41 protein-coding genes, 2 tRNA genes and 2 pseudogenes are annotated in these 48405 nt (G+C 72.5%); 32 read left to right on the top strand and 13 right to left on the bottom strand.

Annotated features, from left to right (window positions below; all coding sequences use genetic code 11):
• A pseudogene (locus ACH4T9_RS09980) lies at positions 1-382 on the top strand (hypothetical protein); the annotation flags it as partial.
• A 434-nt stretch (positions 383-816) separates the two neighbouring features.
• On the opposite strand, the pseudogene ACH4T9_RS09985 reads toward ACH4T9_RS09980, so the two are convergent.
• Positions 817-1074: pseudogene (locus ACH4T9_RS09985) on the bottom strand (hypothetical protein); the annotation flags it as partial.
• A gap of 201 nt (positions 1075-1275) precedes the next feature.
• On the opposite strand from ACH4T9_RS09985, the gene ACH4T9_RS09990 reads away from it, so the two are divergent.
• Both ACH4T9_RS09990 and ACH4T9_RS09995 read left to right on the top strand, forming a co-directional pair.
• Positions 1276-1506 (top strand): GntR family transcriptional regulator, encoded by a 231-nt coding sequence (locus ACH4T9_RS09990; RefSeq protein ID WP_396669945.1) that lies wholly within the window; start codon positions 1276-1278, stop codon positions 1504-1506.
• Between the two features lie 886 nt (positions 1507-2392).
• Positions 2393-2935: an HNH endonuclease gene (locus ACH4T9_RS09995; protein ID WP_396669944.1), complete on the top strand. Its 543-nt coding sequence runs from the start codon at positions 2393-2395 to the stop codon at positions 2933-2935.
• A 31-nt stretch (positions 2936-2966) separates the two neighbouring features.
• Here ACH4T9_RS09995 and ACH4T9_RS10000 read toward each other — a convergent pair whose 3' ends face one another.
• The 3 genes from ACH4T9_RS10000 to ACH4T9_RS10010 form a co-directional block, all read right to left on the bottom strand.
• A complete protein-coding gene (locus ACH4T9_RS10000) occupies positions 2967-3806 on the bottom strand; it encodes a class F sortase (RefSeq protein ID WP_396669943.1) in 840 nt (279 codons plus the stop codon).
• A 10-nt stretch (positions 3807-3816) separates the two neighbouring features.
• Complete coding sequence (locus tag ACH4T9_RS10005; RefSeq protein WP_396669942.1) at positions 3817-4341, bottom strand: hypothetical protein; 525 nt, start codon at positions 4339-4341, stop codon at positions 3817-3819.
• A 141-nt stretch (positions 4342-4482) separates the two neighbouring features.
• The gene (locus ACH4T9_RS10010) at positions 4483-4935 is read right to left on the bottom strand and encodes an Lrp/AsnC family transcriptional regulator (RefSeq protein ID WP_396669941.1); all 453 of its coding nucleotides are present in this window, start codon (positions 4933-4935) and stop codon (positions 4483-4485) included.
• 147 nt (positions 4936-5082) lie between these two features.
• Between ACH4T9_RS10010 and ACH4T9_RS10015 the strand changes: the two genes are divergently transcribed.
• The 14 genes from ACH4T9_RS10015 (at position 5083) to ACH4T9_RS10080 (ending at position 16968) form a co-directional block, all read left to right on the top strand.
• The gene (locus tag ACH4T9_RS10015; protein WP_396669939.1) at positions 5083-5985 is read left to right on the top strand and encodes a tryptophan 2,3-dioxygenase; all 903 of its coding nucleotides are present in this window, start codon (positions 5083-5085) and stop codon (positions 5983-5985) included.
• Between the two features lie 14 nt (positions 5986-5999).
• Positions 6000-7301: a kynureninase gene (kynU, locus tag ACH4T9_RS10020; RefSeq protein WP_396669938.1), complete on the top strand. Its 1302-nt coding sequence runs from the start codon at positions 6000-6002 to the stop codon at positions 7299-7301.
• Positions 7298-8635, top strand: coding sequence for an FAD-dependent oxidoreductase (locus ACH4T9_RS10025; protein ID WP_396669937.1), 1338 nt, complete (start codon positions 7298-7300; stop codon positions 8633-8635). Before kynU ends, ACH4T9_RS10025 begins: the two co-directional genes overlap by 4 nt.
• Positions 8636-8658: 23 nt before the next feature.
• Positions 8659-10140, top strand: coding sequence for a 2-hydroxymuconic semialdehyde dehydrogenase (locus ACH4T9_RS10030; RefSeq protein WP_396670714.1), 1482 nt, complete (start codon positions 8659-8661; stop codon positions 10138-10140).
• Between the two features lie 55 nt (positions 10141-10195).
• Positions 10196-10990: a 2-keto-4-pentenoate hydratase gene (locus ACH4T9_RS10035; protein ID WP_387026147.1), complete on the top strand. Its 795-nt coding sequence runs from the start codon at positions 10196-10198 to the stop codon at positions 10988-10990.
• Entirely contained in the window at positions 10987-11958 is a 972-nt protein-coding gene (locus tag ACH4T9_RS10040) for an acetaldehyde dehydrogenase (acetylating) (RefSeq protein ID WP_396669936.1), read from the top strand. The genes ACH4T9_RS10035 and ACH4T9_RS10040 overlap by 4 nt, the downstream gene beginning before the upstream one ends.
• Positions 11955-13028, top strand: coding sequence for a 4-hydroxy-2-oxovalerate aldolase (gene dmpG / locus ACH4T9_RS10045; protein WP_396669935.1), 1074 nt, complete (start codon positions 11955-11957; stop codon positions 13026-13028). Before ACH4T9_RS10040 ends, dmpG begins: the two co-directional genes overlap by 4 nt.
• On the top strand, positions 13025-13798 hold the full coding sequence (locus tag ACH4T9_RS10050) for a 2-keto-4-pentenoate hydratase (RefSeq protein ID WP_396669934.1): 774 nt from the start codon (positions 13025-13027) through the stop codon (positions 13796-13798). The genes dmpG and ACH4T9_RS10050 overlap by 4 nt, the downstream gene beginning before the upstream one ends.
• Positions 13795-14223 (top strand): RidA family protein, encoded by a 429-nt coding sequence (locus ACH4T9_RS10055; protein ID WP_396669933.1) that lies wholly within the window; start codon positions 13795-13797, stop codon positions 14221-14223. The genes ACH4T9_RS10050 and ACH4T9_RS10055 overlap by 4 nt, the downstream gene beginning before the upstream one ends.
• Complete coding sequence (locus ACH4T9_RS10060; protein WP_396669932.1) at positions 14220-14744, top strand: 3-hydroxyanthranilate 3,4-dioxygenase; 525 nt, start codon at positions 14220-14222, stop codon at positions 14742-14744. The genes ACH4T9_RS10055 and ACH4T9_RS10060 overlap by 4 nt, the downstream gene beginning before the upstream one ends.
• On the top strand, positions 14744-15769 hold the full coding sequence (locus ACH4T9_RS10065) for an amidohydrolase family protein (RefSeq protein ID WP_396669931.1): 1026 nt from the start codon (positions 14744-14746) through the stop codon (positions 15767-15769). Before ACH4T9_RS10060 ends, ACH4T9_RS10065 begins: the two co-directional genes overlap by 1 nt.
• A gap of 58 nt (positions 15770-15827) precedes the next feature.
• Positions 15828-16058, top strand: a complete 231-nt coding sequence (locus ACH4T9_RS10070) for a PIN domain-containing protein (protein ID WP_396669930.1) — start codon at positions 15828-15830, stop codon at positions 16056-16058.
• 231 nt (positions 16059-16289) lie between these two features.
• On the top strand, positions 16290-16574 hold the full coding sequence (locus ACH4T9_RS10075) for a hypothetical protein (RefSeq protein ID WP_396670713.1): 285 nt from the start codon (positions 16290-16292) through the stop codon (positions 16572-16574).
• Positions 16561-16968: a DUF5130 family protein gene (locus tag ACH4T9_RS10080; protein ID WP_350886217.1), complete on the top strand. Its 408-nt coding sequence runs from the start codon at positions 16561-16563 to the stop codon at positions 16966-16968. Before ACH4T9_RS10075 ends, ACH4T9_RS10080 begins: the two co-directional genes overlap by 14 nt.
• A 67-nt stretch (positions 16969-17035) precedes the next feature.
• On the opposite strand, the gene pepN is transcribed toward ACH4T9_RS10080, so the two are convergent.
• Positions 17036-19588: an aminopeptidase N gene (gene pepN / locus ACH4T9_RS10085; protein WP_396669929.1), complete on the bottom strand. Its 2553-nt coding sequence runs from the start codon at positions 19586-19588 to the stop codon at positions 17036-17038.
• 247 nt (positions 19589-19835) lie between these two features.
• Here pepN and ACH4T9_RS10090 point away from each other — a divergent pair, with 247 nt between their 5' ends.
• The 4 genes from ACH4T9_RS10090 (at position 19836) to ACH4T9_RS10105 (ending at position 22792) form a co-directional block, all read left to right on the top strand.
• Positions 19836-20435: a disulfide bond formation protein DsbA gene (locus tag ACH4T9_RS10090; protein ID WP_396670712.1), complete on the top strand. Its 600-nt coding sequence runs from the start codon at positions 19836-19838 to the stop codon at positions 20433-20435.
• Between the two features lie 267 nt (positions 20436-20702).
• Positions 20703-21002, top strand: a complete 300-nt coding sequence (locus tag ACH4T9_RS10095; protein ID WP_396669928.1) for a hypothetical protein — start codon at positions 20703-20705, stop codon at positions 21000-21002.
• A gap of 11 nt (positions 21003-21013) precedes the next feature.
• Positions 21014-22213 carry a DUF1015 family protein gene (locus tag ACH4T9_RS10100; protein WP_396669927.1) on the top strand — a complete coding sequence of 400 codons (1200 nt, stop codon included), beginning with the start codon at positions 21014-21016 and terminating at the stop codon, positions 22211-22213.
• Positions 22214-22324: 111 nt separating this feature from the next.
• Positions 22325-22792, top strand: a complete 468-nt coding sequence (locus tag ACH4T9_RS10105) for a ribose-5-phosphate isomerase (RefSeq protein ID WP_396669926.1) — start codon at positions 22325-22327, stop codon at positions 22790-22792.
• A gap of 4 nt (positions 22793-22796) precedes the next feature.
• Here the strand turns inward: ACH4T9_RS10105 and ACH4T9_RS10110 are convergent, their stop codons facing one another.
• Together ACH4T9_RS10110 and ACH4T9_RS10115 are read right to left on the bottom strand one after the other, a co-directional pair.
• Complete coding sequence (locus tag ACH4T9_RS10110; protein ID WP_396669925.1) at positions 22797-23135, bottom strand: hypothetical protein; 339 nt, start codon at positions 23133-23135, stop codon at positions 22797-22799.
• Positions 23136-23212: 77 nt separating this feature from the next.
• Positions 23213-24445: a GNAT family N-acetyltransferase gene (locus ACH4T9_RS10115; RefSeq protein WP_396669924.1), complete on the bottom strand. Its 1233-nt coding sequence runs from the start codon at positions 24443-24445 to the stop codon at positions 23213-23215.
• Between the two features lie 109 nt (positions 24446-24554).
• Between ACH4T9_RS10115 and ACH4T9_RS10120 the strand changes: the two genes are divergently transcribed.
• Positions 24555-25112 (top strand): hypothetical protein, encoded by a 558-nt coding sequence (locus tag ACH4T9_RS10120; protein ID WP_396669923.1) that lies wholly within the window; start codon positions 24555-24557, stop codon positions 25110-25112.
• A 286-nt stretch (positions 25113-25398) separates the two neighbouring features.
• Positions 25399-27279, top strand: a complete 1881-nt coding sequence (locus ACH4T9_RS10125; RefSeq protein WP_396669922.1) for a propionyl-CoA synthetase — start codon at positions 25399-25401, stop codon at positions 27277-27279.
• A gap of 40 nt (positions 27280-27319) precedes the next feature.
• Here ACH4T9_RS10125 and ACH4T9_RS10130 read toward each other — a convergent pair whose 3' ends face one another.
• Complete coding sequence (locus ACH4T9_RS10130) at positions 27320-30070, bottom strand: Hsp70 family protein (protein ID WP_396669921.1); 2751 nt, start codon at positions 30068-30070, stop codon at positions 27320-27322.
• A 265-nt stretch (positions 30071-30335) separates the two neighbouring features.
• Here ACH4T9_RS10130 and ACH4T9_RS10135 point away from each other — a divergent pair, with 265 nt between their 5' ends.
• Positions 30336-34907, top strand: coding sequence for a hypothetical protein (locus tag ACH4T9_RS10135; RefSeq protein ID WP_396669920.1), 4572 nt, complete (start codon positions 30336-30338; stop codon positions 34905-34907).
• 11 nt (positions 34908-34918) lie between these two features.
• Positions 34919-36385, top strand: coding sequence for an ATP-binding protein (locus tag ACH4T9_RS10140; protein ID WP_396669919.1), 1467 nt, complete (start codon positions 34919-34921; stop codon positions 36383-36385).
• Positions 36386-36503: 118 nt separating this feature from the next.
• Here ACH4T9_RS10140 and ACH4T9_RS10145 read toward each other — a convergent pair whose 3' ends face one another.
• From ACH4T9_RS10145 to ACH4T9_RS10155, 3 genes are all read right to left on the bottom strand, one after another.
• Entirely contained in the window at positions 36504-37517 is a 1014-nt protein-coding gene (locus ACH4T9_RS10145; protein ID WP_396669918.1) for a caspase domain-containing protein, read from the bottom strand.
• 6 nt (positions 37518-37523) lie between these two features.
• Entirely contained in the window at positions 37524-37904 is a 381-nt protein-coding gene (locus tag ACH4T9_RS10150) for a hypothetical protein (RefSeq protein WP_396669917.1), read from the bottom strand.
• A gap of 407 nt (positions 37905-38311) precedes the next feature.
• Positions 38312-38824 (bottom strand): hypothetical protein, encoded by a 513-nt coding sequence (locus ACH4T9_RS10155; RefSeq protein ID WP_396669916.1) that lies wholly within the window; start codon positions 38822-38824, stop codon positions 38312-38314.
• A 662-nt stretch (positions 38825-39486) separates the two neighbouring features.
• On the opposite strand from ACH4T9_RS10155, the gene ACH4T9_RS10160 reads away from it, so the two are divergent.
• Positions 39487-41358 carry a hypothetical protein gene (locus tag ACH4T9_RS10160; RefSeq protein ID WP_396669915.1) on the top strand — a complete coding sequence of 624 codons (1872 nt, stop codon included), beginning with the start codon at positions 39487-39489 and terminating at the stop codon, positions 41356-41358.
• A 184-nt stretch (positions 41359-41542) separates the two neighbouring features.
• On the opposite strand, the gene ACH4T9_RS10165 is transcribed toward ACH4T9_RS10160, so the two are convergent.
• Positions 41543-41616: transfer RNA gene (locus tag ACH4T9_RS10165), tRNA-Gly, on the bottom strand.
• A 436-nt stretch (positions 41617-42052) separates the two neighbouring features.
• Between ACH4T9_RS10165 and ACH4T9_RS10170 the strand changes: the two genes are divergently transcribed.
• The 6 genes from ACH4T9_RS10170 to ACH4T9_RS10195 all read left to right on the top strand — a co-directional run bounded on the left by ACH4T9_RS10170 (position 42053) and on the right by ACH4T9_RS10195 (position 47518).
• Positions 42053-42126, top strand: a tRNA-Pro gene (locus tag ACH4T9_RS10170).
• Between the two features lie 142 nt (positions 42127-42268).
• Positions 42269-43621, top strand: a complete 1353-nt coding sequence (gene tig / locus ACH4T9_RS10175; protein ID WP_396669914.1) for a trigger factor — start codon at positions 42269-42271, stop codon at positions 43619-43621.
• 170 nt (positions 43622-43791) lie between these two features.
• Positions 43792-44433, top strand: coding sequence for an ATP-dependent Clp protease proteolytic subunit (locus ACH4T9_RS10180; RefSeq protein ID WP_161684732.1), 642 nt, complete (start codon positions 43792-43794; stop codon positions 44431-44433).
• A gap of 14 nt (positions 44434-44447) precedes the next feature.
• A complete protein-coding gene (locus ACH4T9_RS10185; RefSeq protein ID WP_350886248.1) occupies positions 44448-45110 on the top strand; it encodes an ATP-dependent Clp protease proteolytic subunit in 663 nt (220 codons plus the stop codon).
• Between the two features lie 208 nt (positions 45111-45318).
• Complete coding sequence (clpX, locus tag ACH4T9_RS10190) at positions 45319-46623, top strand: ATP-dependent Clp protease ATP-binding subunit ClpX (RefSeq protein ID WP_387026193.1); 1305 nt, start codon at positions 45319-45321, stop codon at positions 46621-46623.
• A 97-nt stretch (positions 46624-46720) separates the two neighbouring features.
• Positions 46721-47518, top strand: coding sequence for a carbon-nitrogen hydrolase family protein (locus ACH4T9_RS10195; RefSeq protein ID WP_396669913.1), 798 nt, complete (start codon positions 46721-46723; stop codon positions 47516-47518).
• 80 nt (positions 47519-47598) lie between these two features.
• On the opposite strand, the gene ACH4T9_RS10200 is transcribed toward ACH4T9_RS10195, so the two are convergent.
• On the bottom strand, positions 47599-47826 hold the full coding sequence (locus ACH4T9_RS10200; protein ID WP_396669912.1) for a hypothetical protein: 228 nt from the start codon (positions 47824-47826) through the stop codon (positions 47599-47601).
• Positions 47827-48405: the final 579 nt, after the last annotated feature.

The following is a 48405-nucleotide window of genomic DNA, read 5'->3' on the forward strand; positions in this document are numbered from 1 at the left end:
GAACAACCACGCGGGCCGGCTGGCGGAGGTGGGACGGCGGGGTGAAGCGCTGGCCGTCAGTGAGGAAGCCGTCGACCTGTACCGGGAGTTGGCCGCTGGCAACCGCGACGCCTACCTTCCCAACCTCGCCACGTCCCTGTGGAATGTGGGACACATAGCGCGCATTCTCGGGGAAACATCGGACCAGATCCTTGATGCAGTTGCGGAAGGCGTGCGGTACTTCGACGAACTCGCAGCAACCGAGCCGCAGGCGTTCACCGCGCGCCGCGACGCGGCGGTATCCACCTTGACCGACCTAAAGAACAGCGCTGTCAGCCAGCACCCCAAACTGACACCACCCAGGTCACCCCAGGCAGACGAGGCAGCCACTGACACGGCATGACTGGAGCGTGTGTTCAGACTTTCTTTACTTGGTCAAGGGCGGGCCTGCGGCCCGCCGCCGTGTTCGCGCCGGGGCGCGTGTGCGGCCTCCGGCCGGTCACGCCCCGGCGCACGGCGTACCAGGACAACCGATGGACAACCGCAGCCGGCGCAGGAGCTTGGCTCCGAGAATGCCGCGCAGGGGAGAGCCGGCAAGCCCCAAGCATGGGGGCGGCGCCCGCAGTTGCCGAGCAGGCGACCCCCTGTGCCAGCTCCTACCGAAATCCAGGTCAGGTCAAACCCTGCACCTGGGAGGGGGTGGGGGTCGCCGTGGTCGGGGCCGTCGTCCAGGAGCCGGCCGCGTCGCTGGTCCCGGTCAGGTCAAGGGCGCTGCTGTGGCGGTGTCCGCCGGGCGCCGGGCCGTGACACAAGAGCCGAGTCCGACCCCGGGTACCCATCAGAGCGCCGGACCCGCTGGAGACCGGCCAGTCGTACGTAGATCTCTCGCTTAGCGACGGCGTGGCCCTGGCCGTCGAGCTGGTAGCCGGTCACCCACACCCAACCCGGGTAGTTGGGCTTCGGGCACACCGAGATCACCCGGAACATGAAGGCCGGCTGTCTCGCGAATTGCACCGACGCCTCCCGGCTGATCACCAGCTCTTCACCCGGCGTCGGGGGCCGAAGGTGGGCCGTGGCCCGTGCGTCAGGAGACATGACCTTCCTCCCTCCGGTGGCCCCTGCCCCGCCCGGTTCGAAGGAGCCCGGCCGGGGCAGGGGGTACCGCCGTGCCGAGGCGAGTTCGGATCCTCTACGACCAGCACAGCGGGATAGCCGCACCATACCCCGACCGGTTCATGGTGGTCCATGGTCTGCCATGACTGACCAGTGCCGTCCTTGCCCGCATACCGTCGAGACGTGATCGACCCCGACGGACCGGTGCCGGTCTACCAGCAGTTGGCCGCGATCCTGCGTGAGCAGATCGAGCGCGGAGACCTGCTGCCCAACCGGCCGATTCCGAGCGTGGCCCGGCTACAGCAGGAATACGGCCTGGCGCGCGGCACCATCCTGCACACGGTTCGGGTGTTGGTCGCCGAGGGCCTGGTCTACGTGGTGCCCGGAAAGGGCACGTTCGTCAAGGCTCACTGAGCAGACGCCGGCCGGTCGGGGGTTGGCGTTCGCTCAGCAGTGACTACTACAGATGTAGCCACCGCACCACGCCGGAGCCTCGACCTTCCAGACCCGCCACCCGCCGTAGTCTCTTCGGACCTCGAAGCGCCAAGGGTGCCGACTACCCACCAGCGACACCCGATCTTGCCACCAGACCGCGTGAACCTCAGTGACGGCCAGGGCGACACCATCCCGAACATGGTCGACCTGCAACGGCCCTGATTCCAGCTTGCTGGGCAGGTTGGCCGATCTTGACATCTGTGCCCGGTATGCGCGCCACTGGCCTACCAGGCCATCGCGGCGGTCGGCGGCAAGCACTCGACGAAGCCCGCCATCATCCCCGCTACTCAGCCGCAGCAAATAGACGGCTATCGCAGCATCCGGGGCCTGTTCTCCCCGCTCCGCCTCAACCTGGGCTCTCACCGCCCACGCCGCAGGAACGGCCAGCGCACCTGAGCACGCCAGGACGACGAGGGACAGCAGAACCCAGGGCTAGTGTTTCGAGGGGGCTTCCCGCTTCGCATCCAGCACTTTAGTGATCTTGAGTTACCTTGATCAAATTCATCATCTTCATTGCATGAAGCATGATCATCAGGCACAGATCCGGCACAACTGAGATCGAAAACAGATGTAAAACGTCGAGAGGCGTTGAGGGGTCCGGCCCTGCTCAGGGGGAAGGTCTGCCCGTTTCCGGGTGATGCCTACCCGGCTTCCGACATTAGTACGTGCAATCCTGGGTCTTATCAGGGACGATTGGCGCAACGGACGTCGGTGATCCTGCCGGCGTCGGGCGTGGTTCCGCCGTGCGCGGGCGTGCCCGGCGCGGCCAGCGGTGGGAGCGGCTGGACCGGGAAGGTGAGTTTCGATGCCTGACATACGACCCGCGGTGGGCTCCGGCGCGCTGGTTCTCAACGCCACCTACGAGCCGCTGTGTGTCGTGTCGGTGCGTCGCGCCGCGATCCTCGTCCTCTCCGCCAAGGCCATCTGCGTGGCCGACGGTGAGGGTGTGCTGCACAGCGCCCGCAACGCGCTCCCGGTGCCCTCGGTGGTCCGGCTCACCCGGTTCGTCCGGGTTCCCTACCGCACCCACGTCGGGCTCTCCCGACGGGCGATCTTCGCCCGGGACGGCTGGCGGTGCGGGTACTGCCGGGGCCCGGCGGAGACCATCGACCACGTGTTCCCGCGCAGCCGGGGCGGCCGGCACGCCTGGGAGAACGTGGTGGCCGCGTGCGCCCGGTGCAACCACACCAAGGGCGACAAGACCCCGGCGGAGCTCGGCTGGCGGCTGCACTCGCCGCCCGTCGTCCCGATGGGGACGGCCTGGCGGGTGCTCGGCCACCGCACCCCCGACCCGCGCTGGGCCAACTGGCTCGACCTGCGCGAGCCCGAGACCGAGGCGGCGGCCTGAGCGGCGCCGGGACCGGGACGGGCTGGGGGCCTCACTCGTGGCGGGCCTTCACCAGGGACGCGTAGACCACCACGTTGTCGGCGTACCCGGTCTCCCCGCCGACCCACCGGCCGCCGCAGGTGATCAGGCGCAGCCTCGGCCGGGTGAAGTCGCCGTAGACCTCGCTCACCGGCAGCTGGTCCTTGTCGTAGCGGTGCACCGAGTCGACCTCGAACACCGCCACTGAGCGGTCCTCCCGGCGGATCTCGACCCGGTCGCCGGAGCGCAGCTCCTTCAGCCCGTGGAAGACCGCCGGCCCGGTCCGGGTGTCGACGTGGCCGACGATCACCGCCGGCCCGTACTGGCCGGGGGTCGGCCCCTGGTCGTACCAGGCTGCCTCCTGTGCGCGGGCGGCGTCGGGCACCCCGATGCTGCCGTCCGCCGCGATGCCGACGTCGTGCACCGGGGCGTCCAGGTCGATCGGGTCGCTGCTGATGGCGACCGGCCGGCTGGCCGGCAGCACCGGGAACTTCTTCGGCGGGGGCCGCAGGCCGGCGATGAACCGGTCCGGCAGCACGCTGTGCCCGGTCACCCGTTCGACGCCGAGCATGGCCACGATCAGCACCATCAGGGCGGCGATGACCAGCACCGGGGCGCCGGGGCCCCCGCGGGCCAGCCGCCACCGGCCCGCGCCCGGCCCGCCCCGGCCCGGGGCGACGGCCACCGGGCGGGCGGCCGGGTCGACCGTGGCGACGCTGGCCGAGAAGACCTGCCCGGTGACCCGGACGACCCGGCCGCACCCCCGGGCCACCAGCCGGGCCGCCGCCCGGAACCGGCCGGCGCCGCGGCGCGGGTCCCGGGCCGGGTCGACTCGCGTACGTCGGCGGGCCATGGCGACCTCGTCAGGAACGCGTCCCGGTACGCCGGCGCGCGCCGAACGCCCCGAACCCGGCCGCCACGGCCGCCGCCGCGAGGCCGCCCACGAGCAGCAGCGGGCCGGTGCCCCGGTCGTCGCCAGCCGTGCCGCCGCCACCGGTGTTGGGCCCCTTGCTCGGCTGGGCCATGTTCAACACGGTGAGCGTGGTGGTCGCGGTGCCGCCGTTCTTGCAGTGCAGCTCGACGGAGTACTCGCCGGGCTGCTTGTTCTCCGGGATGGTGACCGCCCCGGTCAGGAAGCCGTTGTCGGGCCGGAGCACGACCCGCCCGAACGCGTCGGACTGCACGTCCTCCTGCCGTTTGTTGTCGTTGTCGCAGCTGGCCCGGATGTTGACCCGGGTGCCGGCCTGCGCGCTGTTCGGCGTGACCTCGACGAAGGTGTTCTCCCCGGCCCGGGCCGGCGCGACCGTGGCCAGGACGAACGCCCCGACCAGGCCGAACACGGTCAGCACGGCCGATAGGACGCGATGTGACGCGGTGAGCCCCCGCATGATTCCCCCCTCCCGGTGCCGGGCACCGGAATCCTCCCCCGGGTAGTCCGCCCTGCATTCCCCCTGGCGTCGGGGCAAACCCGCCGGTCGGCGGCGCGGCGGGCCGGGGGCGCTGACAGGGGCTCTCCGGTGCGTGGGGCGCTAGGCGGGCGGCCCGCCGTCAAGCGGGGTGACGGGGTGCCAGTCGAGGGGGGTGGACAGGACCATGGTGCTCGACGGCTGGCCGTACGGGGCGAGCCGGTCGATCACCCGCTCGAACTCGCCGATCGACCCGGTCGCGACCTTGAGCATGCTGCACGCGTCGCCGGTGATCCGGTGGATCTCCAGGATCTCCGGCCAGTGCGGCACCTCCGGGTCGTGCAGGATGCACCGGGACCCGTAACAGGACATCCGGATCAGGGCGACCACGGCGCGGCCGGCCCGGGCCAGGTCGACGTGGGCGCGGTAGCCGGTGATCACCCCCGACTCCTCCAACCGGCGGACCCGTTCGGCCACCGCCGGCGGTGACAGGTGCACCCGGCGGGACAGCTCGCTGAACGACAACCGGGCGTCGGCCTGGAGCTCGCGCAGCAGCGCCCAGTCCATGTGGTCCACGCCTGACCTTCCTTCCCGAAACCCCGAAGGGGCGTTCGCCTTTGTCGTGGCAGGTCAGAGGCTGATAGTGCCGTCGAATCGGCATTCCATTCGGCCCTTCCACCAGGGCACCATGACGCTACCCGGCCGAGTGGATGGAGACGACAGGTGAAGCAGACGGACCTGCGGGCCCCCGCGCTGGCCGCGGCGGTCCGTCCGGCGACCCCGCAGCAGCGGGCGGCCCGGGCTGCCCGCAACGGCGGCGAACCCACGCTGGAGTTCGCCGAGCGGGTGCCCTACGACGCGTACGTGCACGCCAGCACCCTGCACCGGCTGCAGCAGCCGCTCAGCGACGACCCGGGCGAGATGTCCTTCCTGATGGTCAGCCAGATCATGGAACTGTACTTCGGGCTGACCTGCCACGAGCTGCGCGAGGCGCAGCGCTGCCTGCGCGCCGACCGGGTCGGGGATGCGCTGGCCCCCCTGCGCCGCGCGGCCCTGCACCTGGAAGGGCTCAACGCGGCCTGGAAGGGGCTGCGCTGGATGACCCCGGCGGACTTCAACCGGTTCCGCAACCTGCTCGGCGAGGGTTCCGGCTTCCAGTCGGCGATGTACCGGCACCTGGAGTTCGTGCTCGGCCTGCGCGACCCGGCCCTGATCCGGCCGTTCCGCCGGCAGACCGAGGTGTACGACGAACTGTGCGCCACGCTGGCCGTCCCGAGCCTCTGGGACGACGTGGTGGCCCTGCTGGCCCGGCGCGGCTTCGACGTGCCCGCCGAGGTGCTGGAGCGAGACGTCGCCGAGGAGCACCAGCCGCACCCGGCCCTGGAGTCCGCCTGGGTGGCCGTGTACGCCGACAGCAGCCCGGACAACCACCTGCGGCTGCTCGGCGAGGCGTTGGCCGAGGTGGCCGAGCAGTTCGGCGACTGGCGGTGGAACCATGTCAAGGCGGTGCAGCGGACCATGGGCGCCAAGGTCGGCAGCGGCGGCTCGGCCGGCCTCGCCTGGTTGCAGCGCAGCATGGCCCGGGTGGTCTTCCCGGAGCTGTGGTCGGCCCGGACGGCAATGTGAGCGAGGAACACGACATGGACACCCCGGAACGGGACGCGATGCGCCACTCGGAGCAGGAGGCGCACCGCCTCGACCAGGCAGACCCCGGGCACCGGCACCTGTTCCACGTGCCGCCGGCCGACGGCGGGCGCTACCCGCAGGCCGCGTACCTGGCCGGCAACTCCCTCGGCCTGCAACCCCGGGCCACCCGGGACGAGCTGCTCGCCGACCTGGACGCGTGGGGCCGGCTCGGCGTCGAGGGGCACCTGGAGGCGGACCGGCCCTGGCTGCCGTACCACGAGCTGTTGACCGGGCCGGTCGCGCGACTGGTCGGCGCCCGGCCCGTGGAGGCCGTGGTGATGAACTCCCTCACGGTCAACCTGCACCTGCTGATGGTCGGCTTCTACCGACCGGCGGGGAAGCGCACCCGGATCGTCATCGAGGACAGCGCCTTCCCCTCGGACAGCTACGCGGTGCGCAGCCAGGCCCGCCTGCACGGCCTCGACCCCGACGCCACCGTGGTCCGGTTGCGCCCGCGCGACGGCGAGGACACCCTGCGCACCGCCGACGTGCTGGACTTCCTGGCCGCCGAGGGCGACACGGTCGCGCTGGTGCTGCTCGGCGGGGTCAACTACCTCACCGGCGAGCTGATGGACATCCCCGCGATCACCGCCGCCGGCCGGGCCGCCGGGGCGGTGGTCGGCTGGGACCTGGCGCACGCGGCCGGGAACGTGCCGCTGGCGCTGCACGACTGGGACGTCGACTTCGCCGCCTGGTGCTCCTACAAGTACCTCAACTCGGGCCCGGGCGCGCTGGCCGGCGTCTTCGTCCACGAGCGCCACCTCGGCCGGGCCGACCTGATCCGCTTCGAGGGCTGGTGGAGCACCGAGGCGGCCACCCGGTTCGAGATGACCCCGGTGTCCCGGCCGCCGGCCACCGCGGAGGCGTGGCAGGTCTCCAACCCCCCGATCTTCGCGATGGGCCCGGTGCGGACCTCGCTGGAGCTGTTCGACTCGGTCGGCATGCCGGCGCTGCGGGAGCGCAGCGTGCGGCTCACCGGATATCTGGAGCGGCTGCTCGACGAGGTCACGGCCGGCCGGCCGCTGCGGGTGGTCACCCCGCGCGAGCCGGAGCGCCGGGGCTGCCAGCTCTCGGTGCGCATCGGCGGGGGCAGCGCGGGCGAGCTGACCAAGCGGCTGCGGCACGAGCACGGCGTGATCGCCGACGCCCGGGAGCCGGACGTCGTCCGGTTCGCCCCGGTGCCGCTGTACTCGACGTACCACGACTGCTGGCGGGTCGCCGACGCGCTGGCCGCGACGGTGGAGATGTGCTCATGAACGTGGAACGGGACGAGATCGCCGTCGTCGGGGCCGGGCTCGCCGGCTGCCTGCTGGCCTGCTTCCTGGCCCGGCGCGGGTACCGGGTGGCGCTCTACGAGCGGCGGGGAGACCCGCGCGCCGGGGGGGCCGAGCGGGGCCGCTCGATCAACCTGGCACTGTCCGAGCGCGGGCTCGACGCGCTGCGCCGGATCGGCCTGGACGGTCAGGTGATGGCGGACGCGCTGCCGATGCGCGGCCGGATGATCCACCCGGTCGTGGGCGAGCCGCAGTTCCAGTCGTACAGCGCCGCCGGGGACCTGGCGATCAACTCGATCAGCCGGGGCGCGCTGAACAACGCCCTGCTCACCGCCGCCACCGCGCTGCCCGGGGTGCGGGTCGCGTTCGACCACCGGCTCGTCGGGCTCGACCCGGGCACGGGGGAGATGACCTTCGAGACGTCGCAGGGCAAGGTCACGGCCGCCGCGCCGGTCGTCCTCGGCGCCGACGGGGCCGGCTCCGCGGTGCGCGGGCAGCTCCTCGCGTACGGGGTGCTGAGCGAGAGCCTCGACTTCCTCGACTACGGCTACAAGGAGCTGACCATCCCGGCGGTCGGCGGCGAGTTCGCCCTCGACCCGGCGGCGCTGCACATCTGGCCGCGCGGCACCTCGATGATGATCGCCCTGCCCAACCCGGACCACTCCTTCACCTGCACGCTGTTCTGGCCCACCCACGGCACCGCGAGCTTCGCCTCGCTGAGCAGCCCGGCGGCGATCGAACGGCACTTCGCCACCCACTACCCGGACCTGGTACCGCTCGCGCCCAACCTGGTCGACGACTACCAGCACAACCCGGTCGGGGTGCTCGGCACGGTCCGTTGCGCCCCGTGGCAGGCGAACGGGAGGGTCGGCCTGATCGGCGACGCCGCGCACGCCATCGTGCCGTTCTACGGCCAGGGCGCGAACTGCGCCTTCGAGGACGTGGTCGTGCTCGACCGCTGCCTCGACGAGTGCGACGACGACTGGGCGGCGGCGCTGCCGCTGTTCCAGGCGCGTAGGCAGGACGACGCGGAGGCGATCGCCCGGATGGCGCTGACCAACTTCGTGGAGATGCGCGACAAGGTGGCCTCCCCGGTGTTCCAGGCCCGGCGTGAGCTGGACCACGCGCTGGAGCGTGCCCTGCCCGGCCGGTACGTCTCGCAGTACGAGCTGGTCTCCTTCTCCACCACCCCGTACGCGCAGGTGCGGCGGCGGGTCCGCCGCCAGCAGGCGGTGCTCGGGGCGGTGGCCGCCACGGCGGCGACGCTGCTGGTCGGCGCGGTCGGCGCGGCACTGGCCCGGGGGCGGCGGCGATGAGCGTGAACTGGGATCCCGGCCTGATGGCCGGGCGGGCGAACCGGGAGCCGGGGCTGCTGCGCCACTTCGTCGGCGGCGAGTTCGTCGACGCCGGGCGGCGGTTCACCAAGCGCAGCCCGGTGACCGGGGAGCCGGTGTTCGAGGTGGTGGAGGCGGGCCGTTCGACGGTGGACGACGCGGTGGCCGCCGCTCGGGCGGCGCTGCGCGGGCCGTGGGGCCGGATGGGTGAGCGGGAGCGCGCCGAGGTGCTGCGTCGGGTGGCCGACGAGTTGGAGCGCCGCTTCGACGACCTGGTCACCGCCGAGGTGGCCGACACGGGCAAGTCCGTCTCGCAGGCCCGGACCCTGGACGTCCCGCGCGGGGCGGCGAACTTCCGGGCGTTCGCGGAGATCGTGGCGACCGCGCCGACGGAGTCGTTCACCACGGTCACCCCGTCCGGCGGGCGGGCGTTGAACTACGCCGTCCGCAAGCCGGTGGGGGTGGTCGCGGTGGTGGTGCCGTGGAACCTGCCGTTGCTGTTGCTGACGTGGAAGGTCGCGCCGGCGCTGGCGTGCGGCAACGCGGTGGTGGTGAAGCCGAGTGAGGAGACGCCGGCGTCGGCGACGGTGCTGGCCGAGGTGATGGCCGCCGCCGGGGTGCCGGACGGGGTGTTCAACCTGGTGCACGGGTTCGGCCCGGACTCGGCGGGGGAGTTCCTGACCCGGCATCCGGGGGTGGACGCGATCACGTTCACCGGCGAGTCGTCGACCGGTGGGGCGATCATGCGGGCGGCGGCGGACGGGGTGAAGGCGGTCTCGTTCGAGCTGGGTGGGAAGAACGCGGGCCTGGTCTTCGCCGACGCCGATCTGGACGCGGCGGTCGCGGGCTCGGTGCGGTCGAGTTTCACCAACGGCGGCCAGGTGTGCCTGTGCACCGAGCGGATCTACGTGCAGCGGCCGGTCTTCGACGAGTTCGTCGAGCGGTTGGCGAAGGCGGCCGACGCGCTGGCGTACGGGTGGCCGGCGGACGAGGCGACGGTGAACATGCCGTTGATCTCGCAGCAGCACCGCAGGAAGGTGCTCGGCTACCACGACCTCGCCCGCGCCGAGGGCGCGCAGGTGCGTGCCGGGGGAGGCCGGCCCACGTTCGGTGACGCCCGCGACGGTGGCGCGTACGTGCGGCCCACCGTGCTCACCGGGCTCGGCCCGGATGCCCGGACCAACCGGGAGGAGATCTTCGGCCCGGTGGTGCACGTCGCCCCGTTCGACGTCGAGGAGGAGGCGTACGCGCTGGCCAACGGCACCGAGTACGGGCTCGCCGCGACGGTGTGGACCCGCGACGTGGGCCGGGCGCACCGGTCGGGGGCCCGGCTGGACGCCGGGATCGTCTGGGTCAACACGTGGTTCCTGCGGGACCTGCGTACCCCGTTCGGCGGGGTGAAGGCGTCCGGCATCGGCCGGGAGGGCGGCGTGCACTCCCTGGGCTTCTATTCCGAACTGACCAACGTCTGCGTGGACCTCTCTTGACGGGCCCGGCGGGCAGAATGCACGGCGTCGTGAGCGAGCGCACCGAGGAGCGGACATGAGTGTCGACATCGAGGCGGCCAACCGGGAGCTGGCAGAGGCCCGCAGCAGCGGGAAGCCCTGCCCGCCGCTGCGGGGCCGGCTGCTGCCGGAGGGGGACGTCGAGTCCGCGTACCGGGTGCAGCAGCTCCAGACGCGGGCCTGGCAGGGCCGGGGCGAGCGCCGGGTGGGCGCGAAGATCGGGCTGACCTCCCGGGCGGCCCAGGAGAGCCTCGGCGTGCACCAGCCGGACTTCGGGCTGCTGACCGACGCGATGGCGGTCGGGGACGGCGTCGAGGTGCCGTTCGGCCGGCTGCTCCAGCCGAAGGTGGAGGCCGAGGTCGCCTTCGTGCTCGGCCGGGACCTGACCGACGAGCGGATCACCGCCGTCGACCTGATCCGCGCGGTCGACCACGTGCTGCCGGCGATCGAGATCGTCGACTCCCGGATCGCCGGCTGGGACATCTCCCTCGTGGACACCGTCGCCGACAACGCCTCCAGCGGCCTGTTCGTGCTGGGCACCACGCCCCGCCGGCTCGCCGACGTGGACCTGCGGCTGTGCGGGATGGTCCTCGAACACGCCGGGGAGCCGGTCTCGGTCGGCGCCGGGGCGGCCTGCATGGGCAACCCGCTGAACGCCCTGGAGTGGCTCGTCGGCACGCTCGTGCGCGCCGGTGACCCGCTGCGGGCGGGGGACCTGGTGCTCTCCGGGTCGCTCGGCCCGGTGGTGCCGGTGACGCCCGGCGCGGCCTACGAGGCGCGGATCTCCGGGCTCGGCTCGGTTCGTACCAGTTTCGGAAGGGAACCCTCATGAGTACCGGCGTGGCGGTGCTCGGGTCGGGCAACATCGGCACCGACCTGATGATCAAGGTGCTGCGGCGCAGCGGCGGTCCCGACGGGCCGGGCCCACGTTCCGTGCCCTCCCCGGGGAGCCTGCGGATGGTGGCGATGGCCGGCATCGACCCGGACTCCGCCGGGCTGGCCCGGGCCCGCCGACTCGGCGTGGCCACCACGGCCGAGGGCGTCGACGGGCTCGTCGCGCTGCCCGAGTTCGCGGACGTGGAGTTGGTCTTCGACGCGACGTCGGCCGGCGCGCACCAGCGGCACGACGAGGTGCTCCGCGCCCTCGGCCGGACCGTGGTCGACCTGACCCCGGCGGCGATCGGCCCGTACGTGGTGCCGCCGGTCAACCTGGACGAGCACCTGCACGAACCGAACGTGAACATGGTGACCTGCGGTGGGCAGGCGACCGTGCCGATCGTGGCCGCCGTCGGCCGGGTCACGCCGGTGGCGTACGGGGAGATCGTCGCCTCGATCGCCTCGAAGTCGGCGGGGCCGGGGACCCGGGCGAACATCGACGAGTTCACCGAGACGACCGCGCGGGCGATCGAGGTGGTCGGCGGCGCGGGGCGCGGTAAGGCGATCATCGTGCTGAATCCGGCCGATCCGCCGCTGATGATGCGGGACACCGTCTACTGCCTGTGCCCGGACGCCGACGCCGACCGGGCCGCGATCGCCGGCTCGGTGGCCGAGATGGTGGCGACCGTGCAGGAGTACGTCCCCGGGTACCGGCTCAAGCAGGACGTGCAGTTCGACCCGGTCGACACGTACGTGCCGGCTCTCGGGCGGCACCTCACGGGATTGCAGGTGTCGGTGTTCCTGGAGGTGTCCGGGGCCGGGCACCACCTGCCCGCGTACGCCGGGAACCTGGACATCATGACCTCGGCCGCGCTGCGCACCGCCGAGCGGCTGGTCGCCCTCCGGAAGGCGGTTACCGCATGACCGACCTGTACGTGCAGGACGTGACGTTGCGCGACGGGATGCACGCCGTCGCCCACCGGTACACCGTCGACCAGGTGCGCGCGATCGCGGCGGCGTTGGACGCGGCCGGGGTGGCGGCGATCGAGGTGGCGCACGGCGACGGGTTGGCCGGGTCCAGCGTCAACTACGGCCACGGTGCGGCCAGCGACGCCGACTGGATCTCCGCCGCGGCCGAGGTGCTCACCACCGCGCGGCTGACCACCCTGCTGCTGCCGGGGATCGGCACCATCGCCGACCTGAGGGCGGCGAAGGCGCTCGGGGTGACCAGCGTCCGGATCGCCACCCACTGCACCGAGGCGGACATCTCCGCCCAGCACATCTCCTGGGCGCGGGAGAACGACATGGACGTGTCCGGCTTCCTGATGATGTCGCACATGACCGACCCGGCCGGGTTGGCCGCGCAGGCCGCGCTGATGGAGTCGTACGGGGCACACTGCGTCTACGTCACCGACTCGGGTGGCCGGTTGCTGATGTCGGACGTGGCGCAGCGGGTCGACGCGTACCGGCAGGTGCTGTCGGCGCAGACGCAGATCGGCATCCACGCCCATCACAACCTGTCGCTCGGGGTGGCCAACAGCGTGGTCGCCGTCGAGCACGGCCGGGTCGCCGGCGGCGCTCCGGCCGGGCCGGACGCCCCGCACGGGCGCACGGTGCGGGTGGACGCGTCGCTGGCCGGGATGGGCGCGGGGGCCGGCAACGCCCCGTTGGAGGTGTTCGTCGCGGTCGCCGAGTTGCACGGTTGGAAGCACGGTTGTGACGTGTTCGCCCTGATGGACGCCGCCGACGACCTGGTCCGGCCGATGCAGGACCGGCCGGTGCGGGTGGACCGGGAGACGTTGTCCCTCGGCTACGCCGGGGTGTACTCCAGCTTCCTGCGGCACGCCGAGCGAGCCTCGGCGAAGTACGGGGTGGACGTGCGGTCGATCCTGGTGGAGCTGGGGCGGCGGCGGATGGTCGGTGGTCAGGAGGACATGATCGTGGATGTGGCGTTGGACCTCGCGGGTCGGCGTGGGCAGGAGGAGGTCGCGTGATCGGGGTGGACACCGCGGGCGTCGCCGGCAGGCTGGGGACGGCGGCCGACACGGCCACCGCGATCGCGCAGCTCGCCGCCGAGACCGGCCTGGACGGCGACGGCGCGTACGCGGTGCAGACCGCGCTGGTGCAGCGCCGGCTGGACCGGGGCGAGCGCCTCGTCGGGCTGAAGATGGGGCTGACCAGCCGGGCGAAGATGGCCCAGGTCGGCGTGGACGAGGTGATCTGGGGCCGGCTCACCGATGTGATGCGGGTCCCCGACGGCGGCACGGTCGACCCGGCCACGTTCATCCACCCCCGGGTCGAGCCGGAGGTGGCGTTCCTGCTGGACCGGCTGCCCGAGCCGGGCGAGCCGGTCGGGGCGTTCACCGACGCGGTGCGCGCGGTCGCCCCGGCGATCGAGCTGATCGACTCCCGGTACGCCAACTTCACCTTCTCCCTGCCCGACGTCATCGCCGACAACGCCTCCGCCGCCGCGTTCGCCATCGGAGCCTGGTCACCGGTGCCGGACGGGCTGGACAACCTCGGCGTGCTCCTCGAAATCGACGGACGCGTCGTCCAGGTCGGCTCGACCGCCGCGATCCTCGGCGACCCCCGCCGGACCTTGGACGAGGGACTCCGCCTCGCCGGGCGGCACGGGGTGCGACTGCGGTCGGGCTGGGTCTTCCTCGCCGGGGCCGCCACCGCCGCCGTGCCCCTGCGCCCCGGCGCGCACGTCCGCGCCGTCGTGGAGAAGCTCGGCGCCGCGTCGCTGCGGGCGTCGTCGTGAGCGGCGAGGCGCGCGTGGTCGCCGGCAAGGCCGTGCCGCGCGGGGCGTTTCCGCACGTCAAGGTCGCCGGCGGGTTCGTCTTCGTCTCCGGTACGTCGTCCCGGCGGCCGGACAACACCTTCGCGGGCGTGTCGGTGGACGAGTTCGGCACGACCGATCTCGACGTCCGGGCGCAGACCCGGGCCGTGATCGGGAACGTCCGGGACCTGCTGCGGTCGGTCTGCGCGGACCTGCCCGATCTCGTGCAGGTGACGTCGTACCTGGTCAACATGAACGACTTCGGTGGCTACAACGAGGTGTGGGCGGAGTTCTTCGACGCCACGGGGCCGACCCGGACGACCGTGGCCGTGCACCAGCTTCCGCACCCGCACCTGCTCATCGAGATGCAAGCAGTGGCGCTTCTTCCGTCGGGAGGTCAGTCGTGAGTGAGATCGCCGAGCCGTTCAGCTTCCCCGGGTGGGTCGCCGAGAACCAGCACCTGCTGAAGCCGCCGGTGGGCAACCGGGAGATGTTCCCCGGCTCCGACGACTTCATCGTGATGGTGGTGGGCGGGCCGAACCAGCGCACCGATTTCCACGTCGACCCGTACGAGGAGTTCTTCTACCAGGTCAAGGGCAACATGCACGTCAACCTGATGACCCCGCAGGGGCCGCGTACGGTGCACGTGCGCGAGGGCCAGATGTGGATGCTGCCGCGTGACACCCCGCACTCGCCGCAGCGCCCCGAGGTCGGCTCGATCGGCGTGGTGGTCGAGCGGGTCCGCGAGGAGGGCACGCTGGAGAAGTTCCAGTGGTACTGCCCGGAGTGCGGGCACAAGGTGCACGAGGTGGAGTTGCAGGTCCGCGACATCGCCGCCGACCTGCCCCCGGTGTTCGGCGCGTTCTACGCCGACGAGGCCGCCCGCACCTGCGGCGGGTGCGGCGCGCTGCACCCGGGCAAGGGCTGATGGGGGTGCCCGCCGGGCGGCTCCCGGTGGTCGACGTGCACACGCACGTCGTACCGAAGGGGTGGCCGGACCTCGGCGCGGCGTGCGGCGGGTCCGGCTGGCCCTGGCTGCGGATCGACTCCGAGCGGGCCGCCATGATCATGGTGGGGGAGACGGAGTTCCGGCCGGTCGGCGCGCAGTGCTGGGACGCGCCGACCCGGCTGGCCGACATGGCCGCCGACGGGGTCGACGTCCAGGTGGTGTCCCCGACCCCGGTCTTCTTCAGCTACGACCGCCCCGCCGACCAGGCGGTGAAGGTGGCCCGGATCTTCAACGACCTCACCCTGGAGGTCACCGCCGACGGCGGCGACCGGCTGGTGCCGTTCTGCCAGGTGCCGTTGCAGGACCCGGACGCGGCCTGCGCCGAGCTGGACCGCTGCCTCGCGGCCGGGCACGTCGGGGTGGAGATCGGCAACCACGTCGGCGACCGGGACCTCGACGACGAGGGAGTGGTCACCTTCCTCCAGCACTGCGCCGAGGTCGGCGCGCCGGTGTTCGTGCACCCGTGGGACATGCCGGGCGGGCCCCGGCTGGACCGGTGGATGGCCCGCTGGCTGACCGGGATGCCCGCCGAGACGCACCTGTCGGTGCTGGCGCTGATCCTCGGCGGCGTGTTCGACCGGGTGCCGGAGTCGCTGCGGCTCTGCTTCGCGCACGGCGGCGGGAGTTTCCCGTTCTGGCTGGGCCGCGCCGACAACGCCTGGCACCGCCGGGGCGACCTGGTTCGGGGCGCGTCCGCCGCGCCGCCCAGCGCGTACGTCGACCGGTTCTGCGTGGACTCGGTGGTGTTCGAACCGGCGGCGCTGCGGCTGCTGGTGGACACCATGGGCGAGGACCGGGTGCTGGTCGGCAGCGACTACCCGTACCCGCTGGGGGAGCGCCCGGCCGGGCAGGTGGTCCACGCGGCGGAGTTCCTCACCGCGGCCCAGCGCGACAAGCTGCTCTCCGCCAACGCCCTGCGCTTCCTCGGCAGGTCGCATATATAAACGGAGCGTTCGTGACTTCCGGGACGCGATGGCGGTGCGAGCTCGGCGCTCCGAGCTCATGATCGAGCTACCGATCACGGCGGCGGTGGCCACCCGGGCGCGGGATCTGCAATTGGCGTTGACGGCCCGAGGACACCACCGCGCGGCGAGTCCGGTGGACGTCACGGTGGCGGCGGTCGCCGCCGAGTACTCCGCGGTCGTCCTGCACTACGACCGCGACTTCGATCTGATCCGGGACGTGGGTGGCCCGCGATGCGAATGGGTCGCGCCGGCCGGCACCCTGAGCTGACCGCAGCCCGCTGACCGTCGTGTCTGCCGTGCGGCCGGTGGCCGGAGCGGGCAGGATGGGCGGGGTGCGGTGGCGGGTGGGATCGCCACCCCGCAGTCTGGCGGGCCGTCGACTCCGCTAACGTGAACAGGAGCGGAGTCGGGCGGTCGGTGTCCATGATCGTCCACCCGACCCGGGATTCCTGGTCTCTCTTTCCGCCTGGGGGCGTTGGGATTGTCTGTTACCGAGACGTTGCTGATCTTCGTCGGCATCCCGGCGGCCGTGGTGCTGGTGATCGCCGCGCTGGCATTCGCCGGTGGCCCGGGCAAGGGTGCCGCCGCCAAGCGCTACCGGCCGGGCCGGCCCTTCGACTTCACTCCGGTCTGGTTCCTGGGCCGCCCGGAGCAGCTGGCCGACTCGGCCGGCACCGTGCTGGCCGCGGGTGCGCAGGCACCGGCGCTGACCAGCCACAAGCTTGAGAAGGCCGGCATCGAGTCGCCGGCCGGTGGAACCGGAGGCGCAAGTGACCGTTGGTGAGATCCAGGCCGGCACGGAAACACCGCCCGAGGTGCTCGACGGGCCGTTCTCGACCCGTCAGCTGCTGCGCATCGACGAGGCGCTCCGCCTGGCCGACCAGGGGACCGGGCTGGTCTTCTCGGTCTACGTCGGCGGCCTCGACGAGCCGATCCGCGAGCACGCCCAGCGGCTGCACCGGCAGCTCGCCGACCCCGACCGGTCGGTCCTGATCGCGGTGTCGCCCAACCAGCGCAAGCTGGAGGTCGTCACCGGCCGGCACGCCCGCAAGCGCATCCCCGACACGTACGCCAAGCTGGCCGCCCTCTCCATGGTGGCGGCCTTCGGCGGCGGCGACCTGGCCGGCGGCATCATCAACGGCCTCGACCAGCTCGCCAGCCACGCCGGCAAGGGCTGAGACACAACCGGCCCGGGGCCGGCGGGGCTGTTCGCCCGCGCCGGCCCCGGGCCGGTTGACACTCGCCTCAGGCGCTGCGGGCGTCCCGGTCGCGGGCCCTCAGCGCGCGGACGACGGCGTCGCGGCCCTCGGCGACCAACCGGCGTAGCGACGCCGGCTGCCCGTCGGCGGCGGCCAGCCACGCGTCGGTGGCCGCGACGGTCTCCTCGGAGACCTGCTGGTCCGGGTACGCCAGCTGGACGAACTCCTGCGCCGGCTCACTGTCCCGCTGCGCCCAGACCTGGTCCACCACGGCGAAGTACTTCTCCCGGTACGGGGCGAGCAGCTCCGCCTGCACGGACGGGGCGAAGCCCTGCAACAGCGCCCGGTTGCGCCAGTTCGGCAGCGCGTCGGGGCCGGTGAGCTGGGCCCAGACGGCGGCCTTGTTCTTCTCCGTCGGCACCAGCGCGTGCGCGTGCGCGGCCTCCCGCTCGCCGCTGGCGGTCCGGTCGCCGGCCAGCTCGGCCTCGATCTCCTCGGCGCCGGCGGCACCGTTGGCCACCAGCTGCTGGAGGATCGTCCAGCGCAGCTCGGTGTCGACGGCCAGCCCGGCCGGCACGCCGTTGCCGGCCAGCCAGCCCCGCAGCATCGCCAGGCCCTCGTCGGAGCGGGTCGCCGAGGCGACGGCGCGGGCCCAGGCGAGCTGGAACCCGCTGCCCGGCTCGGCGGCGGACAGCGTGGCCTTCGCCGTCCGGTGCAGCTCGGCCCAGCCGGTCGGCGCCCAGGCCGGGTCGGCGTAGTAGACCAGCGCGGAGGTCGCCTGGCGGAGGGTGGCGGTGACCAGGTTGATGTCGGTCTCCGCGGGCAGCCCGGCCAGCACCAGCGCCACGTAGTCGCGGGCCGACAGCTCGGCGTCGCGGACCATGTCCCACGCGGCCATCCAGCACAGGGCGCGCGACAGCGACGACTCGAAGCCGGCGATGTGCTGCACCACCGTGGCCATCGACCGCTCGTCCAGCCGCAGCTTCGTGTACGTCAGGTCGTCGTCGTTGAGCAGCAGCACGTCCGCCGCCCGCACGCCGTGCAGGTCGGTCAGCTCGGTCAGCTCGCCGGTCACGTCGATCTCGATCCGCTGCCGGCGGACGAGCTGGCCGTCGGCCAGGTCGTACAGGCCCACGCCGATGCGGTGGGTGCGCAGCGTCGGGTACCCGGCCGGCGCCTCCTGCCGCACCACCACCCGCTGATAGCTGCCGTCGGCGTCGACCGTCACCTCGGGACGCAGGGTGTTGACCTGTGCGGTCTCCAGCCACTGCGCGGCGAACTTGCGCAGCTCCCGGCCGGAGGCCGCCTCAAGCTCCGACAGCAGGTCGTCGAAGGTGGCGTTGCCCCAGGCGTGCTTGCCGAAGTACGCCCGCAGCCCGGCCAGGAACGGCTCCTCGCCGACGTACGCGACGAGCTGCTTGACCACGCTCGCGCCCTTGGCGTACGTGATGCCGTCGAAGTTGACCTCGACCGCCTCCAGGTCCGGCATCTCGCAGTAGACCGGGTGGGTGGAGGAGAGCTGGTCCTGCCGGTAACCCCAGTTCTTCCGGATGGACAGGAAGGTCGTCCAGGCGTCGGAGAAGCGGGTGGCGTTGGCGTTGCACCAGTGGCTGGCCCACTCGGCGAACGACTCGTTCAGCCACAGGTCGTTCCACCAGCGCATGGTGACCAGGTCGCCGAACCACATGTGGGCCAGCTCGTGCAGGATCGTGTTGGCCCGCTGCTCGTACTCGAAGTCGGTGACCTGGGAGCGGAAGAGGTAGTGCCCCTCGGCGTGCGTGACGCAGCCGAAGTTCTCCATCGCCCCGGCGTTGAAGTCCGGCACCCAGAGCTGGTCGTACTTCGGCAGCGGGTAGCGCACGCCGAACTGCTGGTGGAAGAAGTCGAAGCCCTGCTTGGTGACGAGGAACAGGTCGTCCGAGTCGAGGTACTGCGCCATCGAGGCCCGGCAGTAGACCCCCAGGTCGATGCCGTCGTGGCTGTCCCGCACCTCGTGGTACGGGCCGGCGCAGAGCGCGGTGATGTAGGTGCTCATCCGGGCGGACTCGACGAAGTGGACGGTCTTGAGCCCCTCGCCGGCCGGCACCTCGCGCTCGACCGGCATGTTGGACACCACCCGCCAGTGCTCCGGGACGGTGGCGTGCCAGGTGTAGACGCTCTTCAGGTCGGGCTGGTCGAAGCAGGCGAAGACCTTCTGGGCGTCCGCCGTCTCGAACTGGCTGTAGAGGTAGGTCTCCCCGTCGACCGGGTCGACCGTGCGGTGCAGCCCCTGCCCGCTGTTCGAGTACGCGAAGTCGGCGTCGACCACGAGGGTGTTCTCCTCGGCCAGCCCGGTCAGCGTCAGCCCGCTGTCCGCCGACCAGCCGGAGACGTCGACCGGGACGCCGTTGAGCGTCGCCGAGCGCATCGACTCGGCGGCCGCCTCGATGAAGGTGGATGTGCCCTGTTCGGCGCAGCGGAACCGGACCTCGGTCACCGACCGGAAGGTCCGGGCGTCGGCGGCCTGGACGGCGGTCGACAGGTCCAGACTGATGTCGTACCCGGTGACCTCGAGCAGGCGGGCCCGCTCGGTGGCCTCGACCTGGGTCAGGTTGCGCACTCCCGGCACTGTTCGTCTCCATCCCGCTCTCGCGTGCGCCGCTGCGGCGCCAGCCCACCGCCCGCTCGTGACGGTCGGTCGGAACCGAGTCTTCCATGGGCGGGCACGTCGCGGTGGGCGACGTCACGCTCTCATTCCGGTACCGGTCAACGCCGGCCAGGGTGGAGGATCAAGGGACAAAGGGTCGGCCCCCCGGCCCTGCTGTTTTGAAGGGAACCTCACCGTGACCGATCGAGTCACTGTCGGCATGTGGTTCGACCCGATGTGTCCGTGGGCGTGGATCACCTCCCGTTGGCTGCTGGAGGTGGAGCAGGTCCGTGACGTGGACGTCCGCTTCCATGTGATGAGCCTGTCGGTGCTCAACGAGGGGCGCGACGTGCCCGAGCGGTACCAGCAGATGTTGCAGAGCGGCTGGGGCCCGGTGCGGGTCTGCATCGCGGTCGAGCAGCAGCACGGCCCGGACGCCGTCCGTGCTCTGTACACCGCCATGGGCACCCGGATCCACCTCGGCAAGGAGGAGCTGGGCCGGGAGCTGTTCGCGGCGGCGCTGACCGATGCCGGGCTGGACCCGGAGCTGGCCGCGGCGGCCGAGAGTACCGCGTACGACGAGGCCCTGCGGGCCAGCCACGAGGCCGGGATGCGGCCGGTCGGCACCGACGTGGGCACCCCGGTCATCCACGCCCCCGGCCCGGACGGAGACCCGGTGGCCTTCTTCGGCCCGGTGGTCACCCCACGGCCCAAGGGCGAGGCCGCCGGCCGGCTCTGGGACGGCGTCCTGCTGGTCGCCGGGACGCCCGGCTTCTATGAGCTGAAGCGCTTCCGCCAGGCAGCCCCGACCTTCGAGTAAAGAGGGCACCTCCTCAGCGGCTCAGGGGTGGAGGAGGGTTACCTTCTTGTGCCGCTCCGCCCGCCGTCGGCCCGGGCTCCGACGGGGCCGGCGGCGGGCGGGGCCTGCGGCGGCCGGGCGGTGGGCGAGACGGGCCGGGCGGTGGGCCGAGGCCTGCGGTGGGCGGCGCGCCGTGGGGGCGTCACCGGGTGGTGCGGGGGTCGTTCCACCGGATGTCCCGCCAACGGCCCGCAGGGGTGGGCCCCCGGCAGCTCGTGGAGGCATCCGATGGGTAAGCACCGCCGTACGTTCGATGACGCGCCGCCGCAGGCGGCGACCACCGGGGAAGCCGGTGCGGCGTACTGGTCCGTGGACGACGCCGGCTGGCCTGCGGTCCGGCCGAACCTGCCGGCCGACCTGGTCGACCTGCTGGCCCCGCCGATCGTGGTCGGCGTCGCCCGGGTGGCGGCCACCTCCCGGCTGACCCCGCCCCTCGGCGCGCCGGGGCGGCCCGTCGCCCCGGCCACCCCCTTTCAACTGGTGGACGGGGTGCGGGGCCCGCTGCGGGGCGTAACCGGCCGGCGGTAGCGTCAGCGGACATGACGGTCGTACATCCGATCGCCCGGGCCTGGATCACCACTGGCGGCACCGGCGCGCAGAACTACGACGAGTTCGCCGACGACGCGGAGATCACCGCGATCATCGAGGCGAACCCGCACAGTGCCCTCGGCATCGAGATGCCGCACCGGGCACCGGAAACCCTGGGGAAGTCCTTCCTCGACGCGCTTTCCGACGCGGTGGCCCGCCTCGCCGAGGCCAAGGCCGACGGCAGCTACACCCCGGCCGAGCAGGTGGTGGTCCTCTACCGGATCAGCGCGCCGGGGGAGGAGACCGCGTACGGGCTGTTCGCCATGGTCGACACCGACCAGATCTCCACCAGCGCCGACGAGCCGGGCCTGGTCATCCGCAACGAGGACGTCTTCATCGCCAAGGTCCGCGAGCGGGTCGCTCTCGCCGAGGCGCTCGGTCACCTGCTCTCGCCCGTGCTGCTGCTCCAGACCGGCCGGGGCGACGAGCTGCACGCCGCGCTCGCGGCGGCGACCGATTCGGCCGGGGCGCCCGCCGCGACCGACACCGACCAGTCCGGGCGCACGCACGCCGTGTGGCTGCTCGGCCCCGGCCCCGAGCAGGACGCGCTGGCTGCCCTGGCCGGCGGCGGCGAGCTGGTGGTCGCCGACGGCAACCACCGCAGCCTCGCCGCCCAGACCGGCGGCCTGCCCCGCTTCCTGGCCGTGGTGACCACCCCCGCGTCGGTCGCGATCCAGCCGTACAACCGGCTGGTCAGCGAGCTGACCGTCACCCCGGCGGAGCTGGTCGACCGGCTCCGCGCGGCGGGCGCCGAGGTCACCGTGATCGACGGTCCGGTCGAGGTCCCGACGGCCGGCGGCACCGTCGCGCTCCGGCTGGCCGACCAGGGGTACGCGGTGCGACTGCCGCACGTCGACGGCGGCCGGCTGGAGAACCTCGACCACGCGCTGGTGGAGCGGGTGCTGATGCGCGACGCGCTCGGCCTCGACCCGGGCGACAAGCGGATCACCTACGTCGGCGGGGACTACCCGGCGAGCTGGCTGACCGGCGAGGTCGAGGCGGGCCGGGCCGAGCTGGCGGTGCTGATCGCCCCGGTGACCGTGGACGACTTCGTCGCGGTCAACCTGGCCCGGGAGAAGATGCCGCGCAAGAGCACCTGGTTCACCCCGAAGGCCCGCGGCGGCCTGGTGGTGGCCGAACTGTCCCGCTGAGCGCGCGACACGCCGGCCGACGACCCGGGTGACCAGCCCTTCTGTGACGAAGCCGGCTCCGCGCCGCCGCCCGCTCGGCGGCGCGGACGACGGCCTGACAGACTGCGCGGTATGCGCGTCTATCTGGGATCCGACCACGCTGGTTTCGAGCTGAAGGTGCACCTGGCCGGCCACCTCGCCAAGCAGGGGTACGAGCTGGTCGACGTCGGCCCGCACGCCTTTGACCCGGACGACGACTACCCGGCGTTCTGCCTGCACACCGGTGCCCGGGTGGTCGCCGACCCCGGCAGTCTCGGCGTGGTCATCGGCGGCTCGGGCAACGGCGAGCAGATCGCCGCCAACAAGGTCGCGGGCGTCCGGGCGGCGCTGGCCTGGAACATCGACACGGCCCAGCTGGGCCGGGAGCACAACGACGCCAACGTGGTGGCCGTCGGCGCCCGCCAGCACACCCTGGACGAGGCCACCGCCATCGTCGAGGCGTTCCTCACCACCTCGTTCTCCGGCAACCCCCGGCACGCCCGCCGGATCGACCAGGTCGCCGCGTACGAGCAGAGCCGGGAGCTGCCCGACCTGCCCTGACCCGTCAGCGCCCCGGCCGGGTCAGCGGCCCGGGGCGGGGCAGGTCCTCGCGGGGCATCCAGTTGCGCCGGACGACGACCATCCGGGCCTCCGCCTCGGCCAGGTCCTCCTCGGTCGGTCGGGCCGCGTCCCGGGCCCGCAGCGCCGCCAGGGGCCCCACCTGGGAGGCGCCGGGCCCGACCAGGCTGCGCAGGCCCCGCTCGCCGTCGCGTTCCTCGCCGGCCGGGCCGCCCCGGCGGCGGGGCGGCTCGACCACGTCCTGCACCCCGGCAGCGGGCGCCGTGGGAACCTCGGCGTCGGAGTGGTGCCTCAGCCGGCGTCGCCGTCGATCCCCGTCACCCATCAGTCGACCGTACCGCCCGCGCCGCCGCCGCGCCCGCCCACGTGGAGGCCCGGCCGGCGGGGCGGTGGCGAGGGCGGTCAGAAGATGCCCATTCCCGCCGGGGCCCGGTGCCAGGCGAAGGCGGGCCCGGCGGCGGCCAGCGCGCCGGGGCGCCGCTCGTGGATCCGCCCGGCGTCGGCCAGCGTCGCCAGCCCCGTCCCGCCCAGGTACAGCGCGCCGAGCTCCCGCACGTCGCAGGCGAGGTCGGCCGGCCGGTCGGTGGGCCCGCACCGGGCGTCGTCCGGCCCGCCGGTCAGCCGCCAGCGCCCCGAGTTCTCCGGAAGTAACTCGTCGGTGACCTCGACGACGACGTCCACGTCGGCGGCGTACCGGCGGGCGGCCAGCGCGGCCGGCACGTCCACCACCCGCACCCAGAGCGCGTCGGAGAGCCGGGCCACCAACCGGCGCGGCTCGTCGACCAGGCGCAGCAACGGGTCGTCCACCGGCCCCCGGTAGGAGAGCCGGCGGGTCAGGTCGAGCGAGAGCAGCAGCCGCCACAGCGCCAGCCGGGCCGCCGGGTTCGCGGCCACCATCTCCTCGACGATCGTCACGCCGCGCGGGCCGGCGGCGTCGGAGTCCCGGCGCGAGCGCCACAGCGCGTACCCGTCGACCTCACCGTCCGGGCCCTCGTGCAGCATCACCCGGCGCTCGGTCGCGCCCGCGCGCTCGTCGGCCGGGTCCGTCAGCACGTACCGCCACCACCGGTCGTCCCGGTCGGACCAGCCGGGACGGTCGGCGCGCTGCCGGTCGTACAGCCGGGCCAGGTCGGCCTGCTGTGCCACCGGCCGGTTCAGGCGCAGCCGGCCCTCGGCGGCGGCCGGGGCGGGCAGCCGCAGTTCGGTGGTGGAGCACTCGACGGAGAGTTCCTGGGCGGCGAGGCCGTAACCGAACCGGGGGTAGATCCTGCCCTCGCTGGCCCAGAGCACGGCCACCGGCTCCCGGCCGGCGTCCCGGATGTCGCGCAACTGCCGGCGCACGAGCCGGGTGAGCAGGCCGCGGCGGCGGTGGGTCGGCAGCACCCCGACCATGGTCACGTGGGCCGCCGGCAGCGTGGCCCCCGGGACGGTCAGCTCCCGGGTGAACGCCGAGACGTGCGCCACGAGTTCCGCGCCGTCCCGGACCAGCAGGCTCCGGTGCGGCTCCCAGATGCCCCGTTCGGCCTCGCGGGTCTCCTCGCCGAGGGTGGTGTGGAACGTGATCTCGATCATGCGGGCCAGGTCGTCGAAGTCGTCGGGCCGGCCGACCCGGATCGGCGGTGGAGGGTTCGTCATCGCCCGTGTCTATCGGAAACCCCACGGGGCAGGCGACCGATTTGCCGGCTCGTTACCCTCGGAGGTGGGGCCGGCCGGTGCCGGCACCGACGTCAGGGGAGGACACGAGATGGCAGACCAGACACAGCCGTGGGCGGAGCGGACCGTCGAGGTGTCGCCGCAACCGGGTGTCGGGGTGCCGCCACAGCGCGACGCCTTCCGCCGGGGGGTGGCCTCCGTGGGGCAGCCGCGCACTCCACGCACCGAACCGTTCCCCACGATCGACCAGGGCGGGCACGACGGGCACGACGGGCTCTGGTCCGGCGACGTGCCGGCGCCGCGCCGCCCGTTGAGCTGGCACCTGGCCCGGTTGCGGGTCGGCGGCGAGTGGAGCGCCGCAGGGGGCCTCTTCGCCTTTGTCTGCTGGGGCATCTGGGCCATCTCCGGGCGGGGCGACCTCGGCGCGCCACTGCTCACCTTCCTGCTGAGCCTGCTGGTCGCGGCCGGCCTGTTCGGGCTGTCCCGGCTGCTCGGCCGGGTGATCTGGGAGCGGCAGCTCGGGCGGGTCCGGCGCAGCGCGCGGGGCGCCCACATCGTGACGGCGGTCTTCCTGGTGGTCCTGGGGGTCGCCTACCTCCAGCAGACCGAGTGGGTGGTCTCCGCCTGGAACTGGGTCACCGGCAACTGACCCCGGCCGGGCCGGGGCCGCACCGGTGCGTGGTCCGGTGCCCGGGCGGGCCGGCGCGGAGCCGCCCGCCCGGGCGCCGGAGTCGCGGTCCGCCGCGACGCCGGCCGTTCCTCACCAGGCGGCGCTGCTTACCCGCCCCACGCGCCTTCATCCGCGGCGGGCACCGACGACTGACACCGCCGGGTCGGCCGTCCGGTCCGCCGTTCGGCGACCCGGCAGGTGCGTCCGGCGCACCGGAGCGGGCCGGCCGTCGTGCCGGCCGGGCGGCACGCCCCACCATGGCGGGATGGGTGCGTATCGAGCAGCGTACGAGCGGAGCATCGCCGACCCGACCGCCTTCTGGCGGGACGCGGCGGCGGACATCGACTGGCACCGGCCGCCGGAGCGGATCCTCGACGAGGGCCGGGCCCCGCTGTACCGCTGGTTCCCCGACGGGGAGCTGAACACCTGCCACAACGCACTGGACCGGCACGTGGCGGCGGGACGCGGCGACCAGCCCGCGCTGATCCACGACAGCCCGGTCACCGGCACCACCCGGACGTACACGTACGCCGAGCTGTGCGACGCGACCGCCCGGTTCGCCGGGGCCCTGCGCCGGCTCGGGGTCGGCCGGGGCGACCGGGTGCTGCTCTACCTGGCGATGGTCCCCGAGGCGGTGGTCGCCATGCTGGCCTGCGCCCGGATCGGCGCGGTGCACTCCGTGGTGTTCGGCGGCTTCGCCGCCCACGAGCTGGCGGTCCGCGTCGACGACGCCCGGCCGAAGGTGGTGGTCGCCACCTCCTGCGGGATCGAGGTGGACCGGATCGTGCCCTACCACCCGATTCTCGACGCGGCGCTGGCGGAGGCCGAGCACGCCCCGGAGCGCTGTGTCATCGTGCAGCGCCCCCAGCACCCCGCGCCGCTCACCCCCGGCCGGGACCTGACCTGGGACGAGGCCCTCGACGGCGCCGAGCCGGCCGACTGCGTCCCGGTCGCCGCCACCGACCCGCTCTACGTCCTCTACACGTCCGGCACGACGGGCCGGCCGAAGGGCGTGGTCCGGGACAACGGCGGCCACGCGGTGGCGCTGCGCTGGTCGATGGCCAACGTCTTCGGCATCGGGCCCGGCGACGTGTTCTGGGCCGCCTCCGACGTCGGCTGGGTGGTCGGCCACTCCTACATCGTGTACGGCCCGCTGCTCGCCGGGGCGACGACGGTGCTCTACGAGGGCAAGCCGGTCGGCACCCCGGACGCGGGCGCGTTCTGGCGGGTCGTGTCGCAGCACCGGGTCGCCGCCCTGTTCACCGCCCCCACCGCGATCCGGGCGATCCGCCGGCAGGACCCGGACGGCACGCGGATCGGCCGGTACGACCTGTCCAGCCTCCGGACGCTGTTCCTGGCCGGCGAGCGCCTCGACCCGGACACCTTCGCCTGGGCCGGCGCGCGGCTCGGTGTGCCCGTGGTGGACAACTGGTGGCAGACCGAGACCGGTTGGCCGGTGGCGGCGAACCCGCGTGGGCTGGAGCCGCTGCCGATCAAGGCCGGCTCGCCGTCGGTGCCCGTCCCCGGGTACGACGTGCGGGTGGTGGACCCGCGGGGCGTGGAGGTGCCGGCGGGCGTCGACGGCTCGATCGTGATCAGGCTGCCGCTGCCCCCTGGCTGCCTGCCCACCCTCTGGGGCGACGACGAGCGCTACGTCCGGTCGTACCTGAGCACCTTCCCCGGCTACTACCTGACCGGCGACGGCGGCCGGTTCGACGACGACGGCTACCTGTACGTCATGGGCCGCACCGACGACGTGATCAACGTGGCCGGGCACCGGCTCTCCACCGGGGCGATGGAGGAGGTGCTGGCCGGCCACCCGGCGGTGGCCGAGTGCGCCGTCATCGGCGTGGCGGACCAGCTCAAGGGCCAGGTGCCCAGCGGGTACGTGGTGCTCAAGGCCGGCGTCGAGGTGGACCCGGGCGTCCTCGCCGCCGAGCTGGTCGCCCGGATGCGGGAGCGGATCGGCCCGGTCGCCGCGTTCCGTCGGGTCACCGTCGTGCCGGCCCTGCCGAAGACCCGCTCCGGCAAGATCCTGCGCCGGACGATGCGGGGCCTGGTGGAGGGGCGCGACGAGCCGGTCCCGGCCACCATCGACGACCCGGCCACGCTCGGCTTCTTCCGGAACCTGGCCGCCGCCGACTGACGCCCGCCCGGCCGGGGCTCGTCGGTTCAGTGGGGGAGGGTCAGGGCGCGGGGGCGAAACGGTACAGCACGAATTCCTTGTCCGCGCCGCAGAGCAGCACGCTGGTGTCCCACGAGCAGGACGCGCTGCGGATGTCCTTGGCCTCGCCCAGCTCGGCCGGGGATTCGGCGCCGACGGACATCGCGGCGACGCTGCGGTTCCCCTCGCTGGCGCTCAACGGGTCGGCGAAGATCAGGGCGTTGCCGGCGTCCAGCCGGACCGCCGTCCCGTCGCGGTCCCGCAGCACCGCCTTGCCCTTCGGGTCGAGGATGGTCGACGTCGACTCGGGGTACTGCCGCCGGACGATCAGGTGCTCGCCCACGGGCACCAGTTCCTCCGCCCTCGGCGCCGCCCAGCGTCGCGTCCCGGCACCCTCGGTGGCCGCCACCACCTCGGAGCGGTCCGCGTCGCCGGACGGCGTCTCCAGCAGGCACGCCCGGTGCTCGCCGCAGGCCACCAGCGCCTTCGCCCGCTGCCCCTCGTCCGAGCTGTGCAGGATCGTCGGCTCGGTGACCCGGGTCAGGTCGTACCCGAGCAGCCGGTACCGGCCGGCGCCGCTGTCGTCGACCACGTACAGCCGGTCCTCGTGGGCGACCACGAGGTCGTCCCAGTCGGCGACGCCCGTCCAGCTCCGCAGCACCGACCCTTTGTCCAGGTCGATCAGCCGGACCGAGCGGTCCGCGCCGATCTGCACGAGCCGGTCGACCTTTCCGCGCCACGGGTCGCGGGGCGTACCGCCGGCGTACGCCGGGCCCCCGTCGCCCTCGTCCGTGCCCACCGGCAGCACGGCGCTGCGGGTGCTGCCCGACTCGTCGCGCGGGTTGTCCTGGACCCAGGCCTCCGTGCCGTCGCTCATCCGCAGGCCGACGAGCCGGTCCTTGGCCCGGTCGACCAGCACCGCCACGTCCGTGCCGAAGATCACCTCGTCGTCGTTCCGGATCGTCCGGGCCCACCGCTGTTCCCCGGACGCGGCGTCGCGCACCAGCAGCTCGCGGGGCGCCTCGACGCCGGTCGCGTCGGAGAGGACCGCCACCGCGCCGGGCACGGCGCGGATCTCGTCCCACTGCTGCGCCACCTGCGTCGTCTGCTTGCGCCACCGCTCCCTGCCGGTCTCCGCGTCGACCGCCACGATCTCCAGCCGGTCGTCCGGCAGCGGGTAGGCGGCGTAGCCGGTGTCGCCGAGCAGCGCGGTGAAGGTTGCCGTCGGCCGGTCCGCGCCGGCCGGCACGCGCTTCACCTCGGCCAGCGTGTGGAACTCCAGGCCCGGGTAGCGGTCCCGGGTGTACCACAGCGCGACGCCGCCGGCCACCCCGGCGAGGGCGAGCACCGCCGCGACCGTGATCCACAGCGCCCGCCGCCGGGGGCCGGCCGGCGGCGTCGGCGTACCGGAGACGGGCACGCCCCACGGGGCTTCCGGCGTTCCACGCATCCCGGGCGGCCCGGCGGGCGCGATCGGCGGTAGCCCCGGCCCGGCGGGCGCGGTCGGAGGTAGTCCCGGCCCGCCGTCGATCCAGGTGGGTGGCAGGCCGCCGGCCCCGGCCACCGCAGGCGCGGCCGCCGGTACGCCCCCGGCGCCACCCGCCGGCGCGGCCGGTGCCGCCTGCCGTGGCGGGCGGGGGGCCGGCAGGTCCGTCAGCGCTCCCTCGGCCACCGGCAGTTCCGGCTGCTCCAGCACGGTCGGCGCGACGCCCAACTCGGCGTGCAGCATCCGGGCCACCAGCGGCATCCGGGTCGGGCCGCCCACCAGGAACAGGCCGGCGAGCCGGTCGGGGGTGAGGCCGGCGGCGGCGATCACCCGCCCGGTCTCGGCCACGGCCCGGGCCAGCAGCGGGGTGGCCACCCGCTCCAGGTCGTCCCGGGTGAGCTGGACGACCTCCTGCGATCCCGGCACGACCACCGGCGCGACCGGGGCCCGGGACAGCATCTCCCGCGCCTCGCGGACGCCCTCCCGGAGCCGGTGCAGGTCGCGCCGCTGCCCGGCGTCAGCCGGCTGGGTCAGCCGGGCCCACCGCGCCGGGTCGGTCGCGGACACCAGCTCGCCGAGCCGGCTCGTCAGGGCGGCGTCCAGGTCGAGCCCGCCGAGGTCGGGCACGCCCCCGGTGGCGGTCACGGCGAAGCCGGAGTCGCCCCACGGGTCGGCGCCCTCGTTGCGCAGCACCGCCACGTCCAGGGTGCCGCCGCCCAGGTCGAACACGGCGATGGAGCCGCCGACCGGCACCGGCCGGCGCAGCACCTGGGCGTAGTAGCGGGCGGCGGCCACGGGCTCGCGCAGCAGCCGGGTGCCGAGCGGGGTGGGGCCGGAGAGGGTGTGCTCGGCAGCCTGCGGCCAGCCCGCCCGCAGCAGCGCGTCGGCGAGGACCTGACGCCGGGCGTCATTCCAGGACGCGGGACAGGTCAGCACCGCCGGGGGGAGGAAATTGACCGTGGCGACCGCGGTCTGGCCCACCGCGTGCAGGATCGCGGCCAGCAGGTCGGCTGGGGCGTACTCGCGGTCGCCGAGCGGCACGGTGGGGGAGTCGATCAGGCGTTTCGGGTTCGGCTCGTAGCGGCCCGGGTCGGCCTGCGCCAGCCGCTGCGCGTCCCGGCCGACGTGCAGGCGTCCGTCGGCGTCGGCGTACACCCCGGAGGGGACGACCGGCTGCCCGTCGACGAGCAGCGGCCGGGTCCGCCCGTCCGGCCAGCGGAGCACGGCCACGGTGTTGGACGTGCCGAGGTCGACGCCGAGGGCGAAGCCCTCGTGCTGGCCTGCCATGTGCCGCTACCTCCGCCGGGGACGAGGGGATGTCCGGCCCCGCATCGTACGCAGGCGGAACACCCGCCCGGCCAGCGCCTGCGGGACGGCCAGGCACGATGGGAGCCGGGGCCGGCTCGACGAGCCGGGAGGGTGGCCTCCCGCGCCGGCCGAGGACCCCGGGCGTCGGCGGTTACTGTCGGCTTTGTGCTTGACACTGCTGCCGTGCTCCGGGCTAGCTGGTAGGCAGATCATCTGTCCGGCCAACGTTCGACTGTGGAGTGTGATGGACGCTGACTTTGTCCAGTCGGTCGCGCGGGTCGGCGACCACGTCGAGGTCCGTCTCATCACCGGCGACCTGTTCGTCGGCCAGCTCGTGGAGCTGACGCTCAACCGGCTCGTGCTCCAGCAGCCGGACGGCGGGCGGAGCGTCCTGGCCCTCGCGGGCATCCTCGGGCTGCGGACCCTGGTGGGGGCGCCCCCGGCCGAGCCGGCCCCGGTGGCACCGCCGGCCGGGCCCGTCCCGCCGACTCAGCCGGCTGGGCCCGCCCCAGCGGCGGTGCCGGCCGCCGAGCCCGCGTCGGTGGCGGTGCCGGTGGCGGTGCCCACCCCGACGGCCGAGCCCACCCCGGCGGCGGTGCCGACGTCCGACCCGCCGCCCGCTCCGCGACCGGCGCCGGCCGCGGACGACCCCGTTCCGCCGGCCGTCGTCGAGCAACCCCCGCGGCAGGCGATGCCCGTGGCCGAGGGCGGCCCGCCGTTCGCGCCGGTCGAGGTGGCCGCCGCCTCCACCGCGGTCACCTCGGACCTGGCCCTGCGCGCCGTGGCCTCGATGCCGGTGGAGGTGTCCTTCGACATCGACGTCCCGCAGGACCAGTACAGCGGCCTGCACTCCGAGTACCAGCGGTACCGCAACGCCGCGAACATCAACGAGCTGGCACCCAAGTTCGGCCGGCTGGGTCAGATCGCGACGGGCCTGCGCCGGATCCTCACCGCAGACCCGGTCAACGGCGACCTCTACCACCTGATCGGGGTCATCGAGCTGCTCAACGCCGCCCCGGCGACCGCCCAGCAGTACTTCGCCACCGCGGCGGACCTCACCGCCGACCCGGAGAGCTGGCGGCTGCTGGCCGTCGCCGCGGCGAAGAACGCGGACAGCGACGCCGTGGTGTACGCCCTGCTCCGGTACTTCCGCAACATCACCCCCATGATCGACTCGGCGGCCTGGCACGCGTTGCTGGGCGTGCTGGACGCGGCCGGCTCCCGGGCGCCCCTGGGCGACCTGCTCCTCGCCCCCAACCTGCCGTCCATCACCCGGCGGGCGGTGGAGGAGGCCTGCCCCAACGGCGTGACGCCGGAGCCCCGCGCCCGCCCCGAAGGGGCGCAGCCGCGTCCGATCCGGTTCCGGGCCGCGGGCTTCCCGCCGGCCGTCCGGCCGGGTGCGCCGGGCCGCCCGGGCACCCCCGGCCGGCTCCTGCCCACCCCGCGTCGGACCGTGGAGAAGCCGCCCGATCCCGCGCCCCGGCCGCCCGCCGCACCCGCGCGGGCGGCCAGCGACCACTTCGCCCGCGCCGACCACCTGAACAAGAAGAAGCGCGACTTCGAGGGGGCGAAGGCCGCGTACCGCGAGGAGATCCGTTCGGGCGGGCCGAAGCGCGAGAGCGCGGTGAAGGACCTCGCCTGGCTGATCAAACGGCTCGACGGCGCGGAGGCCGCGCTGCGGATCCTGGAGGTCGAGTTCCCCGGGGTGGTGCCGCCCGGCGACTCCCTGGACAACATCCTGATCGACTTCTACATCGCCGCCGGTAGGTACCGCGACGCGCTGGAGGCGTTGCACCGCCAGCTCGCCTCCCGGGACCCGTCCAGCTCCAAGGGACGGCACCTGCTGCACCAGATCGCGTTCGTGAAGTTCTCCGCCGGGCAGGACTCGATCCCCGAGTGGAAGACGTTGCTCGATGCCACCCCGGCGAACCCCGCCGTCCGGCGCGGCCTGGCCATGGCGTACGTGCAGCAGCGGACGTCGGTGGGCCTGGACGAGGCCGAGAACCTGATCCGCGACGACAGCACCGACCGGGCGGACGACATCCGCCGCCAGGTCGCCGCGATCCGCCAGGGTAACGAGCTGTCCCTCAGCACACCCAAGTTCATCGACCGCCTGTTCACCTCGGCCCTGGTGGCCTACGTGATGGACCGGTACTCCGAGCAGGCGGCCGGGATCAAGGACCAGCGCAAGCGGGAGAAGAAGCAGCCGATCTTCCGCGACGCGACGCGGCTCGCCGACAACGCCGGGCACTCGCGGGGGTACCAGCGGGAGAACAGCGCCGACGGCTACATCTCCGCCGCGGCCATCCTGCGGGAGTACGGCGCCAACGGGCACGACGACGACGAGGACAAGCTGCACGGCTGGCTGTGCAGCGGCCTCACGGCGCTGGCCGACCTGGTGCTGGACCGGCAGGCCAGCGAGGCTGCCCGGGACCTGTACTGCGAGGCACTGGCCGCCTCCGAGCGGCTGCGCAACCCCGCCCGGGGCGGCGACGCCCGGCTGGCCATCGGCCGGTTCTTTCTCTCCCTCAACGGGCGGCCGGCACTGGGGCGGCGCGACTCCACCCCCGACGGCGCGCCCATCGACGAGGTCGTCGCGCCGATCCTGCGCGAACAGCTCGGCCAGCACGGCTCCGCCATCTTCCCGCTGGTGGCGCAGCTCGTCGCCCAGACGGATGTGGCGGCCGAGCGGGTCACCGCGGTCATCCACGACGACCCGGAACTGCGCGCCGCCGCGGCCAGGTACCTCGCCGACCGCGGCTACCTCGACGGCGACCTGCTCGACGACTGGCCCGACGAGCACCCGTCGGGCCGGCCGACCTTCGAGGTGATGCGCGAGGCGTGGCAGCGGTACGGCGCGGCCTGGGGGCGGGAGCAGCGACGGAAGGTCGCCGCCCTGGCGCCCCTGCACGAGCTGACGATCGCCGAGGACGTCATCAAGACCGCGCTGGTCAGGCTCTCCGAGGTGCGTCCGGAGGTCGACTCGGACAGCGAGAGCCTCAGCCGGATCGAAGACGCCCTGCGCGAGCTGCTCCAGTTCATCTACGCCGGGTCCTTCGAGGAGCGCGACGCCTCGCTGCGCCGGGTGACGGACACCATGAAGGGGGTACGCAGCGAGGTGGCGAAGGCGCCCACCAGCTTCGCGGTCGAGGGCGTCGACCCGATCGCCGTCCGCATCGCCTCGCTGGTGGAGCAGGCGCAGGAGCACCTGCTGGCCGAGCGCCGCCCCAAGCCGGACCTGGCACTCGCGCTGGCCGAGAGCAACCGCGACCAGCACGGGCTGGTGACGGTGCAGATCGAGATCCGCAACAAGGAGGGCATGGCCCCTTTGGAGTCCGGGGAGCTGCGGATTCGCAGCGAGCCGGACCTGTTCATCCCCCAGGACGAGGTGCTGCGGCTGACCAGCGCGGTGAGCGGCGGGCAGCACCGGGTGCTGGTGGTGAAGCTGCGGGTCAGCGACAGCGGAGTCCGGGCCGGCGCCTTCTCGCTGCCGGTGACCCTGCTGTACCGGTCCCGCTCCGACGACGAGTACGACCAGGTGGAGGCGAGCCTGGCCGTGCAGCTCGCCGACCCGTCGAAGTTCGAGGAGATCGACAACCCGTTCTTCCAGGGCTCCACGGGCGCCCCGGTGCAGGACCCGGAGATGTTCTTCGGCCGGGAGGAACTGCTCGACAACATCGAACGCCGGCTCCGGCTCGCCCCGGTGCCGGGCACCGGTGTGGCGATCTTCGGCCAGAAGCGGGCCGGCAAGTCCTCCATCCGGTTCCGGCTGATCGACCGGCTCAGCGAGCGGCGGGCGTCCAACAACCTGATCGTGGTCGACCTCGGCAACATCGGCAGCTTCAGCCCCGAGGGCGGCCTCGTCGGCCGCAGCCCGCACGCCCTGCTCGGCGAGCTGCTCTGGGAGATCCTCAACCGGACGGGCCGCAAACTGCTCGAGGACCCGGCCGGCGCCGGTCGGCCCCGCCTGGCCGCGCACGTCACCCGGGAACAGTTCGCCGCCAGCCCGCAGCCGGTGGTGGACTTCATCTCCATCATCGAGGACTACTTCGCCACGCTCGACCGGCCACCACATGTCGTCGTCCTGATCGACGAGTTCCAGTACTTCGACGAGTGGATCCGCAATCGCCTGCTGCCGCAGTCGTTCATGCAGGCGCTGAAGGCGATCATCGAGCGGCGCGTCTTCCACCTCGTGGTGGTGGGCCAGGACGCGCTGGAACGGGTGATCCGCGAGCACGCCAACGTCTTCGGGGTGTTTGCCCGGGAGCGGGTCACCTACCTCGACGACATCAACGCCCGGAAGCTGATCGAGCTACCCATCCTCATCGGGGGCCGGGACGGGCACAGCCGGTACCGGCAGCACGCCGTAAACCGGATCGTCGAGCTGACCGGCGGCAGCGCCTTCTACATCCAGAAGTTCTGCTTCTTCCTGGTCGAGCAGATGAACCTCAACCGGGCCCCGCTGGTCACCGAGGCCGACGTGGAACTCGTCCGGGAACAACTGCTGGACTCGCTCGGCGAGGAGGACTTCGACAACCTGGAGACCGCCGGCTACACCGAACCTGACGCCCCCACCGCCGAGCACTTCCGCCCCGTCCTGCTGGCTGTGGCGGTCGCCTCCCGGCAGGGCCTGGCCACCATCGAACGGGTGCAGGCCGTCTACCGCGGCAGGGGTGACCTCACCGAGTTGCTGAACGACCTGATGATTCGGGACGTCGTCCGCAAGGAGGGGGGCGCATACCGCATCGTCGTCCGTCTCTACCAGGACTGGCTGCTGATGCACCACGTCGGGGCGTCCATCGAACTGGGGCGCTAGGGTCGGCTGCCATGACGGTCAATCCGTACCTCGGCGTCGGACAGGTGGCCACCGCCGAACGATTCGTGGGCCGGCGCGACCTGCTGCGCCTGCTGGAGAACTCCTGGCGGGGCCCGCGCCCGGCCAACCTGAGCCTCCAGGGCAACCACCGGATGGGCAAGACCAGCGTCGTACGCCGGGCTCAGGAACTGTTCGCGGTCGACCGTCCCGACCTGCTCGTGGTCTACCTCAGCGTCGCCGCGTACGAGAGCGGCGCCGACGTGTTCCGGGCTGTCGTCGCCCGGGTGCGTCAGGCGGCCGAGCGGCTCAACCAGCCGGGGGACGGCGCGCCGCCCGACTGGCTCGCCGGCCTCAACGACATCGAGCTTTCGGTGCACAGCAGCACCGAGTGGCTGGACCTGAAGGAGTGCTTCGAGGCGTTCTTCACCGCCCTGCACCGCGTCGGTGTCGGCGTCGGCGTCATCCTCGACGAGTTCGACCAGGCGGAGGTCTTCCGGCGCGTCGAGTTCCAGCTCCTACGGGACCTGGTCAGCGAGAAGAACTACTCCGCCGGGCTGGTGACCCTGTCCCGTCGGTCGATCAAGTCGATCGAGCTGGCCGCCGTGGCCCACTCGACGCTCGACGGGGTCATGGGGATGAGACGGCCGGTGGGCCCCTTCCGGGACGACGAGGTCGCCGCCATGCTGGCCCGCGCCGACGATGCCGGCGTCGACCTCACCGACCTGCGGCCCGAGATCGTCCGGCGGGCCGGGAACCACCCGTACCTCATCGAGTTGTTCTGCCACGAACTCGTGGAGACGCACCTGACCGACCGGCTGGACGCGGCGCTGGCCTGGGAGCAGGTGGAATCGCAGTTCCGCGACCAGTTCACCCGGTCGATCGCGAACCTCAACGCGGACACCGGCGAGCGCGGGGGAGACCTGCTGTACCAGGTGCTCACCCGGACCTACCTGACGATCGACTCGCAGGACATCGCGCTGCTGCGCCGGCTGGGCCTCGTCCGCCCCGACGGGGCCACGGTGGCGCTGCTGTCCCCGGAGTTCGCCCAGCAGGTACGCCGCATGGCGCTGACCAATGCGCTGCACGGCTGGTGGATCGACCGGGACCTGGCGCTGCGCGCCCACGTCCGCGAGCGGCTGACCCGCTCGTGGGGTGAGGGCTGGGGTGCGGAGCTGAGCAGGGGGGTCGGTGGCGCGGCGGCCGCCCCCGGGCGCTGGTACGGCGGGCCGGAGGGCGTCCCGCTCGTGGCGGCTGACCGGCTCGACCCGCTCGACCGCCTGGACACCGCCGAAGTCATCGACCTAGTGCTATTGAACTGGGAACTGTTCGAGTCCCACCTCGGCGGTGACCCGGCCGCCTGGAAGGAACGTGCGGAAGCGGTGACGCAGGCCCGGCAGGCCGCCGATCGCGGCAGCCCGCTGGACGCGGACCTGCGCCGCCGGGCCGAACACAGCCTCGACGGGCTACCGCCGGCGTGACCGGGCCGGTTCTCCGGGCGGCGAGGACGTCGGACCCCTCGGTGACGTCGGACCCCTCGGTGCCCTGCGTGCTCTCGGCGTCCTGTGTGCGTTCGGCGTCTCGCGTGTCCTCGGCGTCCTACACGCCTTCGGCGAGCCGCCACAGCGCGGCGGCCTCCGAGTGCCGATTCGCGCGACGCAGTTGCCTGATGCGCTGGCGTAGCGCCTCGGGCTCCTGGTCCACCGCTGCCTCGCGAAGCGCCGCCGCCGCACCCGGGAAGTTGCCCGCGCGCTGCAGCAGTCGGGCGCGCTCGGTCGCCGGCACGGCGACACGCCGGAGGACGGGTCCGCCCCGCCCCGCGTCGCCGCTGCCGCCTGCGGCGGCGACGGGTGCCGACCAGGCCCGGTTGCGGGCCAGGGCCAGGTCCCCGATCGAGTTGCGGCTGCGCTGCTGAGGGACCGGCCAGCGCTTCTCGGCCAGGACCGCGGCCAGGTGGCGGTAGAGCGTGTGCAGGTCGAGCAGTTCCGGACCGTCGGCGATGCCTTCCTCCAGCGCGGTGATCAGCTCACCGGTGAAGGCGGTGTACCGCGCGCCGGGCGGCGCCTTCGCCGTTTCCGACTCGGCGCAGGCGGTCAGCACGAAGGCCCCGTTGACCTCGGTGAGCGCGGCCACGTCGATGCTCGCCGGTGCCGGGCCCATGTCACCGGCCAGCGCCAGCGCCGAGTAGCAGCAGTCCAGGACGACCACCCGGCGGGTGGCGGCCAGGGCGGGGTCCGTGAGTGCGCGGCGGATGTGGTCGAAGGACAGCGCCCGCCACCACTGATCGAGATCCTCGACGCCGGGCAGAGCGAGGGTCAGCTCCCCGGTCAGGATGTTCGTCAGGCCGTGACCGGCGTAGTAGACGAGCAGGGTGTCGGTGGCCTCCCGGGCGGCCGAGCGCAGCGCCCCCATCACGGCGTCGAGCGGGTCCGTGCCGGACAGGTCCGGCACGAGGATGCTCTCGGTGGGCAATCCCCACACCGCCGGGTCGGCGAACAGCCGGCGCAGCGCGCCGACGTTCTCGCGCACCGCCGGCAGGGGCGGCAGCGACCTGTACTCCGGCACTCCCACCAGTACCGCCCGGGAGGCGGTCGGGTCAGCGAGCGTTGCCATCGGAGGTCACCTCGACCGGGGGGCGGGATCCGCCGCGTCGAGCAGTTCGACCACGCCCTCGGCCGTGGAGTCGTCGTCGATGGCGATGGACCTGCCCGGCCGTTCCAGCAGCACGACGATCGGATCCCCGGACCCGCCCCGCTGCTGCTTCTGCGCCTTCCGGAACGCCACGATCGAGGTGATCAGGCTGGCCAGCGCGATGCTGTTGGAGAGAATGACATTGATCGTTTCCAGCGAGCCGCCGCTCATTTCCCCGTCGGTCGGCGCTGCGGCGGCCGGCGAGAGCCGCGCGTGCCGGGCGAGTTGCCGGTCGCGGGCGAGCCAACGGTAGAGCGTCGTCGCCTCGGTCCCTGCCGGATCGTTGTCGATTCTGAGCCACAGTTCCATTGCGCCTCCCGGCTTCGACCGTGTGTGATCCAGGCTAGCCGAGGCCGACCAACGGGGGCAGTTCCGAAGGCCGTGGGATCCGGGCCGAGTGACTGATCTACGACTCTCGTCACGTCGGTGCCGTTCTGACCGACAACCGGGTGAGCCGAGTATGGAACGGACGACAGGAGTCGCACCCCGACCGTCCGTCTCGAAATCGTTCCCGGCCACCATGGTCCGCCCCACATGGCTTGTACCGCATGGGGCCGCCGCGCCGACGGGAAGAGAACGGCACCCGTTGTCGATCAGGGATCTGGCGCTGTGTCTGGAGACCGTGAGAAGCGAGCGCGGCTGTCTCGCGGGCCAGTTGTGTGGCCGGCGAGACAGCCGCGATGCTGGCGAATCGGCCGCTGAGGGCCGTGGTGCCGTCAGAAGTTGACGCTGACTCCGGCAGCCTTGCATGCGGCCGTGATGTCCGCCCCGGCCTTCTCGAAGGCGGGGTTGTCGGCGGCGTTTGCCGGGTCCGCTTCCGCTGCCGCCTTGGATGCCTCCACCCCGAACTGCTTCAGGGCGGTGGCCACCTTGCTGTCGCCCCCGGTGGAGGCCAACGTGGTCATCTTGCCTTCCAGATCGGTGAGGATCTTCTTGAACACGGCCGGCGACGGTTCGCCGGACTGCAGGGCGGCGACGAGCTGTGCCTTCATGTCGTCCCCGGCCTTCTTCGCCGACTCGCAGAGCTTCTTGTCGCTCGTGACGTCCGTAGCGCCCGCCGCGGCCGACGGGGACGGCGCCGAGGAGGCGGATGCGGCCGACGAGGCGGGAGCCGTGGAGGCGGACGGCGTGGACCCGGCCGTGGTCGTGGTCTCTTCCCCACCACACGCGGTGAGAGCCATCAGGGAGGCACAGATCAACAGAGTGGAGGTAACCCGAAAACGCTTCACAGACGCGCACGCTAGCCGATGCCCACATTGCGGACAACTTCGATACCGCACCCGGTGAAGAGGATCGGCCTGCTCGCGACCGCTGGAACGCGTGGACGCTGGCCTGCGGCTGGCCCGCCAACCTCGCACGCGCCCAGGGCTGCCGTGCGGGCCACCCCGACCGCCGTGACGACAACGAGCAGCTTGAACGGGGCCTGTGGCCGGGCCCCGACCCGGACGACACGTTTCTCGTGAGACGTTGCACGGAGCTGCGACGCAAGCCGTTGGCTATTACTATCCGGGCGACCTGCTCCGCATTGTGCTGCGGCTGCCCGATTCAGCCTGGTCAAACCTACGAGCGGAACGCAAGCGATTGGCGTCGGCTGCTGGCCAAGCTCGTTGCTGGTCGCCCGTTCACCGACCCTGACCTTGGGCTCGTGATCCGTACCGAGGGCTTCGTGACGCCATCCTGCGGTTCCTTGGTCGATTGGAGCGGACCTCTGAGGAGGGCCGGGCTTCGGGGCAGCGCCCGAGGTCTTCAGCTCTTGTCGTCCCCGAGCGTGGCCGGCAGGCCAGTGCGCGGCCAAACGGCCGGGATCGGCACCGCAGGGACGCCCAATGTGGATAGCGATCCTATATCTTCGACAAACACGGCACATTCCTTCAGCGATGGGGAAATGTAGATGCATGTCTTGCTGGCCTGGTTCGCCGAGGTCCCGCAGTCCGAGGGCGTGCGGGCGGCCCGCACGGCCCGGTTCGCGGACGCCGTCGCCGAGTTGGTACCGGCGTCCTGGAGGCGGCACGACTTCGGGGGCGACGACTGGGGCGTCGCGGTGCTGCACCCGACCGATTCTGGGGCCTACCGGTGGCCGACGGTCGACACCGAGGGTCCGGTCACCGCCGTCTCGATGGGGATACCGGTGGGGCTCGACGTCGTGACCGGCCCGGCGGCGTTGGCCGGGCGGCTCCTCGCCGGCGAGGATGTGCACCGCGACCTGGTGCCGCCATTCAGTCTGTTGGCGCTGGACACCGACCGGTTCGCCCTGCAACAGGACTGGCTCGGCATGGCCCGGGTATTCACCGGCACGGCCGACGGGGTGACGGCATACTGCACCCGCCCCACCCTGCTGGCCGCGTTCCTGCACGGCGAGGTCCGGCCGGACCTGGACGGCTGGACGTCGTACACCAGCTGTGGGCACTTCGGCGGAGAGTTCTCCCCGATCGCCGGCACCCGACTGTTACGCCCCGGCGAACGGGCCACCGGCCGCCGCGTCGCCGGCGGTGGCTGGCACCTTGCCAGTGAGCTCCGGTACGCCACCGACGACGTGGTGAGCAGCGGGTACGCCGACCAGGGGCGGCCGGTGCACGAGCAGCTGGAGCGGGCCGCCGACGCACTGACCCGGGCCGCCGCCAGCGTGCATCGGCTCTACGGCGACGAGATCGCCCTCGGTCTGTCCGGTGGCAAGGACTCCCGGCTCATCGCCGCCACGCTGATCGCCGCCGATCTCATGCCCCGGTTCATCACCAACGAGGACACTCGGGCGGAAGGCGAGGTGGCTCGCCAGCTCGTGCAGATCCTCAGGAACAAACGGGGCCTCGATCCCGAGCACCAGCTCCGGCTGGTCGGAGCCCCCGCCGAGGTGCTCGGCACCGGTCTGCGGGAACGCGCCCGGCTGCTCCTGGACCACTACGACCATCAGTTTCCGTCCACGTACCTGGCCCGCTCGGCGGTCCCGCCGACGCTTCCCGATCAGGTCCGGGCGGCCACCCTCACCGGCGCGGCCGGCGAGTTGGCAATCGGTTACTGGTACCCGGCGGCCGAGGCCGACCCGATGCCCACCCCGGAGGAGGCGAGCATGGCCCGGCTGCTCGCCGGGCCGCAAGGGGCCATCGCGCCGGAGGTGCTGGCCGCCGAAAAGGCCCGGATCAGCGGCATCCTTGACCACGCCCGCGAGGTGGGCCTGGCCGGCCTGCATCTGCTCGACTACCTCTACCTGGTGGAACGCATGCGCCGGTGGGCCACCTCCGCCTACACCACCGGGATGGTCACCCCGTTCCTGGCACCGGGCTTCGTCGCCACCACCTTCGCGCTGACCCCGGCACAGAAGCGCGAACGCCTGCTGCACACCGGCCTGATCGCCCGGCTCGTGCCAGAGTGGTCGGAGGTGCCCTTCGTCAGCGTCTCCACCGGGCGGTCCACTGCCACCCGGGTGTGGGAGGGTGACGGCGTGGCGGTGATGGCCGACCTGTTGGACACCGCGCACGGTCCGCTGACCGAGCTGATGCGCCGGCCGGTGGTGGAGCAGGCGCTGCAGAAGGCGGCGCAGGGCGGCCGCGCTGACGCACGCGTCCTTCAGCAGTTCACCGCGCTGGCAGTCGCCTCGGCGCGGCTGGAACCGGGCACCACCCGTCCCGCCACCGGCGAGACCTACGCCCGTCTCTGCAAGCCGCGCGAACCCGCGCGCGGCCCGCTGCACCGGCTGCGCTGGATCCGGCGTACCCGCCTCGGCGACCGGGTCTGGGTCAGCGTCCGTCGTCAGCTACGCGGTCGCTGACCGTCCGGCCACCGGCCGGTAGCGCAGGCGACTCGCCACCACACACGTCACGGTCGTCGGGAGGCGCGAGCCTGGACACTTCGATTCTCGCTACCGACATGGTCGCGGCCTCGTAGCCCACGCCTCCGGCGCGGCAGGCCCGCCCCGCCGGGGGATGCGACCTCTGACCTGGGCGGGAGGCCGTTGGAGCGGGCGACGAGAATCGAACTCGCGTAGTCAGTTTGGAAGACTGAAGCTCTACCATTGAGCTACGCCCGCGTGCGCCCCGCAGCACAGGGCGCGCCGACAGCTTACCCGGTGCCCGGGCCCGACCGCGCATCCGTATCTCCCCACCCCTCGACCGCCCGGCACGTCCCGTACCAAGATCCGCGCAGATTCGTGGAATGTGTGGCCTCCGGCCCGCCGCATGGCCACACTTTCCCTGAAAGCGGTTCACGTCGAGACCGGGCCCGGGTGGGGCCGGGGCCGGCCCGAGCGCCGGGCGGCCTCGCGGCCGGTGCCGGGCTTGGGTGCAGCCCACGGGCGGCCTGCGGGACGCCGAATGGACTGCCGCCGGCCTGTCGGGGTGCCGCCGCTCGGCGGGTGCGGGGCGTGCGCCGGATGGGGTCCGGTGTCCCGTCGGGGTGGTTCCGGGGTGTCGGGCGACGCCCCGGCACTCCCGGCAGGCGGCCAAGGCATACACTTCTCGTCGCCACGGGGTGTGGCGCAGCTTGGTAGCGCACTCGCTTTGGGAGCGAGGGGCCGTGGGTTCAAATCCCGCCACCCCGACTGTCGTCCGCGGCCGGGGCGTCCCGGGAGCCGCCGTTTCCGCTCGGTCCCCGGGCGCTGCCGGAGGGCCGCGTCGGCTCGCCTACACTCGATGGGCCGAATTACGCCCAGACTCAACTGAGATCCGTCAAGGAGTACGCCTGTGAAGAGCACCGTCGAGACTCTGAGCCCGACGCGCGTGCGGCTCGCCATCGAGGTGCCGTTCGTCGAGCTCGAGCCGAGCCTCAAGAAGGCGTACCGGGAGATCGGTTCGCAGGTACAGGTGCCCGGCTTCCGCCGGGGCAAGGTGCCAACCGCCGTGATCGACCAGCGGGTGGGCCGGGGCACCGTCCTCAACGAGGCGGTGCAGGAGGCCATCCCGCAGAACATCCTCGCCGCGGTCCGCGAGCACGACCTGAAGACCCTCGGCCGCCCCGAGGTCGAGATCACCGAGTTCAACGACGGTGACTCGCTGAACTTCACCGCCGAGGTCGACGTCCGGCCCGAGATCACCCTGCCGGACCTGGACAGCATCGAGGTCACCGTCGACGAGCTCCAGATCGACGACAGCGAGATCGACGAGCAGGTGAAGAGCCTGCGTGACCGGTTCGCCACGCTGAAGACCGTCGAGCGGGCCGCCGCCGAGGGCGACTTCGTCCAGATCGACCTGAACGCCACGGTCGACGGCGAGGACGTCCCCGGCGGGCAGGCGACCAACATCTCCCACGAGGTCGGCAGCAAGCAGCTCCTGCCGGGGCTGGACGAGGCGGTCGTCGGCCTCGCCGCCGGCGAGAGCACCACCTTCACCACCCAGCTCGTCGGCGGCGACTTCGCCGGCCGGGACGCCGAGGTGGCGGTGACCGTGCGTACGGTCAAGGAGAAGGAGCTGCCCGAGCTCGACGACGACTTCGCGCAGCTGGCGAGCGAGTTCGACACGATCGAGGAGCTGCGCGGCGACCTGCGCGAGAAGGTCACCCGGGGCAAGCGCGTCGAGCAGATCTACGCCGCCCGGGACAAGGCCCTCGAGCAGCTCGTCGAGGCCGCCGAGGTGCCGGCGCCGGAGGGCGTGGTCCGCGATGAGGTCGAGAGCCGCAAGCAGGCCATGGTCGACCAGTTGGAGCGGATCGGCGCCTCGCTGGAGGAGTACCTCGCCGCCGAGGAGAAGACCGAGGAGCAGATCGACGCCGAGCTGAACGAGGCGGCGACCGACGGGGTCAAGATCCAGCTGCTGCTGGACATCCTGGCCGACGCCGAGGACGTCCAGGTCTCCGACGACGAGTTCGGCCACGAGATCGTCCACCGCGCCCAGCGCGCCGGGATGGCCCCGCAGCAGTACTACGACCAGCTCGTCCGCTCCGGCGCGGCGGCCGCCGTCTTCGGCGACGTGCGGCGGGGCAAGGCGCTCGCCTCGGTGATGGAGCGCATCAAGATCAAGGATTCGGCGGGCAACGAGGTCAGCCTCGACGCGATCCGCGCGGAGAGCGACGAGACCCACGACCACGACCACGAGCACTGATCGTCGGCTGAGGCCGCCGTCCACCGGGACCGGTGGACGGCGGCCGAAACCCTTTTCCGGGTACGTCTGCGAGGGGCTGCGCTGAGAGCGAAAAGCGCCCCGACCGGGACTGTGCCACCCGGGCGAGCGGTTAGTGTCGTGGAAGACGGTACGGAGAGCGAAGGGCTGCCATGACCGACATGCACATCCCAGCGAAGCCGCTCCGGGCGATCGAGGCCCGCGGTGGCGACAACATTGGCAACCTCGACGACTCGGTCTACAACCGGTTGCTCAAGGAGCGCATCATCTTCCTGGGCAGCGAGGTGACCGACCAGGTCGCCAACCGCATCTGCGCGCAGCTGCTGCTGCTCGCGGCGGAGGACCCGGACCGCGACATCAACCTCTGGATCAACTCGCCGGGTGGCTCGGTCTACTCCGGCATGGCGATCTACGACACCATGCAGTTCATCGACAACGACGTGTCGACCGTGGCGATGGGCATGGCGGCCTCCATGGGCCAGCTCCTGCTCTGCGCGGGCACCAAGGGCAAGCGGTACGCCCTGCCCCACGCGCGGATCATGATGCACCAGCCGTCCGGCGGCATGGGCGGCACCGCCTCCGACATCGCCATCCAGGCGGAGCAGATGCTCTACACGAAGCGGATGTTCCAGGAGCGGGTCGCGCACCACACCGGCCAGACCCAGGCGCAGATCGAGGCGGACTCGGACCGCGACCGCTGGTTCACCGCCCAGGAGGCCAGGGATTACGGCTTCATCGACAAGGTGATCACCGGAGCCACCCAGGTTCCGGAAGGCGCCGGGACCCTGAGCTGAGCGAGGAGCTGACGATGACCGACCTGAGCCTGCCGCCCCAGTTCGCGGCCGTGCACAACCGCTACGTCCTGCCGTCGTTCGTCGAGCGCACGTCGTACGGGGTGAAGGAGTCCAACCCGTACAACAAGCTCTTCGAGGACCGGATCATCTTCCTCGGTGTCCAGGTGGACGACGCGTCCGCCAACGACGTGATGGCGCAGCTGCTGACGCTCGAGGGCACCGACCCGGACCGCGACATCATCATGTACATCAACTCGCCCGGCGGCTCGTTCACCGCCATGACGGCGATCTACGACACCATGCAGTACGTCCGGCCGGACATCCAGACGGTCTGCCTCGGCCAGGCCGCCAGCGCGGCCGCCGTGCTGCTGGCCGCCGGCACGCCGGGCAAGCGGATGGCGCTGCCGAACTCGCGGATCATCATCCACCAGCCGGCCACCGAGGGCGGCTACGGGCAGGGCTCGGACATCGAGATCCAGGCCCGGGAGATCCTGCGGATGCGGACGCAGCTGGAGGACATGCTCTCCCGGCACTGCAACCGGGCGGTCGACCTGGTCCGCAAGGACATCGACCGTGACAAGATCATGACGGCCGAGGAGTCCCGCGAGTACGGGCTGGTCGACACGATCCTCAGCAGCCGCAAGAAGGGCCTGCTGGCCGCCAACGCGGCCGGCTGAGGCGAGCATCGAATCAGAGGCCGGCCGGGCGGGTTCCCGGTCGGCCTCTGACACGCCCGAATTGGGGGTCGGAGAAACCCCCGCCAGCGGGTAACGTCGGGTTCGTACCGCTGCGTCGGGACGGTCCGGCGAGCGAGCAGAGCCGGACGGAGCGCAGCGTCCGCAAGTCATGGCCGGTGCACGGCCGATGAGTGCAGGGAGAACGTAGGTGGCACGGATCGGTGACGGCGGCGACCTACTCAAATGCTCCTTCTGCGGCAAGTCGCAGAAGCAGGTCAAGAAGCTCATCGCGGGCCCAGGGGTCTACATCTGCGACGAGTGCATCGATCTCTGCAACGAGATCATCGAGGAGGAGTTGGCCGAGTCCGGCGAGGTGAAGTGGGAAGAGCTTCCCAAGCCGATGGAGATCTGCCAGTTCCTCGACAACTACGTGGTCGGCCAGGATCAGGCCAAGAAGGCGCTCGCGGTCGCGGTCTACAACCACTACAAGCGGATCCAGGCCGAGGCGGCCGGCGCGCCGGGCTCCGGTGGCGACGCCGTCGAGCTGGCCAAGTCGAACATCCTGCTGCTCGGGCCGACCGGCTGTGGCAAGACACACCTGGCGCAGACCCTCGCACGGATGCTGAACGTCCCCTTCGCCATCGCCGACGCCACCGCGCTGACCGAGGCCGGCTATGTCGGTGAGGACGTGGAGAACATCCTCCTCAAGCTGATCCAGGCCGCGGACTACGACATCAAGCGCGCCGAGACCGGCATCATCTACATCGACGAGGTCGACAAGATCGCCCGCAAGTCGGAGAACCCGTCGATCACCCGGGACGTCTCCGGCGAGGGTGTCCAGCAGGCCCTGCTGAAGATGTTGGAGGGCACGGTGTCCAACGTGCCGCCGCAGGGCGGCCGGAAGCACCCGCACCAGGAGTTCATCCAGATCGACACCACCAACGTGCTGTTCATCTGCGGTGGCGCCTTCGCCGGTCTCGACCAGATCATCGAGGCCCGCACCGGCCACGGCGGCACCGGCTTCGGCTCCCGGCTCCGGTCGATCTCCGACCGTTCGTCCGACGACGTCTTCAGCCAGGTGATGCCGGAGGACATGCTGAAGTTCGGGCTGATCCCCGAGTTCGTCGGCCGGCTCCCGGTCATCACCAACGTCCGCAGCCTCGACCGGACGGCCCTCGTGCGGATCCTCACCGAGCCGCGCAACGCCCTGGTCAAGCAGTACCAACGCCTCTTCGAGCTGGACGGCGTCGAGCTGGAGTTCGACGAACCGGCCCTGGAGGCGATCGCCGACCAGGCGATGCTGCGCGGCACCGGGGCCCGGGGCCTGCGGGCCATCATCGAGGAGGTTCTGCTCTCCGCGATGTACGAGGTGCCGAGCAACCCCGACGCCGCCCGGGTGCTGATCACCCGTGAGGTGGTCCTGGAGAACGTCAACCCGACGATCGTGCCGCGGGAGTTCACCGGCCGCCGGGCCCGTCGCGACCGCGGGGACCGCGAGGAGAAGTCCGCCTGACCCGTCCTCCCCCAGATCGGGGGAGCGGTGTTCCCGCGGCGGCCCCGGAGAAGTCCGAGGCTGTCGCGGGCGTTTCTTCGGCCGTACGCTGAGGGCCATGCGCGTCGCCGTCTGCCAGCTCAACGCCCGCGATGACCGGGCGGCCAACCTCGCGGCCGCGAAGGCCCTGTTGTCCCGCGCCGCGGCGGCCGGAGCGGACCTGGCCGTCCTCCCGGAGTACGTCGACTACCTGGGCCCCGCAGCCGGACTGCCCGCGCCGGAGCCCGTCGACGGCACGGTGGGCCGGTTCTTCGCCGACGTGGCCCGCCGGCTCGGCATCTGGCTGGTCGCGGGATCGTTCCACGAGGTCGGCCCGGATCCGGAACACACCTTCAACACGTCGCTGGTCTTCGACCGGTCCGGCACGCTGGTCGCCAGCTACCGCAAGATCCACCTGTACGACGTGGAGATCCCGGGGCGGGTCTCCTACCTGGAGTCGGCGACGGTCGCACCGGGGGAGAAGCCCGTGGTGGTCGACGTCGAGGGCGTCCGGGTCGGCCTGTCGATCTGCTACGACCTGCGGTTCCCCGAGCTCTACCGGCAATTGGTCACGGACGGCGATGCGCAACTGCTGGTGCTGCCGGCGGCGTTCATGGTGCACACCGGGCGGGACCACTGGGAGGTCCTGCTGCGGGCCCGCGCCATCGAGAACCAGTGCTTCGTGGCGGCGGCCGGTCAGACCGGCGACCACGAGCCGGGGCGTACCTGCTTCGGCCGCAGCATGGTGGTCGACCCGTGGGGGACGGTCCTCGGCCAGGTGCCGGACGGCCCCGGCCTGACCGTCGTCGACCTCGACCTGGAGCGGCTCCGGGTGATCCGTGCCGAACTGCCGAGCCTGGCGAACCGCCGCCTCTGAACGCCGCTACCGGGAAGCCGTTGTGGAACCTGCGGCCGGTGCCCAGGGCCAGCCCGTAGGGCGTCACGTGTGGCCGGTGGTCAGTCCTGGAGCAGGACGCCGATCACGGTGAGGCCGGCGATGGCGCCGGCGGTGACCAGGAGTGCGGTGGTCATCCGGGACGTTCCTCGACGGGCCAGCCGGCCGACCGACACCAGGATGACGACCAGTACGACGGCGCCGATGACCAGCTGCCAGAAGGGCATCAGCAGGCCGAGCAGGGCTTCCTCGGCGAGTGTGGCCGCCGGTAGGGCGGGAGCGTCATCCATGCCAGACACTCTGGCACGCCGGCGCATGGTGTGCGGGTGAGCCGTGCGGACGGCCCCCGGGGCGCGACCCGGCGGCGGCATTGACGGAGGCTGATTTGCCTTCCGTTGGCCGTACGCGTAACTTTCTCTCTGCAAGCGGGAGGCCGGACAAACCGGCTGAGAGCGGGCACCAGGCTCGTGGCGGAGACGCCGAGCGAGGCTGGGAACCTGGGTGGTGCGAGCAACGCCGGTGAAACGGAGTTGCGATCGCGAAGCCGGCCAGGTAGAGTGCTGAAGCCGGCAGGAGCCGGGCGGGTGGCCGCGAAGCGGCGATCGGCCGGTCTGCGGCTTCCCACGACAGCAACGACCGCCAGTCATGGCGTGCGTCGACGTGGTTTCGATCGAATCGGCAAAGAAAACCTCGGCAACGAGGTTGACCGCGAAGAGTCGATCGGGTAGGTTGGAGAGGTTGCCCCGGAAGGGGGTCCCACAAAGTGGGATTCACCGGATGGTGTGTGGTTGTTCTTTGAGAACTCAACAGGGTGCTTGATAAGCCAGTGCCAATATGATTTATACCCGGGCTGGTTGGGGCTTTAGGGC

Origin of the sequence: Micromonospora sp. NPDC020750 (genome assembly GCF_044334565.1) — a bacterium.
Lineage (GTDB): Bacteria > Actinomycetota > Actinomycetes > Mycobacteriales > Micromonosporaceae > Micromonospora.

What these genes read in the sequence shown, in the direction of transcription:
- ACH4T9_RS10130 (WP_396669921.1), bottom strand. Translation starts at nt 30,070, where the DNA reads ATGGCAGGCCAGCACGAGGGCTTCGCCCTCGGCGTCGACCTCGGCACG.
- ACH4T9_RS10180 (WP_161684732.1), top strand. Translation starts at nt 43,792, where the DNA reads ATGACCGACATGCACATCCCAGCGAAGCCGCTCCGGGCGATCGAGGCC.
- ACH4T9_RS10120 (WP_396669923.1), top strand. Translation starts at nt 24,555, where the DNA reads ATGGCAGACCAGACACAGCCGTGGGCGGAGCGGACCGTCGAGGTGTCG.
- dmpG (WP_396669935.1), top strand. Translation starts at nt 11,955, where the DNA reads ATGACCGACCTGTACGTGCAGGACGTGACGTTGCGCGACGGGATGCAC.
- ACH4T9_RS10140 (WP_396669919.1), top strand. Translation starts at nt 34,919, where the DNA reads ATGACGGTCAATCCGTACCTCGGCGTCGGACAGGTGGCCACCGCCGAA.
- ACH4T9_RS10095 (WP_396669928.1), top strand. Translation starts at nt 20,703, where the DNA reads ATGGGTAAGCACCGCCGTACGTTCGATGACGCGCCGCCGCAGGCGGCG.
- ACH4T9_RS10200 (WP_396669912.1), bottom strand. Translation starts at nt 47,826, where the DNA reads ATGGATGACGCTCCCGCCCTACCGGCGGCCACACTCGCCGAGGAAGCC.
- ACH4T9_RS10100 (WP_396669927.1), top strand. Translation starts at nt 21,014, where the DNA reads ATGACGGTCGTACATCCGATCGCCCGGGCCTGGATCACCACTGGCGGC.
- ACH4T9_RS10135 (WP_396669920.1), top strand. Translation starts at nt 30,336, where the DNA reads ATGGACGCTGACTTTGTCCAGTCGGTCGCGCGGGTCGGCGACCACGTC.
- ACH4T9_RS10030 (WP_396670714.1), top strand. Translation starts at nt 8,659, where the DNA reads ATGGCCGGGCGGGCGAACCGGGAGCCGGGGCTGCTGCGCCACTTCGTC.
- ACH4T9_RS10185 (WP_350886248.1), top strand. Translation starts at nt 44,448, where the DNA reads ATGACCGACCTGAGCCTGCCGCCCCAGTTCGCGGCCGTGCACAACCGC.
- ACH4T9_RS10035 (WP_387026147.1), top strand. Translation starts at nt 10,196, where the DNA reads ATGAGTGTCGACATCGAGGCGGCCAACCGGGAGCTGGCAGAGGCCCGC.
- ACH4T9_RS10160 (WP_396669915.1), top strand. Translation starts at nt 39,487, where the DNA reads ATGCATGTCTTGCTGGCCTGGTTCGCCGAGGTCCCGCAGTCCGAGGGC.
- ACH4T9_RS10005 (WP_396669942.1), bottom strand. Translation starts at nt 4,341, where the DNA reads ATGCGGGGGCTCACCGCGTCACATCGCGTCCTATCGGCCGTGCTGACC.
- ACH4T9_RS10115 (WP_396669924.1), bottom strand. Translation starts at nt 24,445, where the DNA reads ATGACGAACCCTCCACCGCCGATCCGGGTCGGCCGGCCCGACGACTTC.
- ACH4T9_RS09995 (WP_396669944.1), top strand. Translation starts at nt 2,393, where the DNA reads ATGCCTGACATACGACCCGCGGTGGGCTCCGGCGCGCTGGTTCTCAAC.
- ACH4T9_RS10110 (WP_396669925.1), bottom strand. Translation starts at nt 23,135, where the DNA reads ATGGGTGACGGGGATCGACGGCGACGCCGGCTGAGGCACCACTCCGAC.
- ACH4T9_RS10090 (WP_396670712.1), top strand. Translation starts at nt 19,836, where the DNA reads ATGTGGTTCGACCCGATGTGTCCGTGGGCGTGGATCACCTCCCGTTGG.
- ACH4T9_RS10070 (WP_396669930.1), top strand. Translation starts at nt 15,828, where the DNA reads ATGATCGAGCTACCGATCACGGCGGCGGTGGCCACCCGGGCGCGGGAT.
- ACH4T9_RS10040 (WP_396669936.1), top strand. Translation starts at nt 10,987, where the DNA reads ATGAGTACCGGCGTGGCGGTGCTCGGGTCGGGCAACATCGGCACCGAC.
- ACH4T9_RS10150 (WP_396669917.1), bottom strand. Translation starts at nt 37,904, where the DNA reads ATGGAACTGTGGCTCAGAATCGACAACGATCCGGCAGGGACCGAGGCG.
- kynU (WP_396669938.1), top strand. Translation starts at nt 6,000, where the DNA reads ATGGACACCCCGGAACGGGACGCGATGCGCCACTCGGAGCAGGAGGCG.
- ACH4T9_RS10000 (WP_396669943.1), bottom strand. Translation starts at nt 3,806, where the DNA reads ATGGCCCGCCGACGTACGCGAGTCGACCCGGCCCGGGACCCGCGCCGC.
- ACH4T9_RS10195 (WP_396669913.1), top strand. Translation starts at nt 46,721, where the DNA reads ATGCGCGTCGCCGTCTGCCAGCTCAACGCCCGCGATGACCGGGCGGCC.
- ACH4T9_RS10025 (WP_396669937.1), top strand. Translation starts at nt 7,298, where the DNA reads ATGAACGTGGAACGGGACGAGATCGCCGTCGTCGGGGCCGGGCTCGCC.
- ACH4T9_RS10145 (WP_396669918.1), bottom strand. Translation starts at nt 37,517, where the DNA reads ATGGCAACGCTCGCTGACCCGACCGCCTCCCGGGCGGTACTGGTGGGA.
- ACH4T9_RS10105 (WP_396669926.1), top strand. Translation starts at nt 22,325, where the DNA reads ATGCGCGTCTATCTGGGATCCGACCACGCTGGTTTCGAGCTGAAGGTG.
- ACH4T9_RS10125 (WP_396669922.1), top strand. Translation starts at nt 25,399, where the DNA reads ATGGGTGCGTATCGAGCAGCGTACGAGCGGAGCATCGCCGACCCGACC.
- ACH4T9_RS10065 (WP_396669931.1), top strand. Translation starts at nt 14,744, where the DNA reads ATGGGGGTGCCCGCCGGGCGGCTCCCGGTGGTCGACGTGCACACGCAC.